This is a genomic window from Burkholderia sp. MSh2 (genome assembly GCF_000731655.1).
In the GTDB taxonomy this organism is placed as follows: Bacteria; Pseudomonadota; Gammaproteobacteria; order Burkholderiales; family Burkholderiaceae; genus Burkholderia; species Burkholderia paludis.
Genome location: NZ_JPGM01000005.1, coordinates 172,107 through 227,124 on the forward strand (window position 1 = coordinate 172,107; position 55,018 = coordinate 227,124).

At 69.6% G+C, this 55,018-nt stretch carries 55 protein-coding genes (2 of these 55 only partly in view); 24 read left to right on the forward strand and 31 right to left on the reverse strand.

From position 1 onward, the window contains the following. On the reverse strand, positions 1–325 hold the 5' portion of the coding sequence (locus GQ57_RS04315) for a sensor histidine kinase (protein WP_031402229.1). It extends 1,460 nt beyond the left edge of the window; the window shows 325 of its 1,785 coding nt (coding positions 1–325); it begins with the start codon at positions 323–325; its stop codon lies beyond the left edge, outside the window. Continuing rightward, positions 322–969: a response regulator gene (locus GQ57_RS04320; RefSeq protein WP_034197163.1), complete on the reverse strand. Its 648-nt coding sequence runs from the start codon at positions 967–969 to the stop codon at positions 322–324. The genes GQ57_RS04315 and GQ57_RS04320 overlap by 4 nt, the downstream gene beginning before the upstream one ends. Before the next feature lie 329 nt (positions 970–1,298). Between GQ57_RS04320 and GQ57_RS04325 the strand changes: the two genes are divergently transcribed. Further along, positions 1,299–1,751 (forward strand): hypothetical protein, encoded by a 453-nt coding sequence (locus tag GQ57_RS04325; protein WP_031402231.1) that lies wholly within the window; start codon positions 1,299–1,301, stop codon positions 1,749–1,751. A 102-nt stretch (positions 1,752–1,853) separates the two neighbouring features. Then, the gene (locus GQ57_RS04330; RefSeq protein WP_034197164.1) at positions 1,854–3,872 is read left to right on the forward strand and encodes a VTT domain-containing protein; all 2,019 of its coding nucleotides are present in this window, start codon (positions 1,854–1,856) and stop codon (positions 3,870–3,872) included. Here the strand turns inward: GQ57_RS04330 and GQ57_RS04335 are convergent. The 5 genes from GQ57_RS04335 to GQ57_RS04355 all read right to left on the reverse strand — a co-directional run bounded on the left by GQ57_RS04335 (position 3,862) and on the right by GQ57_RS04355 (position 9,907). Next, positions 3,862–4,203 carry a helix-turn-helix domain-containing transcriptional regulator gene (locus tag GQ57_RS04335; protein WP_031402233.1) on the reverse strand — a complete coding sequence of 114 codons (342 nt, stop codon included), beginning with the start codon at positions 4,201–4,203 and terminating at the stop codon, positions 3,862–3,864. The two genes, GQ57_RS04330 and GQ57_RS04335, sit on opposite strands and share 11 nt — an antisense overlap. Beyond that, entirely contained in the window at positions 4,200–4,532 is a 333-nt protein-coding gene (locus tag GQ57_RS04340; RefSeq protein WP_034197165.1) for a type II toxin-antitoxin system RelE/ParE family toxin, read from the reverse strand. Before GQ57_RS04340 ends, GQ57_RS04335 begins: the two co-directional genes overlap by 4 nt. A gap of 361 nt (positions 4,533–4,893) precedes the next feature. Beyond that, positions 4,894–5,448, reverse strand: a complete 555-nt coding sequence (locus tag GQ57_RS04345; RefSeq protein ID WP_031402235.1) for an arsenate reductase/protein-tyrosine-phosphatase family protein — start codon at positions 5,446–5,448, stop codon at positions 4,894–4,896. A 273-nt stretch (positions 5,449–5,721) separates the two neighbouring features. After that, the gene (locus GQ57_RS04350) at positions 5,722–8,196 is read right to left on the reverse strand and encodes an alpha/beta hydrolase fold domain-containing protein (protein WP_034197166.1); all 2,475 of its coding nucleotides are present in this window, start codon (positions 8,194–8,196) and stop codon (positions 5,722–5,724) included. After that, complete coding sequence (locus GQ57_RS04355) at positions 8,183–9,907, reverse strand: GMC family oxidoreductase (RefSeq protein ID WP_034197167.1); 1,725 nt, start codon at positions 9,905–9,907, stop codon at positions 8,183–8,185. The genes GQ57_RS04350 and GQ57_RS04355 overlap by 14 nt, the downstream gene beginning before the upstream one ends. Positions 9,908–10,169: 262 nt before the next feature. Here GQ57_RS04355 and GQ57_RS04360 point away from each other — a divergent pair, with 262 nt between their 5' ends. The 3 genes from GQ57_RS04360 to GQ57_RS04370 all read left to right on the forward strand — a co-directional run bounded on the left by GQ57_RS04360 (position 10,170) and on the right by GQ57_RS04370 (position 13,075). After that, a complete protein-coding gene (locus GQ57_RS04360) occupies positions 10,170–11,198 on the forward strand; it encodes an AraC family transcriptional regulator (RefSeq protein ID WP_034197168.1) in 1,029 nt (342 codons plus the stop codon). A 54-nt stretch (positions 11,199–11,252) separates the two neighbouring features. Beyond that, positions 11,253–11,762, forward strand: a complete 510-nt coding sequence (locus GQ57_RS04365) for a GNAT family N-acetyltransferase (RefSeq protein WP_031402239.1) — start codon at positions 11,253–11,255, stop codon at positions 11,760–11,762. A gap of 62 nt (positions 11,763–11,824) precedes the next feature. Then, positions 11,825–13,075 (forward strand): YbfB/YjiJ family MFS transporter, encoded by a 1,251-nt coding sequence (locus GQ57_RS04370; protein ID WP_034197227.1) that lies wholly within the window; start codon positions 11,825–11,827, stop codon positions 13,073–13,075. An 11-nt stretch (positions 13,076–13,086) separates the two neighbouring features. Here GQ57_RS04370 and hpaC read toward each other — a convergent pair whose 3' ends face one another. Then, positions 13,087–13,632 carry a 4-hydroxyphenylacetate 3-monooxygenase, reductase component gene (hpaC, locus tag GQ57_RS04375; RefSeq protein WP_031402241.1) on the reverse strand — a complete coding sequence of 182 codons (546 nt, stop codon included), beginning with the start codon at positions 13,630–13,632 and terminating at the stop codon, positions 13,087–13,089. A 352-nt stretch (positions 13,633–13,984) separates the two neighbouring features. On the opposite strand from hpaC, the gene GQ57_RS04380 reads away from it, so the two are divergent. Then, positions 13,985–14,617 carry a response regulator transcription factor gene (locus GQ57_RS04380; protein ID WP_031402242.1) on the forward strand — a complete coding sequence of 211 codons (633 nt, stop codon included), beginning with the start codon at positions 13,985–13,987 and terminating at the stop codon, positions 14,615–14,617. A 12-nt stretch (positions 14,618–14,629) separates the two neighbouring features. On the opposite strand, the gene GQ57_RS04385 is transcribed toward GQ57_RS04380, so the two are convergent. The 5 genes from GQ57_RS04385 to GQ57_RS04405 form a co-directional block, all read right to left on the reverse strand. Then, a complete protein-coding gene (locus GQ57_RS04385) occupies positions 14,630–15,373 on the reverse strand; it encodes an SDR family NAD(P)-dependent oxidoreductase (protein WP_031402243.1) in 744 nt (247 codons plus the stop codon). A gap of 59 nt (positions 15,374–15,432) precedes the next feature. Continuing rightward, positions 15,433–16,557 (reverse strand): amidase, encoded by a 1,125-nt coding sequence (locus GQ57_RS04390; RefSeq protein ID WP_034197169.1) that lies wholly within the window; start codon positions 16,555–16,557, stop codon positions 15,433–15,435. Positions 16,558–16,588: 31 nt separating this feature from the next. Continuing rightward, on the reverse strand, positions 16,589–17,110 hold the full coding sequence (locus tag GQ57_RS04395) for a nuclear transport factor 2 family protein (protein WP_034197170.1): 522 nt from the start codon (positions 17,108–17,110) through the stop codon (positions 16,589–16,591). 8 nt (positions 17,111–17,118) lie between these two features. After that, positions 17,119–17,496, reverse strand: a complete 378-nt coding sequence (locus tag GQ57_RS04400; RefSeq protein WP_021161073.1) for a hypothetical protein — start codon at positions 17,494–17,496, stop codon at positions 17,119–17,121. Between the two features lie 93 nt (positions 17,497–17,589). Continuing rightward, positions 17,590–18,783 (reverse strand): acyl-CoA dehydrogenase family protein, encoded by a 1,194-nt coding sequence (locus tag GQ57_RS04405; protein WP_034197171.1) that lies wholly within the window; start codon positions 18,781–18,783, stop codon positions 17,590–17,592. A 165-nt stretch (positions 18,784–18,948) separates the two neighbouring features. Here GQ57_RS04405 and GQ57_RS04410 point away from each other — a divergent pair, with 165 nt between their 5' ends. Further along, a complete protein-coding gene (locus GQ57_RS04410; RefSeq protein ID WP_034197172.1) occupies positions 18,949–20,502 on the forward strand; it encodes an ATP-binding protein in 1,554 nt (517 codons plus the stop codon). 50 nt (positions 20,503–20,552) lie between these two features. Here the strand turns inward: GQ57_RS04410 and GQ57_RS04415 are convergent, their stop codons facing one another. The 3 genes from GQ57_RS04415 to GQ57_RS04425 form a co-directional block, all read right to left on the reverse strand. Next, positions 20,553–20,939, reverse strand: a complete 387-nt coding sequence (locus GQ57_RS04415) for a tautomerase family protein (protein WP_031402248.1) — start codon at positions 20,937–20,939, stop codon at positions 20,553–20,555. Between the two features lie 65 nt (positions 20,940–21,004). Next, complete coding sequence (locus GQ57_RS04420; protein ID WP_034197173.1) at positions 21,005–21,508, reverse strand: aromatic-ring-hydroxylating dioxygenase subunit beta; 504 nt, start codon at positions 21,506–21,508, stop codon at positions 21,005–21,007. Then, the gene (locus GQ57_RS04425) at positions 21,505–22,788 is read right to left on the reverse strand and encodes an aromatic ring-hydroxylating oxygenase subunit alpha (RefSeq protein WP_034197174.1); all 1,284 of its coding nucleotides are present in this window, start codon (positions 22,786–22,788) and stop codon (positions 21,505–21,507) included. The genes GQ57_RS04420 and GQ57_RS04425 overlap by 4 nt, the downstream gene beginning before the upstream one ends. Before the next feature lie 323 nt (positions 22,789–23,111). Between GQ57_RS04425 and GQ57_RS04430 the strand changes: the two genes are divergently transcribed. From GQ57_RS04430 to GQ57_RS04455, 6 genes are all read left to right on the forward strand, one after another. After that, positions 23,112–24,446: an MFS transporter gene (locus tag GQ57_RS04430; protein ID WP_034197175.1), complete on the forward strand. Its 1,335-nt coding sequence runs from the start codon at positions 23,112–23,114 to the stop codon at positions 24,444–24,446. Positions 24,447–24,495: 49 nt separating this feature from the next. Beyond that, complete coding sequence (locus tag GQ57_RS04435; RefSeq protein ID WP_034197176.1) at positions 24,496–25,689, forward strand: acyl-CoA dehydrogenase family protein; 1,194 nt, start codon at positions 24,496–24,498, stop codon at positions 25,687–25,689. A 38-nt stretch (positions 25,690–25,727) separates the two neighbouring features. After that, a complete protein-coding gene (locus GQ57_RS04440) occupies positions 25,728–26,249 on the forward strand; it encodes a flavin reductase (RefSeq protein WP_034197228.1) in 522 nt (173 codons plus the stop codon). A 3-nt stretch (positions 26,250–26,252) separates the two neighbouring features. Beyond that, positions 26,253–26,957 (forward strand): hypothetical protein, encoded by a 705-nt coding sequence (locus GQ57_RS04445; protein ID WP_034197177.1) that lies wholly within the window; start codon positions 26,253–26,255, stop codon positions 26,955–26,957. Between the two features lie 67 nt (positions 26,958–27,024). Then, positions 27,025–27,945 (forward strand): LysR family transcriptional regulator, encoded by a 921-nt coding sequence (locus tag GQ57_RS04450; protein WP_034197178.1) that lies wholly within the window; start codon positions 27,025–27,027, stop codon positions 27,943–27,945. Between the two features lie 85 nt (positions 27,946–28,030). Then, on the forward strand, positions 28,031–28,951 hold the full coding sequence (locus GQ57_RS04455) for a LysR family transcriptional regulator (RefSeq protein ID WP_034197179.1): 921 nt from the start codon (positions 28,031–28,033) through the stop codon (positions 28,949–28,951). A 107-nt stretch (positions 28,952–29,058) separates the two neighbouring features. On the opposite strand, the gene GQ57_RS04460 is transcribed toward GQ57_RS04455, so the two are convergent. Further along, on the reverse strand, positions 29,059–30,048 hold the full coding sequence (locus GQ57_RS04460; RefSeq protein ID WP_034197180.1) for a PDR/VanB family oxidoreductase: 990 nt from the start codon (positions 30,046–30,048) through the stop codon (positions 29,059–29,061). 150 nt (positions 30,049–30,198) lie between these two features. Next, positions 30,199–31,596 carry a spinster family MFS transporter gene (locus GQ57_RS04465; RefSeq protein ID WP_034197181.1) on the reverse strand — a complete coding sequence of 466 codons (1,398 nt, stop codon included), beginning with the start codon at positions 31,594–31,596 and terminating at the stop codon, positions 30,199–30,201. 411 nt (positions 31,597–32,007) lie between these two features. On the opposite strand from GQ57_RS04465, the gene GQ57_RS04470 reads away from it, so the two are divergent. Then, on the forward strand, positions 32,008–33,126 hold the full coding sequence (locus GQ57_RS04470) for a porin (RefSeq protein ID WP_034197229.1): 1,119 nt from the start codon (positions 32,008–32,010) through the stop codon (positions 33,124–33,126). A 42-nt stretch (positions 33,127–33,168) separates the two neighbouring features. Here GQ57_RS04470 and GQ57_RS04475 read toward each other — a convergent pair whose 3' ends face one another. Together GQ57_RS04475 and GQ57_RS04480 are read right to left on the reverse strand one after the other, a co-directional pair. Then, positions 33,169–34,206: a LysR family transcriptional regulator gene (locus tag GQ57_RS04475; protein ID WP_031402260.1), complete on the reverse strand. Its 1,038-nt coding sequence runs from the start codon at positions 34,204–34,206 to the stop codon at positions 33,169–33,171. Then, positions 34,203–35,177 (reverse strand): AraC family transcriptional regulator, encoded by a 975-nt coding sequence (locus GQ57_RS04480; RefSeq protein WP_034197182.1) that lies wholly within the window; start codon positions 35,175–35,177, stop codon positions 34,203–34,205. The genes GQ57_RS04475 and GQ57_RS04480 overlap by 4 nt, the downstream gene beginning before the upstream one ends. 161 nt (positions 35,178–35,338) lie before the next feature. Between GQ57_RS04480 and GQ57_RS04485 the strand changes: the two genes are divergently transcribed. Both GQ57_RS04485 and GQ57_RS04490 read left to right on the forward strand, forming a co-directional pair. Continuing rightward, a complete protein-coding gene (locus tag GQ57_RS04485; RefSeq protein ID WP_031402262.1) occupies positions 35,339–36,445 on the forward strand; it encodes an NAD/NADP-dependent octopine/nopaline dehydrogenase family protein in 1,107 nt (368 codons plus the stop codon). Beyond that, positions 36,442–37,452, forward strand: coding sequence for a 3-hydroxybutyryl-CoA dehydrogenase (locus GQ57_RS04490; RefSeq protein ID WP_034197183.1), 1,011 nt, complete (start codon positions 36,442–36,444; stop codon positions 37,450–37,452). Before GQ57_RS04485 ends, GQ57_RS04490 begins: the two co-directional genes overlap by 4 nt. A gap of 11 nt (positions 37,453–37,463) precedes the next feature. On the opposite strand, the gene GQ57_RS04495 is transcribed toward GQ57_RS04490, so the two are convergent. From GQ57_RS04495 to GQ57_RS04505, 3 genes are all read right to left on the reverse strand, one after another. Further along, positions 37,464–38,801 carry an MFS transporter gene (locus tag GQ57_RS04495; RefSeq protein ID WP_034197184.1) on the reverse strand — a complete coding sequence of 446 codons (1,338 nt, stop codon included), beginning with the start codon at positions 38,799–38,801 and terminating at the stop codon, positions 37,464–37,466. A gap of 306 nt (positions 38,802–39,107) precedes the next feature. Continuing rightward, a complete protein-coding gene (locus GQ57_RS04500; protein ID WP_052001067.1) occupies positions 39,108–39,440 on the reverse strand; it encodes a putative quinol monooxygenase in 333 nt (110 codons plus the stop codon). A 257-nt stretch (positions 39,441–39,697) separates the two neighbouring features. Next, a complete protein-coding gene (locus GQ57_RS04505; protein ID WP_031402266.1) occupies positions 39,698–40,219 on the reverse strand; it encodes a GNAT family N-acetyltransferase in 522 nt (173 codons plus the stop codon). 187 nt (positions 40,220–40,406) lie between these two features. Between GQ57_RS04505 and GQ57_RS04510 the strand changes: the two genes are divergently transcribed. Then, positions 40,407–40,790: a hypothetical protein gene (locus GQ57_RS04510; RefSeq protein WP_031402267.1), complete on the forward strand. Its 384-nt coding sequence runs from the start codon at positions 40,407–40,409 to the stop codon at positions 40,788–40,790. A 254-nt stretch (positions 40,791–41,044) separates the two neighbouring features. Here GQ57_RS04510 and GQ57_RS04515 read toward each other — a convergent pair whose 3' ends face one another. The 4 genes from GQ57_RS04515 to GQ57_RS04530 form a co-directional block, all read right to left on the reverse strand. After that, positions 41,045–41,134 carry a zinc-binding dehydrogenase gene (locus tag GQ57_RS04515; protein ID WP_034197185.1) on the reverse strand — a complete coding sequence of 30 codons (90 nt, stop codon included), beginning with the start codon at positions 41,132–41,134 and terminating at the stop codon, positions 41,045–41,047. 36 nt (positions 41,135–41,170) lie between these two features. Next, entirely contained in the window at positions 41,171–42,550 is a 1,380-nt protein-coding gene (locus GQ57_RS04520; protein WP_034197186.1) for an FAD-containing oxidoreductase, read from the reverse strand. 220 nt (positions 42,551–42,770) lie between these two features. Then, positions 42,771–43,340, reverse strand: coding sequence for a hypothetical protein (locus tag GQ57_RS04525; RefSeq protein ID WP_034197187.1), 570 nt, complete (start codon positions 43,338–43,340; stop codon positions 42,771–42,773). A gap of 52 nt (positions 43,341–43,392) precedes the next feature. Then, complete coding sequence (locus GQ57_RS04530) at positions 43,393–43,857, reverse strand: GNAT family N-acetyltransferase (protein ID WP_034197188.1); 465 nt, start codon at positions 43,855–43,857, stop codon at positions 43,393–43,395. Between the two features lie 151 nt (positions 43,858–44,008). Between GQ57_RS04530 and GQ57_RS04535 the strand changes: the two genes are divergently transcribed. From GQ57_RS04535 to GQ57_RS04555, 5 genes are all read left to right on the forward strand, one after another. Further along, positions 44,009–44,647: a LysE family translocator gene (locus GQ57_RS04535; RefSeq protein ID WP_034197189.1), complete on the forward strand. Its 639-nt coding sequence runs from the start codon at positions 44,009–44,011 to the stop codon at positions 44,645–44,647. Positions 44,648–45,019: 372 nt separating this feature from the next. Further along, the gene (locus tag GQ57_RS04540) at positions 45,020–45,784 is read left to right on the forward strand and encodes a DUF3348 domain-containing protein (protein ID WP_031402272.1); all 765 of its coding nucleotides are present in this window, start codon (positions 45,020–45,022) and stop codon (positions 45,782–45,784) included. A gap of 10 nt (positions 45,785–45,794) precedes the next feature. Further along, entirely contained in the window at positions 45,795–49,082 is a 3,288-nt protein-coding gene (locus GQ57_RS04545) for a DUF802 domain-containing protein (protein WP_034197190.1), read from the forward strand. 3 nt (positions 49,083–49,085) lie between these two features. Next, positions 49,086–49,730 (forward strand): OmpA family protein, encoded by a 645-nt coding sequence (locus tag GQ57_RS04550; RefSeq protein ID WP_031402274.1) that lies wholly within the window; start codon positions 49,086–49,088, stop codon positions 49,728–49,730. Continuing rightward, positions 49,727–50,344, forward strand: coding sequence for a DUF2894 domain-containing protein (locus GQ57_RS04555; protein WP_034197191.1), 618 nt, complete (start codon positions 49,727–49,729; stop codon positions 50,342–50,344). The genes GQ57_RS04550 and GQ57_RS04555 overlap by 4 nt, the downstream gene beginning before the upstream one ends. Positions 50,345–50,376: 32 nt before the next feature. On the opposite strand, the gene GQ57_RS04560 is transcribed toward GQ57_RS04555, so the two are convergent. Next, a complete protein-coding gene (locus GQ57_RS04560) occupies positions 50,377–50,880 on the reverse strand; it encodes a DM13 domain-containing protein (RefSeq protein WP_034197192.1) in 504 nt (167 codons plus the stop codon). Between the two features lie 240 nt (positions 50,881–51,120). On the opposite strand from GQ57_RS04560, the gene GQ57_RS04565 reads away from it, so the two are divergent. After that, complete coding sequence (locus GQ57_RS04565; protein ID WP_031402277.1) at positions 51,121–51,426, forward strand: DUF4148 domain-containing protein; 306 nt, start codon at positions 51,121–51,123, stop codon at positions 51,424–51,426. Between the two features lie 79 nt (positions 51,427–51,505). On the opposite strand, the gene GQ57_RS04570 is transcribed toward GQ57_RS04565, so the two are convergent. Both GQ57_RS04570 and GQ57_RS04575 read right to left on the reverse strand, forming a co-directional pair. Further along, on the reverse strand, positions 51,506–52,078 hold the full coding sequence (locus GQ57_RS04570) for an NADPH-dependent FMN reductase (protein WP_031402278.1): 573 nt from the start codon (positions 52,076–52,078) through the stop codon (positions 51,506–51,508). 32 nt (positions 52,079–52,110) lie between these two features. Beyond that, on the reverse strand, positions 52,111–52,701 hold the full coding sequence (locus GQ57_RS04575; RefSeq protein ID WP_174923328.1) for a histone acetyltransferase: 591 nt from the start codon (positions 52,699–52,701) through the stop codon (positions 52,111–52,113). A 637-nt stretch (positions 52,702–53,338) separates the two neighbouring features. Here GQ57_RS04575 and cml point away from each other — a divergent pair. Then, positions 53,339–54,532, forward strand: coding sequence for a CmlA/FloR family chloramphenicol efflux MFS transporter (cml, locus tag GQ57_RS04580; protein WP_034197194.1), 1,194 nt, complete (start codon positions 53,339–53,341; stop codon positions 54,530–54,532). 468 nt (positions 54,533–55,000) lie between these two features. Here cml and GQ57_RS44115 read toward each other — a convergent pair whose 3' ends face one another. Continuing rightward, positions 55,001–55,018, reverse strand: the 3' portion of a protein-coding gene (locus tag GQ57_RS44115; protein WP_268810863.1) for a hypothetical protein. 117 nt of this gene lie beyond the right edge of the window; 18 of the gene's 135 nt are visible here — the last part of the coding sequence; its start codon lies beyond the right edge, outside the window — the gene reads right to left on this strand; it ends in the stop codon at positions 55,001–55,003.

The following is a 55,018-nucleotide window of genomic DNA, read 5'->3' on the forward strand; positions in this document are numbered from 1 at the left end:
TGAAACCCGTGAACAGGTAGCCGCCCGCGAGCACGAGCAGCGATTTGTCGCGCAGGATCGCGTACTGGCCGAGCAGGAGGCCGGCCGTCACCATGTCGTTGACGACGATCGCCGACTGGTACACGGGGATGAACCCGCCGCCCGGCGCGAGCGGCCTCCCCGCGAACGGCGCCAGCGCGGCGAAGATCACGGCGGACACGAGCACGGTTGCGAGCGCGAGCCGCCGTTCGCGGCGGCCCGGCGGCAGCGACGACATGAACAGGTGCGACGCGTCCGGATCGTCGTCGTCGGGCGGCGCGGGCGGGAAGCGGAGGGCGGCCGTCATGCGTCGCCGACGCCGAGGTCGAGATCGTGGCGCACCGCGTAGCGGACCAGTGCGGCTTCGTGCGGCAACTCCATCTTCTCGAGGATCCGCGTCTTGTAGGTGCTGACCGTCTTCGCGCTCAGCGCGAGTTCGGACGCGATCTGCGTGACGGTCTGGCCCGCGACGATGCGGCGCATCACGTCGAGCTCGCGCGTGGACAGCCGTTCGTGCGGCAGCGTCGCGGCCGGCGTGCGCAGCGTGCGCGCGAGGCTTTCGGCGGCCGACGGGCTGACGTAGACGCCGCCCGCGGCGACCTTGCCGACGGCCTCGACAAGCTCGGCGGTCGCGCTGTCCTTCGTCAGGTAGCCGGTCGCGCCGGCCTTGAACGCGCGCGCCGCGTACTGCGCCTCCGCATGCATCGTCAGCACGAGCGTGCGCAGCGACGGCGCGTGGTGCTTCACGAGCCGGATCAGCTCGATGCCGGTCGGCGCGGGCATCGACAGGTCGAGCAGCAGGACGTCGGCGGTGCCGCGCTCGACCAGCGCGAGCGTGGCCGAGCCGTCGCTCGCCTCGCCGACGATTTCGAACCCGCCGGCCATTTCCAGGATGTAACGCAGTCCGTCCCGCATGACTGCGTGGTCGTCAGCCAGAATTACCCTGATCATCGAGCGATCCTCTTCGGGATGACACCGCGCCCTGCCGTCCGGTGATTGCCGCGGTCGTTCTTCTGATCAATATATTCCGCGGAATCCGAAAGCGATACTCATCCGGGAAATTTTCGAGATGATTGATCCCGGAATGTGCACTCAAGCGAAATAATCCGGGGGAAAGCGTACGAGGTGGAGTGCGCCGGATCCGGGTATGCCCCGATGCGGGGCGCGGCCGGGGCGCACCTGAACCTTGTGACGCGTGCCGGCCGCGCGCCGGCCGCGAATCGCCCGATTCGGGACTAAACTGGTGCCCGATGCCACGCCACGACCCGAGGAGCCCCGCGATGACCGATCTTGCCGATATCCTGCCGTCCGCCTTGCCCGCTGCCGTCGCATGGGCCGAAGCAGAGGCGGCGCGCGGCATCGCGCAGGGCGCGCCGCTGACGGCGGCGCAAGCCGACGACGCGCGCACGGTGGGCGTCGAGCATCCGGAGCGGGTCCGCGTCGTGACGGTCGAGCGCATGCCGTTCCCCGACACGCCCTCGCTCGCCGCGATCGCCCGCGACACGGGGCTGCTGTCGCCGGGGACGATCGGGCTCACGCTCGGTCATGCGGTGTACGTGTTGCGCGGGCAGGACTCGCGCCGCCTGCTGACCCATGAATTCCGTCATGTGCATCAGTACGAGGCCGCCGGATCGATCGGCGCGTTTCTCGCGCGCTACCTGCAGGAGATCGCGACGGTCGGCTACCACGACGCGCCGCTCGAGGCCGATGCGCGACGGCACGAGTTCGATTGACCGCGCCCGCCGGCGCGGCCGCGCGCAACGCGCGATGAACCTTTCCCGCGCCGCTGCCTGCCCGGTGTCCGCACGCCGGGCCGGCCTGCCGCGCAGCGCGCGATGAGCGACACGATCCACGCGTGGATCGGCGCGATCGGCGCGCATCCTATGCTCGTGCTGGCGATCGTGTTCGTGGCCGCGTGCGCCGAGGCGATCGCGCTGATCGGCACGGTCGTGCCGGCCGGCGCCGTGATGTTCGCGGCCGGTGCGCTGATCGGCGCGGGCGCGCTCGACGCGTGGACGACGATCGGCGTCGCCGCCGTCGGCGCGGTGATCGGCGACGGGATCAGCTACGAACTCGGGCGGCACTACGGCGGCGTGATCCGCAACGCATGGGCCCGTTTCGGCTATGCGGCCGCTTATGCGCACGGCGAGGAATTCGTGCTGCGTCACGGGATGAAAAGCATCGTGCTCGCGCGCTTTCTCGCGCCGGTGCGCGCGGTCGTGCCGGTCGTCGTCGGCTGTGCTGCGCTGCCGCGCCGGTCGTTCTATCCGGTCAACCTGATCTCGGCGCTCGTGTGGGCGCCCGTGCACGTCGCGCCGGGCATCCTGTTCGGCGCGTCGGCCGCGCTGGCCGCGGCGATCAGCGTGCGGGTCGCCGTGATCCTGCTGGTCGTTGCCGCGCTGGTCGCGCTCGTGTGGATCGGCGTGCGCGTCGCGTTGCGGCGCGGCTGGCCGCTGCTGCGCCGCGCGCTCGCCGAGGCCGGGCATGCCGGCGCGCGCCGCTGGCCGCGGTTCGGCGCGCGGCTGCACGACGCGATCGCGCGGGGGCGTCGCCTGCCGGGCGCGGTGCCCGGGCTTGCGCTGTTGTTCACCGGCTGCGTGTGGCTGTTCGCGGACCTCGTGCCGGAGGTCGTCGCGAACGATTCGCTGATGCACGCCGACATCGCGCTGTACGCGTTCCTGCAGAACCTGCGCACGCCGCCCGCGGACGTCGCGATGCGCGCGCTCGCGGTGTTGCACGGGCACGATGCGGGGTTGATCGTCGCGGCCGCGCTGCTCGTCTGGCTGATGATCCATCGCTGCTGGCTGACGGCCGCGTGGTGGCTCCTGACGATCGCCATCGCCGTCGCGCTCGGGCCGGTGTTCGGCGCGGGCGGGCCCGGCGCGATGCCCGCGAACCTGCCGCCCGGCGCGCTGCACGTGCCGCTGCCCGATGGCGACGCTGCGTTCGCGATCCTCGCGAGCAGCGGCCTCGGCTGGGTGTTGACGCGCGACCGGCCTGCACGTTGGCGCATTCAGGTCGTGACGGCGGTGGTGCTCTGGATCGTGCTCGGCGGCTTCGCGCGGCTGTACGTCGGCGACACGTGGCTGTCGGGCCTGCTCGGCGGCTGGAGCCTCGGGCTGGCCTGGTTCGCGTTGCTCGCGGGCGCCCATGCCTACTGGCGCGTGAACGAGCATGTGCAGCCGCGCGGCGCGCTCGTCGCGGTGGTCGTGGTGCTCGCGACGGTCGGTGTATGGACGATCCCCGCGCAATGGCGGCTCGACCGGGCGTCGCGGCCGCACGCGGGCGACGTGGTCGCGATGACCGTCGATCAGTGGCTGCGCGGCGGGTGGCAGCGTGTGCCGACGCGGCGCACCGAGATCGGCGGCGACCGCGAGGAGTATCTGCCGCTGCAATGGAGCGCAACGTCGGACACGCTCGACCGCCATCTCGCGCGGGCCGGCTGGCAGCGCGCGACGCCGTGGTCGCCGGCTGCCGCGCTGCGCTGGCTGTCGCCGCAGGCGGCGCCCGATGCGCTGCCCGTGCTGCCGCGCTACACGCACGGCGAAAGCACGCGCCGCGTGTTCGTGCGCGTCGATCCGGGCGAGCCGGCCAGCCGCCTCGTGCTGCGGCTGTGGCGCTATCCGTACGTGCTGGAGGACGCGTTCGGCATGCGGCCGCTGTGGTACGGCGCGCTGTATCGCGAAACGCTGCGCCGGCCGGCGCGGCTGATGACGATCGTGCGCACGACGGCGGTGGACGATCCGGCGACGATCGCGCAGGCGCTGGCGGTCGAGCCGACGATCGCGCGTCCGCCAGCGGGCATGACGGCCGCGCCGGCCGAGATGCTGCTGGTGTGGACGGTCAGGCCGTGAGCGGGCGGTGCGCCGGCTGAGCGGGGACGACGGACAGGCGCAAGCCGACGGTCTTGAGCACCGCGAGCAGCGTTTTCAGCGTCGGGTTGCCGTTGGGGGACAGCGTGCGATACAGCGATTCGCGGCTGATGCCGGCTTCGGCCGCGACGGCGCCGAGCCCGCCGTACGCTTCCGCGACGGTGCGCAGCGCGAGCAGGCCGGCCGCGCGGTTGTCGGGATCGTCGAGCGACTCCATCGCGACGCGCAGGTAGGCCACGGCGAGTTCGCGATCGGCGCCGAGTTCGGCGACTTCCGCGTCGTGGTGCGACACCGCCCCTTTGAGCTTGGTCATGTTTGCCTCCGTTTCCAGTTCGACCCGTGTTCCTTGGCGCGCCTGATGTCGTCGGGTTGACTGCTCTTGTCGCCGCCAGACAGCAACAGCACCAGTGCACTGCGGTATCGCCCGAAATACACGCGATAGCCGGCGCCGATGTGGACGCGCAGTTCGATCACGCCTTCGCCGACAGGCTCGCAATCGCCGAAGTTGCTGGTCTGCACGCGGCGCAGGCGTTCGCGGATCCGGGCCAGTGCAAGCTTGTCGCGCACGGCGTTCAACCATTCGGTGAAGGGCTCGCGGCCATCGTCGCGCTGGTAGCGAAGCAGTTCGAACCTGGAGAGCATTGTAACTTATAAGCTACAAAAAAGGGTGGATGGAAAAGGAGGGGGCGTGCGAGCCGCCGGATGGCGCACGCCGGGGTGTACGCGCATGCGCGAATCGGGGCGACACGCCGCGCCGCATGCGCGGCAGTGGCAGTGCATGCGGCCTCTTCGAGGTGCGGGATTTCAGGCAGCGAAACCGGCTTCCCGAACGACGATCATTCTTTCATCCGGTGCGCCGGGTGACGACCTGACCGAATGGCCAAGGTGAATGGCCCGATGGCGGGCATGCGCGGCGGGCGGGGTGCTGGAGGGAAAGACGTGAACGGCAAGCCTGCCGGCGCCGGCGCATTGCGCGCCGTACGAACCGACAGGCCTTCGAGCGTTACTGCTTCGCCGGCGTGGCCGTCGCGACCTTGTCGAGCGCGGCGGGGAGATATGTGTCGAGCTGCGCGGTCACCGATTCGTAGAAGTCGATCGGCTTGCCCCATGCGTCGGGCACGTCGAGGTGCTTCCCGGTCGCGTATTCGGCGAGCGTGAACACCTTGCCGGCTGCCGACGGGTAGAGCGCGAGCACTTTCTCCTTGTGCTTGTCGGTCATCGTCAGGATCACGTCGGAATGCTTGACGTCGTTTGCGTTCAACTGCACCGCGCGATGCGCGGACGTGTCGATGCCGCGCCGCTTCATCAGGATCACGCCGTTTTCCTCGGGCTTTTCGTCGTACGGATCCTCGTCGACCGCGCGCGAGATCACCGAGACATGCGCGTGACGCTGCGCGATCAGCTGGTTCGCGATCGCTTCGGCCATCACGCTGCGGCCGGTGTTGCCGGTGTCGACGAACGCGACCTTCTTCGGTTCGTCGGCGAAGGCCGGCGCCGCGCACTGGATGCCGATGCAACAGAGCAGCGCAAGCGCGCCGAGGGTGTGGCTTGTTTTCATGATGTCTCCGCCGAGGTGGGTGGGCCGTCGCCCCGGCGCGCGGCCGGGGCTGCGGGAGATCATGACGGCCCTGTGTGACGGAAAAAAATAAACGGCCGGTTTTCGCAAGACGATGTCGCTTCGTCGCAAGCGGGGGCGGTGGCTGCGCGTGCGCCGTGCGGTCGAGTGGGGAAGAGGTGAGGCGGTGACGCGGTGACGCGCGGCACTGGTCGCGGCGTGTTACCGCTTCACTGTCACGCCATCACGCCATCACGCCGTCACGCCGTCACACCGTCACACCGTCACACCGTCGCGGCGATGCGGCGATGCGGCGACGCGTTCCGACGCAAACCCCGCCAGCGTGCGCAACGCGTCCCGCGCCGAGCGCAGGTAAAACGCCTGCAGATGAAACACGTGCCAGCGTGCCGCGTGAATCTCCAGCCGGCACGGCACGCCGCACGCCTGCGCATGACGCGCGAGCCGCTGCGCATCCGACAGCAGCACTTCCTGGTCGCCGGCCTGGATCAGCATCGGCGGCAGGCCGTGCAGGTCGACGTCGAGCGGGCCGGGCGCAGCCGTCGAGCCGGCGCCGTGGTACCAGCGCAGCCCCTGTTCGAGCCAGCCGCGCCGGATCATCGGATCGTCGTGGCGGCGCGAGGCCAGCGTCGCGCCGCCGAGCGCCGGGTCGGTCACCGGCGAGATCAGCAGCAGCGCGGCGGCGGCCGGTTCGCCGCGCGCGCGCAGCGCGATGGCGAGCGCCAGCGCCAGCGCGCCGCCGGCCGAATCGCCCGCGATCACGATCCGGTGCGCCGCATGACCCTGCGCACGCATCGTGTCGTACACGGCCAGCGCATCGTCGAGCGCGGCCGGGCTCGGGTGCTCGGGGGCCAGCCGGTAATCGGGCACCCACACCGGCAGGCCGGCGTCGTTCGCGAGCCGGGTCGTCACGCCGCGATGCGTATGCGGACCGCCGAGGCAGAACGCGCCGCCGTGCAGATACAGGATCGCGCCGCCCGTGTCGCCGCGCTTCGGCGCCACCACTTCGACCGGCACACGCCGCGCGTTCAGGCGGTAGCGCAGCGTGCCGCCCGCGCCGGGCATCAGCGGCGCGAGCAGCGCGACGACGCGGCGCTGCATGCGCGCGCCGAACGGCGGCCCGATCAGCGGCCGGAACGCCACGCGCAGGAAGCCGCGCAGCGACGCGGCGGAGAGGGCCTCCAGCCGGCCGGCGGGCGGCGCGACGACGGCGCCGTGCGCCGGCGCGGCCGCATCGGGCAGCGGATGCGTGAGGCGGTACGCGGACAGCCCGGTTAAGCGCGTGAGCCACCGGTAGGTCAGCGTGAAGCCCGGCCAGTTCGTGCTGTTGTGTCCCGACGCATCGACGTACCAGCTCTTGCAGCTGTTCCACACCGACCCTTCGAGCCGCTGCTGCACATGGGCGTTGAAGCGCCGGTAGCGGCGCGCGTCGACGTCGATCTCGCGCGCGCCGTCGCGCCGCATCGTCTGCAGACAGCGCATCACATGCGCGATCTGGCTTTCGAGCATGTAGACGATCGAGTTGTGGCCGAGGTTGGTATTCGGGCCGTACAGCATGAAGAAGTTCGGAAAGCCGGGCACGGCAAGCCCGAGATACGCCTGCGCGCCGCGTCGCCACGTGTCGTTCAGGTCGCGCCCGTCGCGGCCCGTGATGCGCATCGGCGACAGGAACTCGGTGGCCGCGAACCCGGTGCCGTAGACGATCGCGTCGACCGGGTGGTGCACGCCGTCGACGGTCTCGATGCCGTTTTCGGTCACGCGCCGGATCCGCTGCGTGACGAGCGCGACGTTGTCGCGGCTCATCGCGGCGAGGTAGTCGCTCGACAGCAGGATGCGTTTGCAGCCGATCGGGTAGTCGGGCGTGAGCCGCTCGCGCAGCGCAGCGTCCGGCACGTCGCGCGCGAGCAGCTTGCGAAACGGCCGGCCGACCGCGAAATCCATCAGCCCGTGCAGGCGCGTGAACGCGATCGCGCGCGATTCGTAGCGCAGGTAGATCGACGCGCGATGCAGCTTCATCGCCCCCGGCAGCCGCCGGAACAGCGCCTTCTCCCACGGGCGGTAGGCGCGGTCGGGGCGCGGCATCACGTAGGCCGGCGAGCGCTGGAACACGACGAGGCGCCGTACGTCGCCGGCGATCGCCGGGACGAACTGGATCGCCGACGCGCCGGTGCCCACCACGGCCACCCGCTTGCCGGCGAGCGGATAGTCGTGATCCCAGTGCGCGGAGTGGAACGCGCGGCCGCGAAAGGTGTCGATGCCGGGCAGGTCGGGCAGCGCGGGGCGGCTCAGCTGGCCGGTGCCGCTCACGAGCACGGCGCCGCTCAGCGTCGTGCCGTCGGCGAGCGTGACGCGCCACAGCGCGGCGGCTTCGTCGTAGCGCGCGTGTTCGACCTGCGCGCCGAAGCGCAGGTAGCGCGCGAGGCCGTACTTGCGTGCGCAATGCCGCAGGTACGCGTGGATTTCGGGCTGCGGCGCGAACACGCGCGACCACGCCGGGTTGGGTTCGAACGAGAACGAGTAGAGGTGCGAGGGCACGTCGCACGCCGCGCCCGGGTAGCTGTTGTCGCGCCACACGCCGCCGACGTCGTGCGAGCGTTCGAGGATCGCGAAATCGTGAATGCCGGCGCGCTGCAGCGCGATCGCCATGCCGATGCCGGCGAAGCCGGCGCCGATGACGATCGCCGCCAGCGGGGCGTCGGCTTCGGTGATGCGGGAAGGATCAGGCGACAGCATGGCGGGTTTCCTCCGACGGGACGGCAGTGAGCGTGGCGTGTGAAGCAGGGGCGTCGTCGCGCCCGGTTGCCGCGGCGGCGGCGTCGTCGGATTCGGCATCCTGCCGCGCCGCTGCGCGGGACACGCCGCGCATCATGTCGACGGCCTTCTCGGCGATCATGATCGTCGGCGCGTTGGTGTTGCCGCCGATCAGCGTCGGCATCACCGACGCATCGACGATGCGCAGCCCCTGCAGGCCGCGCACGCGCAGTTGCGGATCGACGACGGCGAGCGCGTCGTGTCCCATCCGGCACGTGCCGACCGGGTGATACACGGTGTCGGTGCGCCGCCGCAGCACGTCGCGGATTTCGTCGTCGGTCGTGACGTTCGCGGTGAACAGGTCGCGCGTGATCCAGCGCGCGAGCGCCGGCGCCTCCATCAGCCGGCGCGTGAGCCGGAAGCCCGCGACCATGTCGTCGAGGTCGCGCGGATCGTCGAGGAACGCGGGATCGATGCGCGGCGCCGCGAGCGGATCGACGCCGTTCAGCGTGAGCGTGCCGCGGCTGCGCGGCCGCAGCAGGCACATGTGGCACGACAGCCCGTGGCCGGCATGCAGCTTGCGCGCGTGATCGTCGACGAGCGCGACCACGAAGTGCAACTGGATGTCCGGCGCGTCGAGCCCGGCGCGCGTCTTCAGGAAGCCGCCGCCTTCCGCGAAATTCGACGTCAGCATCCCGCGCCGTTCGCGGCGAAAACGCGCGAACTCGCGCAGCATGCGCAGGCCGCCGCGCACCGATACGCCCATCGTGTCGGCGCTGCGCGTGCGGTAGCCGAGGATGAAATCCGGATGATCCTGCAGGTTGCGCCCGACGCCGGGCAGGTCGGCGTGCACCGGGATGCCGAGCGCTTGCAGGTCGCGGCCCGGGCCGACGCCCGACAGCAACAGCAACTGCGGCGTCTGCAGCGCGCCGGCTGCAAGCACGACTTCGCGGCGCGCGCGCAACGTGCGGACCTCGCCGTGCTGCCGCACTTCGACGCCGACGGCGCGCGTGCCGTCGAACAGGAGCCGCAGCACCTGCGCATGCGTCTCGACCGTCAGGTTGTCGCGGCGGCCGACGTGCGGCAGCAGGTACGCGCGCGCCGCGCTCCAGCGTTCGCCGTGCTTCTGCGTGACCTGGTAGATGCCGATGCCTTCCTGCTGCGCGCCGTTGAAATCGTCGGTGAGCGGCAGGCCGGCCTGTTGGGCGGCTTCCAGGTAGCGCGCGTGGAACGGGTTGCCGGTGCGCAGGTCGCTGACCCACAGCGGGCCGTCGCGGCCATGCCATTCGTCGGCGAAGCGCTCGTTGTGCTCGCTCAGGCGGAAGTACGGCAGCACGTCGTCGTACGCCCAGCCTTCGTTGCCGAGCGCGGCCCAGCCGTCGTAGTCGACCCGGTGGCCGCGGATGTACACCATCGCGTTGATCGCCGACGAGCCGCCCAGCGCCTTGCCGCGCGGCTGGTAGCCGATGCGCCCGCCGAGCCCCGGCTGCGGCACCGTGTCGAACGCCCAGTTGTTCACGCGGGTCGGCAGCATCGCGACCGCGCCGGTCGGCACGTTGACGACGGCGCCGTCGCCGCGGCCGCCGGCCTCGAGCACGCAGACGGTCACGGCCGGGTCCTCGGTCAGCCGCCCCGCGACGACGCAGCCGCCCGAACCGCCGCCGACAACGATGTAGTCGAAAGTCTTGCTCATGGAATCGTCTCCTGATGGTCGATGGATCAAGCGACGCGCGGCGTCGCGGGCGCGTCGGCGGGCGCCGCGCGCGGGCATTCTTCTTCGGGGGCGGGATCGGTCGGGCGACTCGGTCGCATGGTGTCTCCTGCGGGGCGATGGCGTCGTTCGGGCGACGGCTGAATGACGTCGATGGTGCTGCCCGCATGGGAAAACACCAATGCTGCTTCGGGACAATTGTTTTAGTATTTGGGCCAAATCGGCGCTTCGAGGGTTTCTCCGCATGAGCTTCTGGGATTTCACCCGGAGTCCGGCCAGCGCCCGGCTGCTGGTCGATTTCGGCGACGAACGCGGCGTGCCGCACGCGAAACTGCTGGCTGGCACGGGGCTTGCGGACACGCAGCTCGACGACCCGAACGTCGAGGTGACGGCCGCGCAGGAACTGCGGCTGACCGGCAACCTGCTGCGCGCGCTCGGGCGCGCGCAGGGCCTCGGGTTCGAGGCCGGCCTGCGCTATCACTTTTCCGCATACGGCGTGTGGGGCTACGGGCTGATCGCGAGCGCGACCGGGCACGACGCGCTGGCGCTGGCGATGCGCTTCCTGCCGCTCACGTATGCGTACACCGTCATCACGTACCGCGAGGAGCACGGCATGGGCGTGCTCAATTTCGGTGCGCCGGAACTCGACGGCGACCTGAGCCGGTTTCTCGTCGAACGCGACATGACGGCGGCAGCCGTGCTGCTGCAGGAAATCGCCAGCGACGATTTCGCGTTGTCGCGCTTCACGCTGCAGGCCGCGCGTGCGCCGTCGCTCGTCGTGCCGCCGATCGCGGGCGCCGAGCCGGTGTTCTCGGCGCGCGCGAACAGCCTTGCGTTCGACCGTGCGTTTCTCGACCGGCCGCTGCCGCACGCGAATCCGCTGACGGTGTCGATGTGCGAACAGATGTGCGCGCAACTGGTCGACGCGCGGCGCGCACGCTTGGGCACGTCGGAGATGGTGCGCCAGTACCTGGGCGCGACGTCCGGCACCGCGCCGTTTTCGCTCGAGGACATGGCGCGGCTGATGAACACGAGCCCGCGCACGCTGAAGCGCCGGCTGCAGGAGGAGGGCACGACGTTCCGGACGCTGCTCGCGCAGGCGCGCGGCGTGATGGCCGAGACGCTGCTCGGCGACGCGCGCCTGTCGCTCACGGACGTGGCCGAGCGGCTCGGCTTCAGCGACCTGTCGAGCTTCTCGCAGGCGTTCAAGCGCTGGTACGGCGTGCCGCCGGGCGTGTACCGCAGCGGCGTGCTGCGGGACGGCGGCGGGTGACGAATCGCGGTACGATCGGCTACCTTCACGCAGGACCTTCACGAGAGCATCCGCATGATTTCGATTCGCCCGATGACCGACGACGATTTCCCGCGCTTCTGGCCGATTTACCGCGCGGTCGTCGCCGCTCAGGAAACCTACGCATTCGATCCCGCGCCGACGCCCGAAGCGGCGCGCGCCCTGTGGCTCGACGCACCGCTCTGCACGTGGATCGCCGAGGAAGACGGCGCGGTGCTCGGCTCGTACTACCTGAAGGCGAACGCGGCCGGGCCCGGCAATCACGTGTCCAACTGCGGCTACATGGTGAGCGAGGCCGCACGCGGCCGCGGCGTCGCGCGCCTGATGTGCGAGCACTCGCAGCAGATCGCGCGCGAGCGCGGCTTTCTCGCGATGCAGTTCAACTCCGTGGTCGCGACCAACGACGCGGCGGTCGCGCTGTGGAGCAAGCTCGGCTTCGAGATCGTCGGCCGCCTGCCGCGCGCATACCGTCACGCGCGGTTCGGCTTCGTCGATTGCCTGGTGATGTTCAAGTGGCTCGGCGACCCGGCGGCGGCCGAAGCCTGAGCACGCCGCTGCTGCCGCCGCCATTGCGGCGGCGCGACTCGAACGACGAAGGAGACACCCCGATGCGCGCAGCGCCGCAACCGGAACGCGCCGGCCCCTCGCGGCCGGACGCCGGCGCCACCGATTCCGACCGCATCGCCGCGTGGCGGCTCGCGATCTGCCTGTCGCTCGGCAGCGCGATCGCGCTCGGCCTCGCGCGTTTCTCCTATGCATTGCTGCTGCCGCCGATGAAGGCCGATCTCGGCTGGACCTTCGCGCAGGCCGGCGCGCTGAACACGGCGAACGCGGCCGGCTATCTGGTCGGCGCACTCGCGTTTCCGTCGCTGTCGCGGCGCTGGCGCGCGGGCACGCTGCTGGCGGCCGGCTGTGCACTGACCGCGCTGCTGATGGCCGCGTGCGGGCTCACGTCGGGCATGCACGCGCTGCTCGTCGAGCGGCTCGCGACGGGCATCGGCAGCGCGCTGATCTTCATCAGCGGCGGCGTGCTGGCCGCGCGGCTCGCATCGGCGTCGCCGCGCGACGCGGGGCTGCTGCTCGGCCTCTATTACGGCGGCACCGGATGGGGCGTCGTCGCGTCGTCGCTGCTCGTGCCGGCCACGCTCGCGCATGGCGCGCACGGCTGGCAGCCCGCGTGGTTCGCGCTCGCGTGCGCCTGCGTGCTGTTCTCGGCGGCGGCCGTGTCGGCCGCGCGTCGCATCGAGCGCGCGCATGCGGCGCCGGCCGCGCCGCGCGACGGCGCGACATCGGGCGCGAATGCGAGCGCGGCCCGCTTTGCGTTCGCGCTGGCCGGGTACGGCCTGTTCGGCGTCGGCTATATCGGGTACATGACCTTCATCGTCGCGCTGCTGCGCGGCGCGGGGATGAGCGGTACGGTGGTCGCCGCGTTCTACGTGATGCTCGGCGTCGCGACCGTGGTGTCGGCGCGGCTGTGGTCGGGGCTGCTCGACCGGATGCGCGGCGGCCAGGCGCTGGCCGTGCTCAACGCGCTGCTCGGCATCGCGACGCTGATGCCGGCGATGGTCGTGCATCCGGTCGCCGCATTCGCCTCGGGCGTGCTGTTCGGCGCGACGTTCCTGTCGGCCGTCGCGTCGACGACCGCGTTCGTGAGGCACAACCTGCCGCCCGACGGGTGGGCGAAAGGGATCAGCGCGTTCACGACGGTCTTCGCGTTCGGCCAGATCGCCGGGCCCGTCGCGATCGGCTGGGTGTCGGACAGCGCAGGGCTCGCGCGCGGGCTCGTGTATTCGGCGCTGACGCTGTTCGCGGGCGCCGCGCTCGCGGCGGGGCAGCGCGCGTTGCGCAAGCCCGCGTAGTCAGGCGGGCGTCACCGCGCGCAAGCGGTGCGCGACACGCGATGAAACGCGCGGCTGAAGTAGATGAGGCTGTCGCCGTCGTCGCGCACGCGGATCGCCGTCGCCTCGATGAACATCACCGAATGCGAGCCCACTTCCTTCATGTCGGCGATCGTGCCCTGCAGGCTCGCGAGCGCGTCGCGCAGCACGGGCACGTCCTGCTCGCCGCGATCCCAGACGGGCAGGTCGAAACGCCGCTCCATCGGCAGGTCGGTGAGTCCTGCGAAGTGCCGTGCGAGCAACTCGTGCTCGGCCGGCAGCACGTTGATGCAGACATGGCGGTTGCGCTCGAAGGTCGCGTGCATCGCGCTCGACCGGTTCAGGCACACGAGCAGGGTCGGCGGCGCGTCGGTGACGGAACACACGGCGCTCGCGGTGATGCCGCAGCGGCCGTGCGGCCCGGCGGTGGTGATCACGTTGACGGCCGCGCCGAGGTGGGCCATCGCCTGGCGGAAGGCCTTCTGCGCGTCGGTCGGTTCGACGCGCGCCGGTTGCCGGATATCGGTCGTGGAAGACATGGACACTCCTGGTTGGACGAAAGCGGCGCTCGCGCGGCGCTGCCGGTGCAGCGCCGGATCGCCGACGATGACCCGAGCGTACGTCACGAAAATACGGCCGACCATTCGCACGATTGACGATCGGGATGGCGTTCCCGCCAACGCGTCTAAAGGTTCTACCTAGATGCGCGGCGCCCCGCGCGAAAAAAACCGCGATTGTGCGTTCGTGCGGCCCGTGAAGGGGTTTCCAGCGGGTTTTCGGCTCGTTATGATGTGCCGCACACCCCCCGGCGAACGACGCGCGAGGAGCCGGCCGACGGCCTTTCGCGCGGCGTGTGCGATACCCATACCGATATTCAGCGAGACACCCGCGATGATGGCACCCGCACCGATCGTATACATCGTCGACGACGACAGCGGCATGCGGACGTCGCTCGCGTGGTTGCTCGAATCGGTCGGCATCGCGTCCGAAGGGTTCGCGAGCGCCGCCGATTTCCTCGCACGCTTCGACGTGAACCTGCCCGCATGCCTCGTGCTCGACGTGCGGATGCCCGAGAAGAGCGGCTTCGACGTGCAGGCCGAACTGAACGCGCGCGGCGCGACGCTGCCGGTGATCTTCGTCAGCGGGCACGGCGACATCCCGATGTCGGTGCGCGCGCTGCAGAACGGCGCGATCGATTTCGTCGAGAAGCCGTACAACTCGCAGCAGATGCTCGAACGCGTGCAGCGCGCGCTGCGGCTCGCGCAGCAGCGGCACGCGGTGAGCCGGCGCCACCGCGAGCTGCGCCAGCGGCTCGATGCGCTGACCGCGCGCGAGAAGGAGGTGCTGCGCGGCGTCGTGGACGGCAAGGGCAGCAAGCAGATCGCGTCGGACCTGTCGATCAGCGTGAAGACCGTCGACGTGCATCGCGCGAGCATCAAGGAGAAGCTCGGCGCGACGTCGATCGCCGCGCTCGTGCGCGACGTGATGGTCGTGTGGGGCGACGACGGCGAGTCGTCGCGATAGGGCCGGCCGGGCTCAGCGCATGTAGAGCCCGCCGTTGATGTCCCAGCATGCGCCGTTCGCGAAATGCGCGTCGCCCGACGCGAGCAGCACGGCGGCATCCGCGACGAAGCCGGCCGACCCGAGCTTGCCGCCCGGCAGGCTTGCCAGGACCTGGCGCAGCTTTTCCGGCGCCACGCTTTCATGCACGATCGGCAGGTCGAGCGGGCCCGGCGAGATGGCGTTGACGGTCACGCCCTGCGCGGCGAGATCGCGGGCGAACACCTTGGTGAGCGTCAGCGTGCCGCCTTTCGCGGCCGCGTAGTGCGCGCCCGTCGCCGAGCCGCCGTTCTGCCCGGCGAGCGAGGCGATGTTGACGATGCGGCCCGCGCCGCGTTCCGCGAAATAGCGGCCGAACACCTGGCAGCCGAACAGCACGCTGCGCAGGTTCACGTCGATCACCCGGTCGAACTGCTCGGCCGTGATCTCCATCGCCGGCACGACCTTCGACGCGCCCGCATTGTTGACGAGCACGTCGATCGTGCCCCAGCGCGCGACGAGCGCATCGCGCGCGGCTTCGAAATCGCGCTTCGACGTGACGTCGAGCGGCAGCGCGATCGCGCGTTCGCCGCTCGGGTCGAGATCGCGCGCATGCGCCTGAACGGCATCGGCGGCGATATCGGCCAGTGCGACGCGGTAGCCGGCCGCATGGAAGCGCTCGGCGATGACGGCGCCGAGCCCGCGCGCGGCGCCGGTGACGAGGACGACTCGATCTGACATGGTGCGTGGTTCCCTGGTTCGCGGGCGCATGCCGGTGGGCACGGCGCCCGCATCGTGATTCATGCGGCAAGCGCCGCTTCGAAGTGCGCCGCGATCGCGCAGACCTGTTCGTCCGCGCCCTTGCGCCCGACGATCTGCAGGCCCGCCTTCAGCGGCGAACCGGCGAGCGGCAGCGGCAGGCTGAGCGCCGGATGCCCGCTCAGGTTGAACGGCCGGATCAGCGACGACATCGCGATGACCGATACGCCGTCGCGCGCCTGGCGCAGCGTGATCGGCAGCGCGGGCAGCGTCGGCAGCACGAGCGCGTCCGCGTGCTCGAGCGCCGCATCGACCTGCGCGGTGAAACGCGCGCGGACGGCTTCGGCTTCGGCGAGGGCGGCCGGTGTCGTCGTCGCGGCCGCGCGCAGGCGTGCATCGAGATCGGCGCCGAGCCGGCCCGTTTCGACCAGGTGACCGAACGCGCGGGACGTTTCCGCGTTGATGACGGTGAGCCCGGCCGCGAACGAGGCCGGCATGTCGTCGAGCACGACCCCGTGCGAGCGTAGGCCCGACGCACGGAGGGCGGCATCGAGCGCGGCGGCGATCGCCGGATCGGCGTCGACGGCGATGTGCGCGACCGTGCAGCGCGCCATGGAGGCCGCGGCGAGCGCGCGATCGAAGCCCGGCGCGATCGCGGCCATCACGGCGACGAGCGTGCGGATATCGCGTGCGAACGGTCCGATGCAATCAAGGGTGGTATCGGCCGGCGCGACGCCGCGCCGCGACACGCGGCCGAACGTCGGCTTCAGTCCGGCCACGCCGCAGCACGCGGCCGGCCCGCGAATCGAGCCGCCGGTGTCGGTGCCGAGCGCCGCGTCGACCGTGCCGAGCCCGACGAGCGACGCGGAACCGCTCGACGAGCCGCCGGGAATGCGCGCGGCGTCCTGCGGATTGACGGGTGTGCCGGTGTAGTCGTTGAGGCCGGTCATCCCGAACGCGAGTTCGTGCATGTTCGCCTTGCCGGCGATCTGCCAGCCCGCGTCGAGCAGCAGGCGGACCACGTCCGCGTGCCGCGTGGCCGGCGGCGCATCGGCGAGCGCGCGGCTCGCCGCGCGGGTCGGATGGCCCGCGATGTCGATCGTGTCCTTGATCGCGACCGTAGGGCCGGGGCCGCCGAGCGTGAAGGTGTCGATGAAGCCTGTCATGGTCGGTATCGTGCGAAAGCGGGGGGAAGCATCAGGACCGTGGCGCGGCGGCGAGCGGCCACGGGCCGTCGAGCACGCGTTCGGTGCGGAAATGGCGGATCAGCCACGCGGAGCCGCCGGCCGCCGGCGCGAAATCGACGGTCAGGCGCGCGGCGATCAGCTCGGCCGAGCCGTCCGCGTAGCGCGACGCCTGCAGCATGATCCAGCGGCCGCGCGCATGCGCGTGACCGTCGTCGAGGTCGATCGACTCCGACGTCAGGAAGTGCAGGTTCGCCGAGAAATGGGGATCGGGCGGCAGATAGCGGCCCAGCATCGCGACGATCGCGGCCGTGCCTTCGAGGCGGCCGAACTTCCGCGCGTACTGCGGGCCGACGCCTTCCCACACGGCGTCGCTCGTGAACAGTTCGGCGAGCGACGGGCCGTCGCCCGCATCGGCGGGCACATCGCACAGCGCCATGTAGCGCGTGATCGTCGCGCGCACCGCGCGCTCGGCGTCGAGCGCCGCCATGCGCCGCGCGAGTGCGTCGATCCGGTCCGGTGGCAGAGCGGTCATCGCGCGGCTCACGATGCGGGCTTCGCGGCCGGCGGCACGGTCAGCGCGCGGCCGACCCGCGCCTCGATCTTGCCGTAGCGCCACAGGTTGTATTCGCCGACGGGGGTCGTGCGATACAGGTTGCACACCGCGACCGTCGTGTCGAAATCGGCGACGTCGGCCATGATGTAGAACGTCCACGGCGCGCCGTCGGCCTGGCCGACCACCAGGCGGTCGTCGTCCATTACGCCGAGCACGCGCACGCCGGGCATCGCCTCGACGGCCGCGAGCATCGCGCCGTACGCCTGCCACACTTCGCCGATTTTCTCGCGCGGCAGGTCGAAGAAGTTCTGCGACACGCCGCAGCAGAACAGGACGCGCAGCGGCAGCGGATTCGAATCGGACATATCGGGTTCTCCAGAAGAATCGGTCGGACGCATGAGCCGGCGGGCGACGGCGCCCGGGCGTCATGCGCATTCAAACGGTTGCGGCTCGCGCGGTTACAGATAGCCGGGAAACGGCGTCGCACCGGTGAACACCGCGCCGGCGCCGTCGAAGTTGCCTTCGGCGAGAAACGCGTGCTGCGTGACGACCATCGCGTCGCGCAGCAGCCGCTGCAGCGGGTGCGTGCGATAGATCGCCGCGGTGCCGCCGAGGCGGTACGCGCGTTCGACGACGCTCGCGCCTTCGCGCGCGATCTGCGTGGCCGCGAGCCGCAGCAGGCTGACCTGCTCGGGCGTCACCGGGTGGCCGGCGAGGATCGACTGCCACACGGTGTCGGTCGCGTCGTAGAAGAACGTGCGCGCCGAGCGCAGTTGCGCCTCGGCCTTCGCGAGTTCGATGCGGAAATACGCGCGGTCGGCGAGACGCGGCGCGCCGGTCGTCGTCTGCCGGCCGCCCGACATCCGGTTCACCACGTCGAGCGCCGCGCGCGCGAGCCCGAGGTTGACGACGGCCAGCACCTGCGCGGCATAGGCGACGGTCGGGTAACGGTACAGCGGCTCGTCGACGGTCGGCTCGCCGCCGCGCACGAAGGTCCACGCTTCGGGCACGAAGCGGTGCGCGACCCGCAGGTCGTGGCTGCCGGTGCCCTGCATGCCGACCACGTTCCAGTTCTCCACGATCTCGACGTCGGCCGCGCGGAACACGGCCGTGCGCGGCTTGTTCGGCGCGGCGTCGTGCGCGCCCGGCACGGCGATGCCGACGCCGAGCCAGTCCGCGCCCTTGCAGCCGCTCGCGAATTTCCATGTGCCGTCCACGTACCAGCCGCCCGGGGCGCCCTGCGCGGGCTGCACCGGGAACAGGCCGCCCGCGAACACCTGGTCGGGGCCGCTCGCGTACAGCTCGGCCTGGGTTTCGAGCGGCAGCGCGGCGAGATAGACGTTCGCGGAGCCGAAGCTCGCGACCCATGCGGCCGAACCGTCGGCGGTCGCGATCCGTTCGATCATGTCGAGGAACGCGGTCGGCGCGAGCGCATCGCCGCCGAAACGGCGCGGCGTACCCGCGCGATAGATGCCGGCCTGCTTGAACAGCGCGATCACGTCGCGCGGCACATGCGACAGACGGTCGAATTCGTCACGGCGCGCGGCGACGGTCTCGATCACGGCGTCGAGCGGCGACAGCTGTGCGGCCGCGGCGCCTGTCACGGGCGGCGAGGACGGCACGGGTTCGACGGCGAGGGCGGCTTGCGGCATGGTTGTCTCCTGGGCGGACAAGGGTTCGGATGCGGGCGGCATGCGTGCTGTCCTGGGTAGCGGCACGACGATGCAAGCAGTCTAGAAACGCAGAAAACACGCGGCAATTGGTGCGTTGGGCTGCACGACTGGTGACGTTCCGTGCCGGCCTAAAGAAATCTTCAGATGCGACCGGCGCGCGGCGGTGCTATGTTGGGTTTCCGGCCGCGCGACGCCGCGCGCCTTCATCCGGACCCGATCATGAGTTTCCCCGACGAAGACGATTTCCACCGGCTGCTCGACGCGCTGACCACCTGCGTGCTGCTGCACGACGCGCACACGAAGGCGATCGTGTGGGCGAATCGCGCCGCGTGCATCGCGCTCGGTTTTACCGTCGAGGAACTGCTGCCGCTGAAGGCGCCGGACATGACGCGTCCCGAGCCGAAATACCAGCGCGAGATCGCCGTGAGCGCGTGGGATCGCGCGCTCGTCGACGGGCCGCAGGTGTACGAGTGGTGTTACCGCTCGCGCACGGGCGTCGACATGCTGTCCGAGGCCACCGCCACCTATGTTCCGCTGCGCGGGCGCGACGTCGTGATGGTGCAGTTCCGCGACATCAGCGCGGAAGAGGCGGTCCGCCAGCAGTTGCGCCGCTACGAGGCGCGGCTGCGCGAATTCATGCAGGATCTCGACGAGGGTATCGCGGTCGTCACGCCGCACGGCGGCGTGCAGTTCATCAGCGAGTCGGGGCGCCGCGTGCTCGGGCTCGCGCCCGACGAAGCGCTCGGCGAGGTGCTCGACTACTGCTCCGAGGCCGACCGCGACCGGCTCGTCGCGCAATTGCGCGATGCACCGTCCGCCTGCCCGTCCGCGCCGCAGCGCTACCGGATCGTGCGGCGCGACGGCTCGCCGTGCTGGCTGCGCATCCTGTGCCGGCAGGTCGAGATCGAGGACGATCTCGACGGGCTGCTCGTGCAGTTCCGCGACGTGAGCGACGAAGTCGCGATCGAGGAGGCACGCCGCACCGAAGCGCGCATGCTCGAACACGCGGGCCGCACCAACGCGATGGGCGAGATGGCGAGCGTGATCGCGCACGAGCTGAGCCAGCCGCTCGCGGCCGTGCGCAATTTCATCGAAGGGGCGGTGCAGCGGCTGAACGGGCGCGGCGCGGTCGACGACGCGATCTGGGGGCTGCGCAGCGCCGACCGGCAGGCCGAGCACGCGGCGCTGATCATCAAGAGCGTGCGCGAGTTCATCGTGAAGCGCGAGCCGGTCGTCGCGCTCGCCGACTTGCGCGACATCCTCGCGGACGTCGCGTATTTCATCGAACTGCGTGCGAAGGAGGCCGGCGTGACGGTCGCGATCGTGCAGGCCGGAACGCCGCTGCCGATCCGCTGCGAGCGTGTGCTGATCGGGCAGGTGATCCTGAATCTCGCGTTCAATGCGATCGAGGCGTTTGCCGGTTGCGAACGCGTGCCGCGCATGCTGACGCTCGGCACCGCGAACGTGGCCGGGCACGCCGAGCTGCGCGCGATCGACAATGGCCCGGGCATTGCGGCCGGCGCGCACGACCGGCTGTTCGACGGCTTCTCGTCGTCGAAGGCCGGCGGCAACGGGATCGGCTTGTCGCTGTGCAAGAGCATCGTGACGCGCCACGGCGGCCGGATCGGTGCGAGCCCGGCCGATGGCGGCGGGCTCGACTGCTGCGTGACGCTGCCGCTCGCGGGCGCGCAGTCGTAGCCAGCGCTGCCGCTGCGTGCGACGAGCCCGTGGCGGCGCGCGGCGCACGATCAGCGCCCCAGCGCCCGCGCGGTCTGGCCGCCGATGCCGAAATCGGTGTTCGGAATATCCTTGATCATGACGCGCGTCGCCTGCAGTGGCGCATCGAGCACACTCGCGCTCGTTTCCGACAACGCGGCGATCAGCGCGCGCTTCTGCGCATCGGTGCGGCCGGCGATCAGGATCGCGACGATCACCGGCAGCGACGGCGGCGCGCCGTCCGCCGCACTGCGGCCGCCGAGCCCGATGTGGGTCGCCGGCAATTCATTGAGCAGGATGCGAACGGCTTCGGCCGGCGCGCCGATCGCGTCGACGGTGGCATCGGTGAGCCGCGCGATCAGCGCGGCCTTGCGTGCATCGTCATGGCCGGCCGGCAGGAAAACTTCGAGGGTGGGCATGGTCGTCCGGAAAGGTGAAGGTTGCCGGCTCACCTTTGCGTTGGCAGCGGCGAACCGGCGACGGCTTACAGCAGGAAGCCGATCGCGCTGAGCGCTTCGGTCGAGTCGATCAGGCGCACGACCTTTCCGGCAATCCGCATCTCGCCTTCGGCGTCGACGTACAGCTTGTGCGTGACGTCGGCCGCGAACAGCGTCGCGACGCCGCGCTTGTACGCGACGACGACCTGCGCGGATTTCAGCTCGACGGTATCGGCGCTGCTGCTTTCCAGCGTGAAGCGCGACACGGTGCGCACCGTGCGTGCCGCGTCGACGGCCGACGCCGAGTAACCGGACACCATCCGCTGCACGCGCTTCTCGCGCATGTCCTGGTCGTCGAACACGTAGTTCAGCGTCGCGGCAAAATCGGTCGTGTCGGGATCGATCGGCACCACGTAATGGCCGGCCGGATCCCACAGGTCGAGCCAGGCGCGATAGTCGCGACGGTCGAGCATCTCGGCTTCGCGCCACACGAATTCGACCGCGCGGGCGAAGGTCTGCTGCGAGAAAAGGGCGTTGCGGTCATCCATCATGCTTGCTCCATCATCGTGCGCCATTGCCGGTAGGCCTCGCGCATCCCGGTTTCGTCGGTCGCGTGCGCGGTCTTTTCGCCGTTCGCGGCGGTGGTTTCGCGGTTCAGCCCGCGATTCACGAGGATCGGCACGTCGGGGCCCGCGTGCGCGCCGCGCTGCACGCGCTCCCACGCCTCCGCGTCGTCGGGGCTGCCGAAGCCGAACGGGCCCTGGAAGTGTTCGTGTATGCGCAGCCGCTCGCGGTTCGCTTCGTCGGGGCCGCCGTCCATCGCGAGCGCAACGTGGCGGATCTCGGTTTCGTTCGCGGCGATCGGCCGCAGCACGCGGAAGAACGCCATCGACAGCGCGAGGTTCGGGAACAGGTTCAGGTTGAAACCGACGCCCATCAGCGAGCGCACGATGCGGCGCACTTCGTCCGGCGCGTGGCGCTCGGCGAGCTTCGCCGCGAGCGGCGCGAAGCGCTCGGGCAGCGGCGCGCCGTCGTCCTCGTCGAGATCGATCAGCTCGGGCATCAGCACCGCGAGGCTGTGGCCGTTGCCGAGCCCGCGGCAGAACGCGTCTTCGCTCGTCATGAAGCTCGTGATCGCGGCGGCCGTCTCGTCGTCGATCGACTTCATCCACGACTTGTGCACGACCGGGAAGTGATAGAGGTCGGTCGTGTTCTCGAGCTGGATCTTCCAGTTGCCCTTGAACTTGAACTTGTGTTCGCCGTTCGCCTTGATCGGATAACCGGCGCCCTGTTTCATGAACAGGTCGATCCACGGCTTCGCGCCGCCGAGGAAATCCTCGAGCGGTTCGATCGCGTCGTTGAAGCTCGCGAAGATCAGGCCCTGGTACACGCCGACGCGCAGCTTCACGAGCGGCAGGTCGCCTTTTTCGCACACGCCTTCGTAGCCGTCACCGTACGGCAGCGCGCGCAGCGTCCCGTCGAGCGCGTACGACCAGCTGTGATACGGGCACGTGAAACCCTTCGCGTTGCCCTTGTGCGATTCGCACACGGTCGCGCCGCGATGGCGGCAGCGGTTCTGCAGCACGTTGATTTCGCCGGTCCTGTCGCGCACGACGATCACCGGCTGGCGACCGATCGTCGTCGTGATGAAATCGCCCGGGTTCGGCAGCTCGCTCTCGTGCGCGACCCAGATCCAGGTGCGGTAGAAGATGCGGTCGAGCTCGGCTTCGAACAGCGCGGGATCGTGATACATCGCGGGCGCGATGCGGTCGGGTTGCGCGAGGCCGTGCAACGCACGGGTGTCGATCGTCTGGTAGGGAATGTCGCTCATCGTCGTCGTGGGGAAAGAGTCGCGAGGAAGTGCAAGGCCCGGCCGGCGGACCTCATGCGGATAGCGAGACCAGTGTCGTCATCGCGAATTAATCCGTCAAATTGATCTTAAAGATGAGACTAAATAAGCTGCATGGATAATCAGGCGCGCCGCTCGCGATAGGTCGCGACCATGCATGCGGTTCATGGGCGGCATTTTTGGCGGGAATTTGACCGGGGCCGGCTGCGCTCTTATCGTGGGTCGGACGCAGTGAACAGATTCGATCGCGGACCTGCCGCCCGATACCTATTGGGCAGGACAACTGATTTTATTCCTGGATCCCCATGAACTCGCCAGCGCCCTTGTCAGCGGTTACGTTGCCCGCTTCCCGCAGCACGAATTCGGTCCGACGTGCGGTCACCACGGCCGTGCTCGGGCAGGTACTCGAATGGTACGACTTCTTCCTGTACGGGACGGCCGCCGCGCTGCTGTTCGGCAAGCTGTTCTTTCCGGTCGGCAGCGATCCGCTGACCGGCACGATCGCGGCGTTCGGCGGCTTCACGGTCGGCTTCGTCGCGCGCCCGATCGGCGGCCTGCTGTGCGGGCACATCGGCGATCGTTACGGCCGCAAGACCGTGATGATGCTGACGATGTTGACGATGGGCGCCGCGACGGTCGGGATGGGCCTGTTGCCGACCTATCGAGAGATCGGCATTGCGGCACCGGTCGCGCTCGTATTGCTGCGCGTGCTGCAGGGGCTTGCCGCGGGCGGAGAATGGAGCGGCAGCATCCTGCTGATCCACGAGAACGCGCCGGCCGACCGGCGCGGCGCGCTGGCCGCGTGGAGCCCGTGCGGCGCGGCGTTCGGCTTCGTGCTGTCGACCGCCGCGTTCCTGCTCGTGCAGCAGTTGCCGGCCGCCGACATCGAGCGCTGGGGCTGGCGCATGCCGTTTCTCGCGAGCATCGTGCTGGTCGGGTTCGGCCTGTGGATGCGCCGCTCGATCGGTGAAAGCGCGGAATTCGCCGAAGCGCGTTCGACGCAGAAGTCCAGCGCGACGCCGCTCGTCGACGTGCTGCGCGAATGCCCGCGCGAGGTGCTGACGGTGTTCGGGCTGCGGTTCGGCGAAGGCGCGGTGTCGTATCTGTTCTTCGCATTCTCGCTCGCATACGGGAAATTCATCGGTCTCGATGCATCGTGGCTGCTGGGCGGGCTCGTGATCTCGATGCTGCTGATGATTCCGGTGACGCTGATCGCGGGCCGCCTGACCGATCGGGTCGGCCGCAAGCCCGTCTATCTGCTCGGCGCCGTCGCCGTCGTGTTGATCGCGTATCCGTACTTCACGCTGCTGCAGTCGGGCCGCTTCTCGCATGTGATCGTCGCGCTGATCCTGGCGAACAGCGTCGCGATCGGCATCCTCGAAGGCGCGCAGCCGGCGTTCATCAGCGAACTGCTGCCCGTGCACCTGCGCTTCTCGGGGCTCGGCATCGGCCGCGAGATGGCGTCGGTGCTCGGCGGCGGGCTGTCGCCGGTGATCGCGACCGCGCTTCTTGCGCATTACCGCAGCGCGACGCCGATCGTCATCTATCTCGTGATCCTCGGTGCGATCACGGTCGTCGCGACCTGCATCGCGCCGGAAACCCGCCCGAAGGCGATGCGCGATGCGGCCCGCTCGCGCTGACCGTCGCAACGCCTTTCGTCCAGACCCTTCGCCCTTTCAGGAAGTTGCCATGCAAGCCAATTCCGCCATTCATGCCGTCGTGCCCGACGCGCCCGCGTCACCACAACCGGCCGACCGCTCGCCGCTGCCCCTCGAGGCGGTGATCGCCGAAGTCGGACGCAGGCGCGACGAGTTCGACCGGCTGTCGCACGTGCCGCGCGACGTGATCGCGATGATGAAGCGCGCGGGCATCTTCCGCGCCGGCACGCCGGGCCGTTTCGGCGGCGACGCGCTGCCGCCGCACGTGTTCCTCGCCATGCTCGAACGGATTGCGATCGCCGACGGGTCGGCCGCGTGGGTCGCGGCATTCGGTTCGGCCAATACCTATCTCGCCGCGCTGCCGCTCGACACGCAGCGCACGATCTATGCGGACGGTCCCGACCAGGTGTTCGCCGGTGGGCTGTACCCGCTGCAGCCGGCGCAGCGCGTGCCGGGCGGCTACCGCGTGACGGGGCGCTGGCGCTTCGCGAGCGGCTGCAAGGGCGCGGACTGGATCGGAGTCGGCATCGGCGGTGCGCCTGCCGACGGCGGGACGCCGGGCAAGCCGTTCACGGCCGTGTTTCGCGCCGACGACGTCGAGATCGTCGAGAACTGGCGTGTGGTCGGCATGCAGGGCACCGGCAGCCACGATCTCGCGCTGAACGACCAGTTCGTCGACGAAGCCTGGACGTTTGTGCGCGGCGGCGAGCCGACCGTCGACGAGCCGCTGTACCGCTATCCGGCGGTTGCTTACCAGGCGCAGGTGCATGCGGCGGTCAACGTCGGCATCGCGCGCGCCGCGCTCGACCTGCTCACCGCAATGTCGGGCGCGACGAAGACGACGACCGGTGCGCCGCGTCTCGCCGATCGTCCGTACTACCGCGAGGGCCTCGCGAAGGCCGAGGCCGACTGGCGCAGCGCGCGCGCGTTTTTCTACGAGACGGCGGAAGCTGCGTGGGCGTCGCTGGCCGCCGGCCGTCCGGTGTCGCCGCAGCAGGCCAACCTGCTGCGGCTGAGCGCGACGCACGCCGCGCAGGTGTGCGCGAAGGTCGTGATGCAGGCGTACCAGCTCGCGGGCACGGCTGCGATTTACCGCGAGAACCGGCTGCAGCAACTGGTGCGCGATTCGATCGTGGTCACGCAGCACGCGTTTCTCGGCGAGGCGACCTACGACGGTTCCGGTGCCGTGTTCGCCGGCATCGCACCGGTGACGCCGTATCCGTGACCGGCAATCGCGCCGATTTTTCGCAGCAGGAGCTTCAGATGAACGATTCGACGATCCACGACGACATGCGCCGGGACTTTCGCGAGGCGATGTCGCGCCTGCCGGCCGGTGTCAACGTCATTACCACCGATGGCGCGCACGGCCGCTGGGGCATCACCGCGAGCGCGGTCTGCTCGGTGACCGACACGCCGCCGACGATGCTGGTGTGCATCAATCGCGGCAGCCGTGCGCATGACATCATGCGCGGCAACGGGCGCATCGCGATCAACCTGTTGCCGTCCGCGTGCCAGGAAATCGCCAGGACGTTCGCCGGCATGACGCCGGGCGATGCGCGATTCGACGACACGCGCTGGCTGGACGGGAAAACCGGCGTCCCGGTGCTGGCCGACGCGAATGTCAGCCTCGAAGGCCGCATCATCGACAGCAAGGCGGTCGGCTCGCATTCGGTGATGTTCGTCGAGGTCGATCACATCGCGCTGCACGCGGCGGCCGACGGGTTGATCTATTTCGGCCGAGCGTTCCATCGGCTCGCGCATCCGCTGGCCGCGCAGGCGGGGTGACGGATGGACGTCTGCCTGTTCCTGATCGTCGATCGCAGCGGAAACGATGACGCCGGCGTGCCGCCACCGGGCCTCGACGATGCGGCGGCGGCGCTGCGCGCGGTGCCCGGGCTGAAGCGGCTGGTCGTGCATCGGCCCGTCGCGCTGGCCGCCGACCGCGCCGACCCCGTTGCGCGTCCGCCGTCGCCGGCAGCCGTGCTGCAATGTTATTTCGCCGAACTCGGCAGGCTCGAAGCGATGCTCGCACCGGCGGGCGCCGCGCATGCCTGCGTCGCGCGATGGCAGGCGGCGGGGCGGCGCGTCGTCCAGCAGGCGATGGCCGTGCGCCGGATCCCGCTGGCCGGCCCGCGCGCGGCCGCGCACAGCTGCACCTACCTCGTCAGCTACGACGGCGAAGCCTCGGACCCTAACGCATGGCTGTCGCACTATCTCGACCATCATCCGCCGCTGATGGCGCGATTGCCGGGCATCCGCGCGATCGAAATCTATACGCGCGTCGACTACCGGACCGCGCTGCCGGCGCCGCGCGCGCATGCGATGCAGCGCAACAAGGTCGTGTTCGACGATGCCGCCGCGCTGGAGCACGCGCTGGCGTCGCCGGTACGGCTGTTGATGCGCAGGGATTTCGACGCGCTGCCGCCGTTTACCGGCGCCACACCGCATTTCCCGATGGCCAGCGAAAGTTTTGGGATAACATCGGCCGAGTAGTCTGCGCCGCGTCGCGCGACCGCCTGGTCGTCGTGTCGACGCGCGCCCGCCGCGGCTCACGAGCACCATGACCCAATCCCGTCCGGTCGTCACCGACCTCAACCTGCTGCGCGTGTTTCTCGCGATCTCGGAACTGCGCAGCCTGACCGCGGCAGGCGAGCGGCTCGGGCTCACGCAGCCGGCCGTCAGCCACGCGCTGCGGCGCCTGCGCAACCTGTTCGACGATCCGCTGTTCGTGCGCACGCCGACCGGCATGGCGCCGACCGACACGGCGCGCCAGCTGCACGGCCCGCTGACGCGCGCGTTCGGCATCATCGATCTCGCGGTGCAGCAGGTCGCGCATTTCGATCCGGCCACCGCGAACCGCACCTTCCGGCTGTCGATGTCCGACATGTCGGAGTTCTATTTCCTGCCGCCGCTGCTGGCGAGGCTCGCGGACGTCGCGCCCGGCATTCGCGTCGACATCGCGAGCACGGCGGTCGACGCGGTCGGCGCCGCCATGCGCAGCGGCGAGATCGATCTCGCGCTCGGCTACGTGCCCGATCCGGGGCCCGGCTGCGTGAGCGAAACGCTGTTCTCGGACGAACACGTGTGCATGGTGCGGGCCGGCCATCCGCTGCGCAAGCGCGCGCCGACGCAGGAAGACCTGACCGCGCTGCGCTACATTTACGCGAGCAGCAATGCGACCGGCCACCGGATGGTCGAGAAGTGGCTCGACGAGTTGCACGTCGAGCGCACCGTCGTGTTGCGGCTGCCGCACTTCATCGTCGCGCCGGAGATCGTGCAGCACACCGATCTGGCGATCATCTTCCCACGCAGCGTCGCCGAGCGCTTCAACCGCGGCCGCGCGTTCCGCATACTTCCGTTGCCCTTTGTGCTGCCGCCGATCGAAATCCAGATGCACACGCACGTGCAGTTCGCGGCGGACCCGGGCATTGCGTGGCTGCGCGGCGTGATCCACGAGATGTTCCATCGTCAGGAAGCCTGACGACGATTTCGCGCACCTGCCTGAAATCCGCTTCACTGATTTAGAATGCGTTCACGCATCAATTTGACGAATAGTGGAGGCGGTCATGACGTCGGTCGATCATCTCGATCTGAACCTGTTGCGCGTATTTCAGGCGATCGTCGAGGAACGCAGCCTGACGAAGGCCGGCGAGCGGCTCGCGCTGTCGCAGCCGGCCGTCAGCTATTCGCTCGGGCGGTTGCGCACGCTGTTCGACGATCCGCTGTTCGTGCGCACGCGCTCGGGCATGCAGCCGACACCGGTCGCGCTCGAACTCGCGGGCATCGTCGGCAAGGCGCTCGACATGGTGCGTGTGGCGCTGCGCTACGCGGAGCGCTTCGATCCGGCCACCAGCACGCGCACGTTCCGGCTGTCGTTGTCGGATGCCGGCGAGATGGCGTACCTGCCGGCGATCTGCCAGGCCCTGCGCGAGCGCGCGCCGCGCGTGACGCTGAGCGTACAGCCGCTGCCGGTGGACGAGATCGAGGAAGCGCTGCGCGCGAGCCGGCTGGATTTCGCGATCGGCAACCTGCCGGAGTTGATGCCTCGCACGCGCCATCAGGTGCTGTTCGAGGAAACCTATGTCTGCATGACGGGCCGCCGGCGTGGCTTGCCGAGCGGCGCTGCGCTGAGCCTCGAGCAATTCGTGCGCGCCGCGCACGTCAACGTGAAATCGGTCGAGCACAGCCACCATGCGCTCGACGATGCGTTGCGCGCGCAGGGCGTGGGCCGCAACATCGCGCTCGAAGTGCCGCACTTCGTCGCACTGCCGAGCGTGCTGTCGGTTACGGATCTGTATGCGACGCTGCCGAGGCGGCTCGCGCAGATATTGAACCGCGACAATGCATTCCGTCTGTATGACCTGCCTGTCACGCTGCCGCCCGCGCCGGTGACGATGCACTGGCACGAGCATTTCCATGAAGACGAGGGTAACGCGTGGATGCGCATGCTGCTCGTCGAACTCGTCGAGCGGTTCGATAACGCGTGACGCATGAGGGCGAGGGCATCGCGTGGATGTGTGCGTTGCTCGCCGAACTCGTCGGGCGTTTCGATGGCACGAGACGTCCTGAACAGGCGCCGCTCGTGCCGGATGCGTCAGAGGTCGAGCACCAGCACCGCCGAGCGCGCGCGCGACACGCAGCAGCAGATCACCGTGTTGCTCGCGCGTTCGGCCTTGCTGAGGCAGTGGTCGCGATGATCGGGCTCGCCGTCGACGACGGGCACCATGCAGGTGCCGCACACGCCTTCGCCGCATGACGTATCGACTTCGATGCCGATCCGCGCGAGCGCGTCGACGATCGACGTGTCGGGTGTCACGCGCACGGATTGCCCGCTGCGCTGCAACCGCACCTCGAAGCCGTCGGCCGGGCCGGCGCCGGCTTCGGCATGGCCCGCATCCGCGGCCACGGGTTCTGCCGCAAAACGTTCGAGATGAACCGAGTCTTCGGGCACGCGCGTCGCGGCTGCCGCGACCACCGCATCCATGAATGGCCCCGGGCCGCACGTGTAGACATGCGCGTGCGCGTCGAGCGACGCGACGCAACGGCCGAGTTCGATAGCCAGCGCATCGGGTTCGACGCCGTAGTGGAACGTCACATGCGGCGCGAACGGCTCGGCCGACAGCTGGTCGACGAAGGCCGCGTGCTCGCGGCTGCGCGCGAAGTAATGCAGCCGGTAGCGGGCGCCGCGCTTGTGCAGCGCGTACGCCATCGACAGCAGCGGCGTGATGCCGATGCCGGCCGCGATCAGCACGTGCTCGCTCGCGTCATCCGTCAGACGAAACAGGTTGCGCGGCGCGCCGATCGACAATTCGGCGCCGACGCTCACGTCGTCGTGCAGCGAGCGCGAGCCGCCGCGCGACTGCGCCTCCTTCTTCACCGCGAACAGGTAGCTGCCGCGCTCGTCGGGATTGCCGCACAACGAGTATTGCCGCGTGACGCCGGACGGCGCGGTGACGTCGATGTGGGCGCCCGGCTCATACGTGTCGAATGGCTGGCCGTCGACGCGCGAAACCCGGAAACAGCGGATGTCCTGCGCCGCGTCGATCAGCGCGTCGATCCGGACCTGGTGGCGGTTCGCTTGCATGGGAAGTTCCGTGGGGTGGGAGAACAGCGGCGCGGCAGACGCCGCGCCGTCATGCGATCGAGAATAGGGACGGGCATCGCATAAATCAAATCGATTAAAAAGCGATACCAGAATCAGCGGGATGGATGATGGTCGATGGCGCGAATGGGCTCAGCGCGCGGCGATCGCGTCGCCCGCATCGGCTGCCAGGGGTGCCGATGCCGATGCATGGCCGCGTTCGCGATCGAGGCTGCGGCGATAGTGGCGGCAGCCGGCGGCCAGCAGCAGCGCGGCCAGCGTGGCCGCCGCGACGTTGACGATCGACATCGAATGACCGACCGCCGCCGGTGCGCCGAACACGCGATCGGTGAACAACGCGACGACGGTCGTGCCGATCCCGAGTGCGACCAGGTTCGACACGAGCAGGAACAGCGCGGAGATCTGCGCGCGCATCTGGTTCGGCGCGAGCGTTTGCATCGCGGCGGTCGACGTCGGCATCGGGAACGACGCGAAGAACATCGCGACGACGAGCGTCGCGAGCGACGCGGGCAGGCTGTCGAGCTGCGTGAACAGCGTCGCGGGAATCGCCATGCACGCGGCGCCGATCGCGCCGGCGCGCAGCGGCGCATCGGCACGGCCGCGCCGCAGCAGCCAGTCGTTGAGCCAGCCGCCGCAGAACACGCCGGCCGTATTCGCGACCAGCAGCACGATGCCGAGCGTGTAGCCGGCCTCGACGGCCGTCATCCCGAAGCGGCGGATATAGAACGCCGGTGTCCAGCTCAGCAGGCAGTACAGCGTCATCGCGTAGAACGAGAAGCCGAGGTAATGGCACGAGAAGGTCGCGCGATGCGCGCCGACGAAGCGCAGCGAATCGCGCATCGACACGCGCCGCACGGCGCCCGAGCGATCCTGCGCGAGCCCCTTGCGCTGCGGGTCGCGCACGGTCGCGGCGAACAGCAGCGCAACGAGGATCCCCGGCAGCCCGACGATCAGGAACGTGACCTGCCACGCATGCACCTGCCCGACGACCGGCAGCGTGAACGCGCTCGCATGCTTGAGCAGCGCGATCACGTAGCCGCCGATCAGGAACGCGACGCCGCCGCCGATGAACGAGCCGAGCGAATACACGGCGATCGCGCGTCCGAGCTTCTCCTTCGGAAAGTAGTCGGCGAGCATCGAATACGCGCCGGGCGACAGCGCGGCCTCGCCGACGCCCACGCCCATCCGCGCGATGAACATCTGCACGAAATGCTGGCTGAGGCCGCACGTGGCCGTCGCGACGCTCCACAGCGCGATGCCGAGCGAGATGATGCGCGGGCGTGCATGGCGGTCGGCGAGATACGCGACGGGCAGCCCCATCACCGCGTAGAACAACGAGAACGCGAAGCCGTTGAGCAGGCTGAACTGCGTGTCGGACAGGTGCAGGTCGCGCTTGATCGGTTCGATCATCAGCACGAGGACCTGACGGTCGACGAACGAAAAGACGTACGCGAGCATGCAGATGACGACGACATACCATTCGTACGTATAGCGCTTGCCGTCGGCAGCGCGGGCCGTGGATGCGGACATGCGGATTCTCCAGGAGCGGGCGGTGGAAAGGCGCGGCAGCGGCCTTGCGGGCCGGGCGCCGTCGCGGCGCGAACGCGTGCGGGCGACGCGCTCGGAGACGCAGCGTAGTCGGCCAAATTCGGCCGCCATAGCCGGAGTGACAGCGGCGCCACACGGACATTTACCGACCCGCATAAAGAAAACACCGAGGCCGCGCGCGCGGGCCGCCGCGCAGCGCGCGTGCGGCGGGGCGCGCGTGCATCATGCGGCGCATCTATAAGCCATATAGACCGCATTGCATCGACGTCCGAAATTGTCGTTCCTAGACTCGGCCCGTTTTTCGATCGGCAGCGCTGGCCCCTTGCGGCGAGCGTGCATCACATCATGCGGCGCGATGCCGACCGGCGCCGGCACTTCTACGGGACGACGAAGATGAACCAACCGAACGGGCGGGCCGACCGGCTTGCCGTACCGCTTGCCGCGCTGCTCGCCTGCATCGCGCTGCCGGCCGCCGCGCAGTCGAGCGTGACGCTCTACGGCCGCATCGACACCGCGATCGAATACGCGAACGCCGGGCCGAATCACGTGGTGCGCATGGGCAGCGGCGACCTGTGGGCGTCGCAGTGGGGGCTGAAGGGCGTCGAGGATCTCGGCGGCGGTTACGCGACGATCTTCAAGCTCGAGGACGGCTTCAACGCGGGCAGCGGTGCGCTGTCGAACAGCAGCGCGCTGTTCGGCCGCGAAGCGTGGGTCGGCATCACGGGGCCGTTCGGCGGCGTGCAGTTCGGCGAGCTCTACACGATCCTGCATACGACGCTCGTGACCTACAGCCTGCCCGGCCTCGGCGCGGGGCTCGCGTGGGGCAACGCGACCGACAACTTCGTCGGGCCCGCGTTCCTGCGCGTGCGCAACGCGATGCGCTACACGTCGCCGCGCTATGCGGGCTTCATGCTGCGCGCGATGGCCGCGCGCGGCACCAACGGCGCGGCCGGACAGCCCGCGACGCTCGGCGACACCTATGGCGCGGGCGTCAATTACGTGCGCGGCGGCCTGTCGGTCGACGTCGACTACATGCAGCAGAAGTTCAGCCCGGTGGCGGCCGCCGCACTCGGCGACACGAGCCCGGCCGCGAACGGCAACTACACGCTCGGCGCGATTTCGTACGACTTCGACGTCGTGAAGGTCGCCGCGCTGTACATGCGCCATCGCGGCGGCCCCGACGTCGCGACCGCGATCGACAGCCAAAGCGCGTATCCGCACAGCGACATCATGGAACTGAGCGCGACGGTGCCGATCGGGCGCGCGTCGCTGCTGTTGAGCGTCGGCCATTACCGGAAGGTCGCGGACAGCGACGGCGACGCCGATTCGTACGGCATCCGTTTCGACTATCCGCTGTCGAAGCGCACGGTGCTGTACACGGGCGCCGCGATGGTGCGCAATGGCGCGCATGCGAGCTTCGTCGTCAACGGCGCGGCCGGCGGCGGTGTCGCGGTCGCCAGGCCGGGCGCGACCGCGAGCTCGATCGTCGCGGGCATCCTCACGTCGTTCTGAGCAGGTCGGCGGGCCCGCGGCCGCGCGCGCCCGCTTGCGCCGCTACGCGCAGGCGGGCGGCTGCGGCGCGAGCCATGCGTCGAACGGCGCCTGCTCGCCGATATGGAACAGCTCCAGCAGCAGCGCGCGCAGCCAGCGATGGCCGGGGTCCGCATCGAAGCGCCGGTGCCAGTACGCATTGACGGTCCATTCGCCGGCGCCCGCGATCTCGTACAGCACGCACGGCTGCCGCGCGGCGAACGTGATCGCGATCGTCTCCGGCAGGATCAGCGCGTAGTCGCCGTCCTGCAGCAGCGCCGGCACCACCATGAAATCGGGCAGCGCCGCGCGTACGCGCGGCATCAGGGCATGTCGTTCGAGCAGCTGCATCGACTGCGGATGTGACGTGACAGCGACGAAGCGCAGCCCATCGGGCGCCGCGCCGTCGAGCACGAAATCGCCGGGCAACCCGATGCGTTGCGCGGTGCGGCGCGGCATCAGCAGCACGCAGCGCTCGTGCAGCAGCGCGGTGCGCTGGAAGTGACTCGACGCGTCGGCGAATTGTCCGAGCGCGAAGTCGATGCGCCCCGATTCGAGTGCGACGTTGAGCTGGCATTCGTCGACGTGCAGCGTCTCGATCACCGCGCCCGGCGCACGCCGGTCGAACGCGGCGAGCAGCGTCGGCAGGAATGCACTCGCCGCGAAATCGCTCATGTGCAGCCGGAACACGCGCTGCGTGCTGTCGGGCGTGAAGCGCGACCCTTCGTCGAGCACGTCCTGCAGGATCGCGAGCGCCTTGTCGACCGAGATCGCGAGCCGCTGCGCGCGCGGCGTCGGCTCGACGCCCGTGCCGGTGCGCACGAACAGCGCATCGCGGAACATCAGCCGCAGCCGGCCGAGCGCATGGCTGACCGACGGCTGCGTGACGCCGAGCCGCAGCGCCGCGCGGCCCACGTGCCGCTCCTCGTAGACCGCGCGAAACGTCTTCAGCAAGTTGAGATCGAGATCCTGCACGCGCAGGCCGTCGGGCGAGTCGGCCTCGTGCGCTGACGGGTCGGGGCGGGCCGGCGTCGCCGGGCGGCCGGTTGCGGCGTGCGTCATCGTGTCTGTCTCGCGGTAACGGAGGGCGCATGGCCGTAACGCCGTGCATACGCCTTCGCGAAATGGCCGAAGCCATGGATGCCGTGCGCGATCAGCACGTCGGTCACGCTGCGCGCGTCGCCGCGTTGCAGCGCCGCGTGCACGGCCGCAAGCCGGCGCTCGCGCACGTATGCGGCCGGCGTGGTGTGCAGGAACGCGCGGAACGCATGCTGCAGCGTGCGGGGGGCGACGCCCGCGACGTCCGCGAGCGCGGTGAGCGAGAGCGGTTCGCCGAGATGCGCATCGACGTGGGCGCATGCGCGGCGGACGTGCGCCGGCAACGGCGGCGTGCCGCGCGCGAGCGCGCCGCTGTGCGAGTGCGGCAGGTGCATGAGCAGCAGCGCCATCAGCCACGCGGTGAGGTCGGCGCCGAATCCCGGCGAGTTCGTGCCGATGCCCGGCTGCGCGCCGAGCCGGCACAGGTATTCGAAGGTCGGCAGCACGAGCGCGGCACCCGTGCCTGCGCCGCCGACCGCGAGATCGAACTGCAGCGGCTGCGTGAGCGTCGCTTGCAGGAGGTCCTGCAGCTTGCGTTCGAGCGCGCCGCGTTCGAGGCGCAGCACGAGGTTGCGGCACTCGGGGCTCGTGCGCAGGCGGCTCGCGAGCGCGGGCGACGATACCGTCAGCTCGCCGGGGCCGGCGCGCGCCACGACATCGCCGGCCTGCAGTTCGCACGTGCCGGCGAGCGTCAACCTGAACAGAAAGTGATCGGCGTCGTCGCCGAAATCGATGCGCGTTTCGCGGCCGTAGCAGAGTTCGAGCAGCGCGCCGCGATGCAGCGGCACCTCGTACAGTTCCGCATGAAACGGATCGCGGCCGGACGAGGCCATCCGGTGCGGCCCGAGCCGGTGCGCGACCGCGCGTTCGACTTCGTCTGGCGCCTGCAGCGTGCCGAGCCGGTTCGGCGCATGGCGGGAAAGGGCGATGTCCATTCACAGACCTCGTGGCGGATGCGGATGCGGATGCGAGGGCGGGGCGGCGAGCGCGTCGCGCCGATTGCGTTGCGCGAACGGGCGTGTCGTTGCGCGTTTTGAAGCGACGCGCCGGGGAGGGCCGCGTAGTCTCGGAAACAACCAATCACCGGGAGAAAGCGATGAAGGTATGTGTTCTGGGCGGCGGCCACGGCTGCCATGCGGCGGCCATCGACATGCTCGAGAAGGGCCACGACGTGACGTGGTGGCGGCGCGACCGCGAGCCGCACGCGCGGCTGCGCGAGCTCGGCGTGCTGAACGTGACCGACTATCGCGGCAAGCGGACCGTGCCGCTCGGCAGTGCGCCCGGCGCGATCCGCCTGACCGACGATCTCGTGGCCGCGCTGCATGGCGCGCAGCTCGTCGTGGTGCCGCTGCCGTCCACGTCGCACGATGCGCTCGCCGCGCAGGTCGCGCCGTTGCTGGCGGACGGCCAGGTCGTATTCCTGCCGCCCGGCACGTTCGGAAGCTTCGTGTTCGCGCGTGCGGCGGCCGACGCCGGCAACCGTTCGCGCATCGCCTTCGCCGAAACCGGCACGCTGCCGTATCTCGTGCGCAAGCACGGCGACAACGATGTCGTGATCAGCGCCTATGCGACGCGCTTGCCGACCGGCGTGTTTCCGGCGAATGCGGCCGGCTGGGCGTTCGACGTGCTGCGCGCGGGCTATCCGTCGGTCGAGCCGGTCGAGGATGCGTTGTCCGGCGCGCTGATGAACGCGGGCCCCGTGATTCATCCGCCGCTGATCCTGATGAACGCCGGGCCGCTCGAACACTTCGACGCGTGGGACATCCACAACGAAGGCACGCAGCCGTCGATCCGCCGCGTGACGAATGCGCTCGACGCCGAGCGCATCGCGGTGCGCGAAGCGCTCGGTTATCGTGCGCCGCATTTCCCGCTCGCGGATCACTACGCGAGCGAAGGCGACGAGTGGATGTACGGGCGCGGCGCACACGGCAAGCTGACCGATAGCGGCGACTGGCGCGAGAAGATCGATCTGCGCACGCATCGCTACATGCTCGAGGACACCCGGCTCGGGCTGTCGTTCGTCGTGTCGTGCGGGCGCTGGGCCGGCGCGCCCACGCCCGTCGCGCAAGGGCTGCTGAGCATCGCGAGCGCGGTCGCGGAGCGCGACCTGTATGCGGAGGGCCGCACGCTGGAGCGGCTCGGGCTTGCCGGACTGTCGAAGGACGCGATGCGCACGCTGCTCGACACGGGGGGCGCGGCATGAAGGCGGCCGCCGATGTGACGCGCATCCACGTGCTCGGCGCGGGACGCATGGGGCAGGGGATCGCACTCGTGTTCGCGTTCGCCGGCCTCGACGTGACGCTGATCGACTTCAAGCGGCGCGATGCGGCCGGCCGGCAGGCATTCGAGGCGCGCACGCGCGACGAGATGTTGCGACCGCTGCATGCGCAGGTCGCGCTCGGCCGTATCGACGCCGCGCAGGCCGATACGGTCGTTGCGCGCATCGCGCTCGTCTCGCACGACGGCGCGGCGGAAGCGGTGCGCCGCGCCGATATCGTGTTCGAGGCGTTGCCCGAAGTGCTGGACGCGAAAGCCGGCGCGCTGCGCTGGCTCGGCGAACACGTCGATGCCGGTGCCACGATCGCATCGACCACGTCGACCTTCGTCGTCACCGGGTTGCAGCGCCATGTCGCGCACCCCGAGCGGATGCTGAACGCGCACTGGCTGAATCCCGCGCTGCTGATGCCGCTCGTCGAGATCAGCCGCAGCGATGCGACGGACCCGTCCGTCGTCGACGCACTCGCCGCGCTGCTCGGGCGCGTCGGCAAGAAGCCGGTGATCTGCGGGCCGGCGCCCGGCTATATCGTGCCGCGCATCCAGGCGCTCGCGATGAACGAAGCCGCGCGGATGGTCGAGGAGGGCGTCGCAAGCGCCGAGGACATCGACACGGCGATCCGCACCGGCTTCGGGCCGCGCTTCGCGGTGCTCGGGCTGCTCGAATTCATCGACTGGGGCGGCTGCGACATCCTGTACTACGCGTCGCAATACCTGGCCGGCGAGATCGGCCCGCGCTTCGCACCGGCCGCGAGCGTCGTGCGCAACATGGAGGCCGGGCGCGACGGCGTACGCACGGGCGTCGGCTTCCACGACTATGCGGATGTCGACGTACCCGCGTACATGCGGCAGCGGCTCGGCGAATTCGCGCGGCTGCTCGATCATCTCGGGCTGGCCCCGGCGTTCGACGGCGCACGGCGGGACGCCGGACGCTGAACGTTGCGCGGTCATGCCGGGTCGCCGCGCGCACCGTCGGCCTGCGTGATGCGCGTCTCGCGCATCACGCACAGGGTCGCGACGGTCACGAGGCCGAGCGCGACGAGGAACAGCGACACGGGCCATGACGCGTGATAGCGCGCGAGCAGCGCGGTCGCGATCAGCGGCGACATCCCGCCCGCGAAGATCGACGCCACTTCATGCCCGAGCGCGACGCCCGAGTAGCGCACCTCGGTGCTGAACAGCTCGCCGACGAGCGCGGGCAGCGTGCCGATCATCGCGCCGTGGCTCACGGCCGTGGCCACCGTCAGCGCGAGCCAGACGAGCGGCGTCGCGCGCGTGTCGAGCAGCCAGAAGAACGGGAACGCGCACGCGACGAGGCTTAGTGCGCCGATCAGGTACACGGGTTTGCGGCCGATCCGGTCGGACAGCCGGCCCCACGCGAGCATCGCGCCCATTTCGACGATCATGGCGATCATCACGCCGGTCAGCATCACGCCATTCGGGATGCCCACGTATTTGCCGTAGACCAGCGAGAACGCGAGAAAGATGTACGCGCCGCCGTTCTCGGCCACGCGCAGCCCCATCGCGAGCAGGATTTCCTTCGGGTGGCGGCGGATGCAGTCGACGATCGGCAGATGCGTGTGAGCGCCGCGTTTGCCGGCCAGCTCGAAATCGCGGCTTTCCGGCAGGTGGCGGCGGATATAGATGCCGATCGCGAAGATCGCGATGCTCGCGAGGAACGGCAGCCGCCAGCCCCACGTGCGGAACATGTCGTCCGGCAGCGCCTGCGCGGCGAGGAACGCGGCCGACGACAGCACGAAGCCGCCGCCCACGCCGAGCTGGCTCCATGCCGCGTAGTAGCCGCGCTGCGCGGGCGGCGCATTCTCGCTGATCATCAGCACGCCGCCGCCCCATTCGCCGCCGGACGCGATGCCTTGTAGCAGGCGCAGCGCGACGAGCGCCGCCGGCGCCCACAGGCCGACCTGCGCATAGGTCGGCAGCAGGCCGATCGCGAACGTCGACGCGCCCATGATCAGCAGCGTCCAGACGAGCGACGCCTTGCGCCCGTAGCGATCGCCGACATGACCGAACACGATCCCGCCGAGCGGGCGCGCGACGAAGCCGAGCGCGAACGCCGCGAACGCGGCGAGGCTGCCGGCGAGCGGCGAGGCGCCGGGCGGGAAGAACACATGGCCGAACACGAGCGCGGCGGCGGTGCCGTACACGAAAAAGTCGTACCACTCCATCGCGTTGCCGGCGACGGAGGCGATGACGATCCGGCGCAGCTGCCGGTCGGCGAGCGGCCGGGCGGCGCTCGGGGATTGCACGGTGTCGGTCGGGTACATGGCGGACTCTGAAGGGGAGGCGGGTGCGTGCCGTCTTTTGCGGCACTGCAGGCCCCAGTGTTGTCGGCGCCGTGCCCCCGGTCAAATCCGCAGAAAAAGGGGCGTGTCATCACTCCCGCAAATGATGGTCGGCGCGCGGCGCTCGAACGCGGCGATGCGCCGAGCATGGTGGCGCGCGCGGTCGCGGAGAAACTGCGGTGACGCGGCGGCGACCGGGGCGGGGAACGCGATGACGGTCGGCTCGCCGCTCGGGCGGCCGACACACGGCATCGGGCATCGCGTGCGCCCGCGCCGCCCTGCTTCCGCCTACGCGAGACTGTCGGGCGCCAGCCGCAGCACGTTGGCGGGCGCGGCCCTGAATGTCGGGCCATGCGCATCGTTCGCGATCATGTGGGGCGTCACGTCGTGAGCGGCCAGCGCTTGCTCGGACGCCCAGCGCTCGATCAGCACGAAGCCGTGTTCGTCGCCGACGACGGGGTGCAGGTCGTACTGAAGACATCCGGGTTCGGCCCGGACGACAGGCGCCAGCCGTTCGAATGCGGCAATCTGCTCGTGACGTTTCCCGGGAAGGGTTTGAATCGAGATGACGAGCAGCACCTCGTGTTCGTTGCTCCGGCTTGGACGATCGACTTCGTTCATGGCGACTCCTGGCTGACGTGTGGGATGCCGGCGATGGAGCGGGGCGCCGTAAACGCAAAGAGCCCCGTCGCTTGCCGGCGGGGCTCCTGGTGCATGCAACTGCGACGATTACCGCGCGCGCACTCCGGACGACCCGCCGTTGGCGATGGTCGTCGTTGTGGTGATGCGTGCGAAGGGAACCGGATTGAGCTGCATAAATTCAAGATAACCTGATCGGCCCGGGCGCGTCAACGGCGCCGGCTTTCCGAGCCGGGGTGTCAGCGACGGTAGATGAATTCCAGGTCGGTCGAATCGCCGACCTTGAAATCGTACGTGCCGACCTGCCTGAAACCGGCCTTCTCGTAGAAGGCGATCGCCTTCGCGTTGCCGGACCACACGCCGAGCCATACGGGGCCGGGGCGTTCCGCCGCCAGATAGTCCAGCGCGGAATCGAACAGCGCGCGCCCGGCGCCGGTGCCTTGCGTGCTTCGCCGAAGATAGATCTGGTGAATTTCCCCCGAACCGTCGGCCACTTCCGGGTGCGGCAGCTTGCACGGCCCGGCGTGCGCATAGCCGACCAGCCCGCCGTCGTCGCTTTCGGCGACCCATGTGCGGTACTGCGGATCGGCGAGCTGCGCCGTGACCGCTTCCACCGAGTAGGTGTGCGCCTCGTACGCGGCAAGATCGTCCGGCGGGTAGCCGAGGTCGAAGCCGTCTTGCAGGAAGGTTTCGCGAAACGTGTCGCGCTTCAGCTCGGCGAGCGGGACGGCATCGGACAGGGTGGCAACGCGGATCAGCATTGAAGCGCTCTCGATTCGGTGGTCGGCCGGATAGTTTATCGTGAGCGGCACGAGGCTCGCGAGCGCCGGCATGCCGCGAACGCGCCGTGCGAGGCGCGGCGGGGCGCGCCCGGCAATCAGGCGGATGCCGATGGTTGATCGTCGGCGGACATGCTAGGATTTTTGTCAAACAACTTCGGAGACTGCCATGCCGTTCATCTGCGAAAACGTTGAATGCCGCGCCGTGCTCGCGCGCGGGCAGGTCAGGCCCCACCGGGAGGACGCGGGGTGGTGCTTCTACTGCCCGGATTGCCAGGCCAGGAACGAGTTGATGAATATCGGCGTGGCCGACGGCGCTGCCGAGCTGATCCAGCCGGAAAGGGCCAGCCCGCCGCACAAGGTGGTCGCGTCGGCCCGCCCGCTGGAGGATGGCCGATATGCAGCGGAGTTGAGCGTGCAGCGGGCGCTCGCCGTGAAGGGCACGTATGCGGCCGAGGAACACTGGGATCAGCTCGGGGTATTCGGCGACGCGCAGGACGCCGTCGCGCACGCGAAGTCGTTCGCAACCGACCTGCTGGGGCGGGCGGCCTAGCTGAAACTTTTCCGTAAGCGAAGAAGGGGCGTCACGCGCATGCGTGCGACGCCCCTTCTCGTTTTCCGTCCGTGTCCGCCAGCGGCTCGCGGCGTCCGGTTCCCGATCGGTACGCGCACCGCTTGGCCGCGTCGGTTAGCGCACGATGCCGCCGTTCCTTCCGTTCCTTCCGTTCCTTCCGTTCCTTACGCGCGGCGTCCGGGTGCCGGGTGCCGGCTGCCGGTTCGCGCCGCGCAGGAGCCCTCTCGCCGGGCTCAGGCCGTGACGACGATCTTTCCCCTCTCGGCGCCGGCCTCCATGCACCGATGCGCGTCGGCGATGTCGTCGAACGCGAACGTGCGCACTTCGTCCGACCCCCGCGCGATGCCGCCCGCCGCGCGTCACGCGACCGGATGCAGATCCTGCAGCAGCGTCGGCACGAGCTCCGATACGGTCGGGTGAATGTGCATCGCGCGGCTGATCGTCGTGTACGGCGCGCCGGCGGCCATCACGTCGAGCATGCCGTGCACGACCTCGTCGCCGGTCACGCCGAGGATCGACGCGCCGAGGATCGCGTGGCTGTCCGCGTCGACGATCACCTTCATGAAACCCTGGCTCTCGCCTTTTTCGACCGCGCGGCCGACGCGCGTCATCGGCCGCGTGCCGACGAGCAGCCGGCGGCCCGTCTGCTTCGCCTCCGCGAGCGTCATGCCGATGCGGCCGAGCGGCGGATCGATGTACATCACGTACGCCGCGATGCGGTCGGACACCTTGCGCGGATCGTTGTCGAGCAGGTTGGCCGCGACGATCTCGTAGTCGTTGTACGCGGTGTGCGTGAACGCGCCGCGCCCGTTGCAGTCGCCGAGCGCCCAGATGCCAGGCACGTTCGTGCGCAACTGCTCGTCGACCTCGATATAGCCGCGCGCGTCGGTCTTCACGCCCGCACGGTCGAGCCCGAGATCGTCGGTGTTCGGCACGCGCCCGACCGCGAGCAGCAGGTGCGAGCCCGCGACCTCGCGGCCGCCGCCCGCGCAATCGAGGCCGACGACGATGCCGCCGCCGTCGCGCCGCGCGCTCAGGCAGTTCGCGTCGAGCTGCACGTTGATCCCTTCGTGTTCGAGGATCTCGCGCACGGCCTGCGACACGTCCTCGTCCTCGCGGCGGATCAGGCGCGGGCCCTTCTCGACGATCGTGACCTGCGAGCCGAAGCGCCGATACATCTGGCCGAACTCGAGCCCGACATAGCTGCCGCCGACGATCACGAGATGCCCGGGCAGGAAGTCGACGTCCATCATCGTCGAGTTGGTCAGGTACGGCACCGCGTCGAGGCCCGGCATCGGCGGCACCAGCGCGCGCCCGCCGACGTTGACGAAGATGCGTTCGGCGTCGAGCAGCTCGTCGCCCACGCGTACCGCGTCGGCGCGCTCGAAGCGGGCGTGACCCTGGAACACGGTCGCGTTCGCGAGGTCGCGCACCCATTGTTCGACACCGTGGTTCGAGCGCCCGGAGATCAGGTCCTTGCGCGCCTTCACGGCGCGCATGTCGACGCTGACGGGGCCGCCGACCGACACGCCGTATTCGCCGGCGCGCCGCGCGAGGTGCGCGGCGTACGCGCTGGCGATCAGCGTCTTGGTCGGGATGCAGCCGGTGTTCACGCAGGTGCCGCCGAAGCGGCCGCGCTCGACGATCGCGACTTTCATCCCGGCGGCCGACAGCCGCGCGGCGAGCGGCGGCCCGGCTTGCCCGGTGCCGATGACGATCGCGTCGAAGTGTTGCGTCATGACGTCCTCCTGTGCGGGTGCAGCGAGGGAACGCGTGCGGGCGTGCCGCGTGCGGGGCCGGCGCACGGTCGCGCGACGGCGAGCGCCTATGGTAGCCCGGTTGGCGTGCGTCCGCGAGCGGCGGCACGGCAGGCGGCGCGGGCGCGGAGGAGCGGGCCGGAGCCGGGCCGCGCCGGCCGCTGCGCGACGCGATCGACGCTGTTACGCGGTGGCGGCCGCGTCAGTCCTTGCGCTTCCACTGACTGAACGACACCGGCCGGTGCGCGTCGGCGCGCGTGACGGTGACGTGGTCGGGCTGATCCTCGAGCGGAAACGATACGGTGACGATCTGGCTCGAAAACAGCCAGCCGTGCGTGCGCGGGTCGTAGCGGAACGTCACGTAGTCGCTCCAGTGCTGCCCGCACGCGACGGCATTCTGCACGGTGAAATAGCGGCCCTTGACCGCGAGGCCGTCGTCGGCGAACTCGAACGGATCGCACTGGCCGCCTTCGTTCGCGCGCAGCACGACCTCGTCGTTGCGTGCGGCGAGCCGGTACGCGTGGTCGGCCTGCTCCTCGTAGATCAGCAGCGGGCGCGGCGACGGCTGCCCGAGCGTGTCGCCCTCCCGATGCGCGACGACGAGGAAACTGTGCCGGCCGTTGTCGAGATCCGGCCCGGCTTGCGCGAGCATCGGCTGGTAGCCGGGCGGCAGTTGCGCGGCGATCGACTTCGGCAGGTCGTCGGCGCGGGCGTGGAACGACAGCGCGGCGAGCAGCGGGAGGAGCACGATGGACAGGCGGAAAGCGCGCATGAAGGGGAGTCCGGTCGAAGGGAGGAGGGCAGGCGGGGCCGGCGGCGTGGCGTTACAGATCCCGCCCGAGGAACTCGGTGCCCGGCACCGGGTTGAACGCGACGGGCGGCGCGGGCGTGAAGCCCAGCGACGCATACAGTTGCCTGGCGGCGACGAATTCGGGCAGCACGTCCAGGCACATGCGCGCATAGCCGGCCGCCTTCGCGTCTTGCAGCAGCCGTTCGACGAGCCGGCGGCCGACCTGCAGGCCGCGCGCCTCGGGGCGCACGTACACGCGTTTCATCTCGCACGTCGTGCCGTCGATGGCGCGAAACGCCGCGCAGCCGACCGCGCGATCGCCGCGCCATGCGATCAGCAGCATGCCGCTCGGCGCCGCGTACTTGCCGGGCAGCGCGGCGATCTCGGGCTCGAAGTCCTGGAAAGCGAGGCTGACGGTGGGGCTCGCGATGTACTCGCGAAAGATCGCCTCGACGACGCTGGCGTCGTCGGGATAGCGGGCGGCGCGAATCTCGATCATGGGCAGCGGTGCGGAATGACGGGCAAGGGGCCAGCATAGCAGCGCAAGGCCGCTTCCGGTCAGGCGCGAAGCGTGCCAGAATCGTCGGCCGGATTACCGGAAACGACATGCCGGCGCCGGCGACCCGGCGCCGCTCACGAGGGAGATTTTGATGACTGCATCGGCTGCCGTACTCGCCATTCTGGCCGCGCTGTTCCTCGGCGCGATGATTCCGGGCCCGAGCTTCGTGCTGGTGGCGCGCAATTCGATCGGGCTGTCGCGCCGCGACGGGCTGGCCACCGCGCTCGGCATGGGGATCGGCGGGATCGTGTTCGGCGGCGTCGCGCTGGCCGGGCTGTATACGCTGCTGCAGGCCGTCGAATGGCTGTATGTGGGCCTGAAGGTGGCGGGCGGCGCGTACCTGGTCTACATGGCGTCGAAGATCTGGCGCGGCGCCGACCGGCCGATCGCGATGGACGATCCGCAGGCGATGGCCGCCGGCAGCGCGCGCAAGTCGTTCTGGACGGGCCTCACGACCCAGCTCAGCAACCCGAAGACGGCGATCTGGTACGGCAGCATCTTCGCGGCGCTGCTCCCGCAGCATCCGCCGCTGTGGTGCTATCTGGCGCTGCCGCCGCTCGTGTTCGCCGTCGAGTTCGGCTGGTACACGCTGGTCGCGCTGTGCTTTTCCACCCGCGGCCCGCGCGAACTCTACCTGCGCGCGAAGGCGTGGATCGACCGGATCGCCGCCGGCGCGATCGCCCTGCTCGGGCTGCGGCTGATCCTGAACGCGCCGAAAGCGGGGCTCTGAGCGCATTCGGTTCCGGCGGGCGTTGCATGGCGACCGGCCACTCCCGTGGACGGTTGCCGGAGCGAGCCGGCCGGCGCACCGCGCGAACGCGCATCGCGGTTCCGGAATCCGCAAGCGGTCCGGAACCGTTCTTTCCTTCTCTTCATGTTCCCCCGTCGGGCGATTCGCCCGGCGACCCGCGCGCGCCCGTCCGCCGGGCCGCCTCCGACAGCCTCCCCGACGCCTTCCCCGCAGCCTGCCGAAGCCCGCAAAGCCTTGCGCGACGGGCATCCGGGCATGCCGCGCCGGGCACCGGCAGGCACCGCGCCCCCGATTCTGGCGGTCGACCGCCCCGCGACGTGTAAACTGCTGCCTTTTTTGACGGTTTGCAGCATGGTGCAAGCACCTCCGCGCCCGGCGTTGAGCGGTCCGACCCTCGTCCGGCTGCTCGCGCGCGCGGCCGATGCCGACGTCGCGGAATCCCGCCAGTCGCTGTCCGACCGGTTGAGCCAGTGGCTCGGCTGGACCGACGCGATCACGCTGTCGTCCGCGCTGAACGCGAGCCCGCCCGGCGTCGCGGCCGGCGTGCGCGGCTACGATGCCGAGCGCGATTGCGCGCGCGTGCGTCACGATCTCGCGCAGGCGATCACCGCTTCCAGCCGGCCGCCCGCGCGGCGCCGGCCCGGCGACATGCCGCCGCCGGCCGCCGACACGGCCGATTTCGCGGATTTCCGCCAGCGTTACCTGACGCTGCAGCAGGACATGGAAACGGCGATCGGCCAGTTGCGCGGCAGATTGCGGGTCGCGCTCGCCGCGCGCTCGTCCGGGATGGCGCGGCTCGCGACGCTCGACGCGATCATGGAGCGGGTGCTCGGCGCACGCGAGCGCAGCCTGCTGTCCGCGGTGCCCGCGCTGCTCGGCACGCGTTTCGGGCGGCTGCGCGACGCGGAACGGCAGGCGCTGGCCGATGCCGAATCCGCGGTCGCGGCCGATCCGGCCGATCACGTCGCGCCGGCGGATGGCGCGGCCGTTGCGGCGATCGTGCCCGGCGCATGGCTCGACACGTTTCGCGACGAGATGCGCAGCATCCTGCTTGCCGAACTCGAAGTCCGGTTTCAAACGGTAGACGGGCTGCTCGCGGCCCTTCGCACCTGCTAATCAACACGCTATGTCCAGAATTCGCATTGATCTTGTTGTCTTCGTCGCCGGTCTGCTCGCCGTGGTCTGGATCGGCGGCGGCTATGCCGCGTCGAACCCGCTGGCCTCGGCCGTCACGCTGCTGATCGGCGCGTGCTACGTCGCCGGCGCCTGGGAACTGCTGCGCTACCGGCAGGCGACCGCCACGCTGTCGCGCGCGGTCGCCGGCCTGGGCGAGCCGCCCGCGACGCTCGACGCGTGGCTCGACACGCTGCCGCCGGGCTTGCGCGGCGCCGCGCGGGCGCGGGTCGAGGGGGCGCGCGTCGCGCTGCCCGGCCCGGCGCTCACGCCTTACCTCGTCGGCCTGCTGGTGCTGCTCGGCATGCTCGGCACGCTGCTCGGGATGGTCGTGACGCTGAAGGGCACGGGCGCCGCGCTCGAAAGCGCGACCGATCTCGACGCGATCCGCGCGTCGCTGATCGCGCCGGTGAAGGGGCTCGGCTTCGCGTTCGGCACGTCGATCGCCGGGGTCGCGACGTCCGCGATGCTCGGGCTGCTGTCGGCGCTCGCGCGCCGCGAGCGGATCGACGCGGGCCAGCAGCTCGACGCGAAGATCGCGACGACGTTGCGCGTGCATTCGTCGGCGCACCGGCGCGACGAATCGTTCCGGCTGCTGCAGCGCCAGGCCGACGTGATGCCGGCGCTGGTCGACCGGCTGCAGACGATGATGACGACGCTCGAGGCGCGCAGCGTCGCGCTGCACGATCGCCAGCTGGAAAGCCAGCAGGCGTTCTTCGAGCGGACCGAGCGCGCGTACGCGGGTCTGGCGTCGAACGTCGGCGATGCGCTGAAGGAAAGCGCGGCCGAGAGCGCACGCGTGGCCGGCGCCGCGCTGCAGCCGGTCGTCGCGGCGACGATGACGGGGCTGGCGCAGGAGATGGCCGCGCTGCGCGATACCGTGACGGGCGCGGTGCAGCGCCAGCTCGACGGGCTTACGGAAGGCTTCGCGAAGACCACCGGCGACGTGACGGCCGTCTGGACCCGCGCGCTCGACGAACAGCGCCGCGCGGGCGACGCCGTCGCGCAACAGCTGCAGACGACGCTCGGCCAGTTCACCGACACGTTCGCGCAGCGCTCGACGGGGCTGCTCGACGGCGTGGCGACGCGCCTCGAATCGACCGAGCGTCGCCTGTCGGATGCGTGGCACGATGCGCTGTCGCGCCAGGAGCAGGTCGGCGAGACGCTGGCCGGCCAGCACGCGCGTGCGCTGGGCGAAGCCGCAGCGACCTTCGAACGGCATTCGGGCGCGGCGCTCGCCGCGATGCGCGAATCGCACGCGGGGTTGCAGACGGATCTGGCCGCGCGCGACGAACAGCGCCTCACGGCCTGGAACGATTCGCTGGCCGCGATGGCCGCGAAGCTCGGTGACGAATGGCAGCGTGCGGGCGCGCATAGCGCGGGCCGCCAGCAGGAAATCTGCGACGCGCTTGCACAAACGACGCGCGACCTCACCACGCAAGCCTCGACGTTCGAACAACGCTCGAGCGATCTGCTCTCGACGATCCGCGATTCGCACACGGGCCTGCAAACGCAACTCGCCGCTCGTGACGAAGAGCGTCTGTCGGCATGGAACGACTCGCTGGCCGCGATGGCCGCGAAGCTGGGTGACGAATGGCAGCGCGCAGGCGTACACAGCGCGGGCCGTCAGCAGGAAATCTGCGACGCGCTTGCGCAAACGACGCGCGATCTCACCACCCAGGCCTCGACGTTCGAACAACGCTCGAACGATCTGCTGTCGACGATCCGCGATTCGCACACGGGCCTGCAAACGCAACTCGCTGCACGAGACGAACAGCGTCTGTCGGTATGGAACGATTCGCTGGCCGCGATGGCTGCGAAGCTCGGCGACGAATGGCAACGCGCAGGCGTACACAGCGCGGGCCGTCAGCAGGAAATCTGCGACGCACTTGCGCAAACGACGCGCGATCTCACCACCCAGGCCTCGACGTTCGAACAACGCTCGAACGATCTGCTGTCGACGATCCGCGATTCGCACACGGGCCTGCAAACGCAACTCGCCGCACGAGACGAACAGCGTCTGTCGGTATGGAACGATTCGCTGGCCGCGATGGCCGCGAAGCTCGGTGACGAATGGCAGCGCGCGGGTGTACACAGCGCGGGCCGTCAGCAGGAAATCTGCGACGCGCTTGCGCAAACCACGCGCGACCTCACCACGCAAGCCTCGACGTTCGAACAACGCTCGAACGATTTGCTGTCGACGATCCGCGATTCGCACACGGGCCTGCAAACGCAACTCGCCGCACGCGACGAAGAGCGTCTGTCGGTATGGAACGATTCGCTGGCCGCGATGGCCGCGAAGCTCGGCGACGAATGGCAGCGCGCGGGCGTACACAGCGCGGGCCGTCAGCAGGAAATCTGCGACGCGCTTGCACAAACGACGCGCGATCTCACCACGCAAGCCTCGACGTTCGAACAACGCTCGAACGATCTTCTGTCGACGATCCGCGATTCGCACACGGGCCTGCAAGCCCAACTCGCCGCACGCGACGACGAGCGTCTGTCGGCCTGGAACGATTCGCTCGCGGCAATGGCGGCCGCGCTGCGCGACGAATGGGCGCAGACGAGCGCGCAAGCGGCAACCCGCCAGCAGGACATCTGCGACACGCTGACCCGCACCGCGAACGACATCACCGCGCAGGCGCAGGTGCATGCGAGCGACACGATCAACGAGATCGCGCGTCTCGTGCAGGCGGCGTCGGAAGCGCCGAAGGCTGCCGCCGACGTCGTCGCCGAATTGCGCCAGCGCCTGTCGGACAGCCTGGTGCACGACACCGCGATGCTCGAGGAGCGCAGCCGCCTGCTCGCGACGCTCGAAACGCTGCTCGGCGCGGTCAACCACGCGTCGACCGAACAGCGCACCGCGATCGACGCGCTCGTCAGCACGTCGGCCGACCTGCTCGACCGCGTCGGCGCGCGCTTCAACGACACCGTCGATGCCGAAACGCGCAAGCTCGATTCGGTCGCCGCGCAGGTGAGCGCGGGCGCCGTCGAGGTGGCGAGCCTCGGCGATGCGTTCGGCGCGGCCGTGCAGGTGTTCGGCGAATCGAACGACAAGCTGCTGACCCATCTGCAGCGCATCGAGGCCGCGCTCGAGAAATCGCTCGCGCGCAGCGACGAACAGCTCGAGTATTACGTCGCGCAGGCGCGCGAGGTGATCGACCTGAGCATGCTGTCGCAGAAGCAGATCGTCGAGGACCTGCAGCAGCTCGCCGGCCGGCGGGCGTCCGTCGGAGCGTAACGCATGCACGACGAAATCGACGACGGCGCGCCCGCCGCGCCGGTATGGCCCGCGTTCGCCGACCTGATGTCGGTGCTGCTCGGCGCGTTCGTGCTGATCCTCGTCGGCGTGATCGGCATGCAGCTCCAGCTCACGTCGAAGCTCGAGGAAGCCGTGCGTGCGCGCCAGCAGGAGGCGCAGCAGCGCAAGTCGCTCGAGCAGGCGCTCGCCGGGCCGCTCGCGGCCGGCCGCGTGACGCTCGTGAACGGCCGCATCGGGATCAGCGGCAACGTGCTGTTCGCACTGAACTCCGACCAGTTGCAGCCCGCGGGCCGCGACCTGATGAATACGCTGGCCACGCCGCTGGCCGCCTACCTGAAGACGCGCGACGAGATCCTGATGATCAGCGGCTTCGCCGACGACCAGCAGGTGCATGCAGGCAACCGCCAGTTCGCGGATAACTGGGAGCTGTCGGCCAAGCGCGCGTTGACGGTCACGCGGGCGCTGATCGACGCCGGCGTGCCGGCCTCGTCGGTGTTCGCGGCCGCGTTCGGTTCCGAGCAGCCGGTCAGCTCGAACGCGGACGACGAAGGCCGCGCGAAGAACCGCCGCGTGGAGATCGCGCCGGTGCCGCGCAAGAGCGCGTCGAACGGAGGGAAGGCGCCGTGACCGACGACGCGACGCACGTGCGCGCGACACTCGACGCCTGGCGCGAGCAGGGCGCCGATCGGCTCGATCCGGTGCGCTTTCACCGGATCGATGCGCTCGAGCGGCGCGCGGCGGCGCTCGACGGCGCTGCGCGCGTATTGCTCGATGCGCGGCTGGCGGCGCTGATCGACGGTTTTGCGGCAGTCGTGACGCGGGCCGGTGAGGCCGCTGCCGCGCTCGGCCCGTCGCACGCCGCGGCAGGCGCGCCTGCGCGCGGTGCGCTCGCCGCACTCGTCGAACGGCTCGCGCGCGACGCGCAGGCCGACCGGCGCGGGCCCGATCCCGAGCTGGTCGACTACTTCCGCACGATGTGGTCGAAGGTCCGCACGGAACAGCAGTACCGTCAGTCGCTCGACCAGGTGCCGCGCAACGCGGGGCCGCTCAATTCGAACAGTCTCGTGCACCGTTCGCTGTCGACGATGCGCGAACTGTCGCCGGAATACCTGCAGCAGTTCCTGTCGTACGTCGATGCGCTCGCGTGGCTCGAGGATCTCGCCGGCGGCGGCGCGCAACCCGAGAAGGACGCGCCGCGCGCGAAAGCGGTGAAGAAGGGCGCGCGCGGCAAGAGCCGGTAACGCGCGGGCCGCGCCGTCGCTGCCGGGGCCGGTTACATCGACGTCAGGCCCGACGCCGGTGCGTCTTGATAGCGCGCCGCGCTGATGAATGTCGAGAAGCGTTCGCACCAGATCACGACCGACGTGTATTGCGCGGGATTCACGTCGTCGGGAAGCGGCACGACGAAATTGCCGAATGTCTTCAGGTCGCCCACGCGTGCGGCGCGCGCCTTGATCGCGAGGAACGACGCTCGCGTATCGACGAAGGCCGGCACGAGATAGATCTTGTAGTCGGGGCCCGGTGCGATGTCGCCTTCGAACGCGATCGACGAATCGGTGACGGTCAGCTTGCCGTCCGCCCAGTGCAGTGCGTCGCTGCCCGGCAGGTCGCGTTCGAAGCGGCCGGTATGACGTGCGTTTTCCGCGGCCACTTGCAGTTCGACGGCGCTGGCGCCATCCGATGCCGTGAGGATCGGCAGCACGTAGATGCCCGCGGCAAAAGCCGCGAGGCCCGTCGAGAGATGCGATGCGACCGGTATCCAGATTCCGGTTTTCATGTCGGACCCTTTGAACGGGAACAGAGGGTGGCGCGGGGCCACATGCCTGTAGTCGCGCGGGCCGGCGGAATCTGACAGCCGGTCGGCTTGCCGTCGAACACGCCGTTCCTGCCGCGCGCGCTGCGTGACAGCGGCATCGCGACGCGACGCCGAATTTTCTTCGTCGGCGCGTGTCATCTTTGCGCACGCGGATCGACTCACTCTCCGTCGACAACGTCGTCGACGCCCAGGAGAGATCAAATGAACAAGCTTGCCCTGTATGTTCTTGCGACGGTTGCCGCGGCCGCATCCGTTTCCGCGTGGGCCGCGCCGGAGTCCACCGTGACGCGCGCGCAGGTGAAGGCCGAACTGGCCGCGCTGCGCGCGGCCGGCTACCGTCAGAACGGCGAGGACCCGTACTATCCGGCACGACTGGCGGAAGCGCTGAAGAAGATCGGTTCGACCGGCACGTCGACGGCCGATACCAGTGGATACGGAATGGCGGCACCGGCCGCGAGCGAATCGGGCCCGATGGCGGCCGACCGGCCGATCTATCGTGGACGATGATCCGGGCAGGACGTTGCGCCTGTCGATGGGCGCAACGTTCGATTGATCCAGGCCGCGATGGATCGCCGCATACGCAACGTCAGCGCGTTGACGTGCCTTCGGCAATCGCCGCGCCGAACGCGTGCAACGCGTCGGCCAGCGCCGCCGTGAACGGCGGATGGGCGGCGATGCCCGCCGAGTCGAGCCGGCTGCCGAGCACCGGCAGCGTAATCGACGCGTGCTCGACGATATGCGCCGACATCACCGACAGCGTTTCCCGTAGCGCCGCGTCCGCATGCGTCGCGCGCGGCGACGCATTCAGCACCGCGACCGGCTTGTACACGAACGCTTCACATCCCACGACCCAGTCCAGCGCGTTCTTCATCACGCCGGTCACGCCGTGCGCGTATTCCGGGCTCGCGATCAGCACGCCGTCGGCCGCGATCAGCCGATCGATCAGGTCGCGCACGGCGGCGGGCGACGGATATTCCGCGTCGGGATTGAACAGCGGGAATTCGCCGAGGCGATCGAAGCGCACGATGCGCATGCCGCGCGGCGCGACGAGCGCGGCCGCATCGAGCAGCGCGGCGTTGTACGACTGCGAACGGAGGCTGCCGCACAGGGCGACGATGTCGATGCGTCGGTCGGCGTCGGTTCGGGGATCGGTGGTCATCGTGCGGCGTTCCGGTTGGCGGATCGCACGGATTATCGCATCGTCGCTCCGATCGCGTCGGCCATCCCCGCCGCGTGCGCGAACGCGCCGAGTTCCCACCCGGCGCCGAGCAACAGCCGCCGCGTGTGCAGCGCGCCGTGTACGTCGTCGGCAACGGCTTCGCCGAGATAGCGCAGCGCACGGCCCTCGATATCGACGAAACCGTGCCGGTAGTTCCGGGCGAGCGTCGTCCACAACCGTGCGGCGCCGATCGACTGGCGTGCGCCGCTGACCAGGCACAGGCCTGCGTCGAGCCCCCAGCGATACAGCGTCGTCGCGAGGCCGCAGCGTTGCATCGTGCCGCGCAGCCGCGTATGCGGCGCGCGCAGGTAGCGGTCGGCGCGACGCGGGATTTCGGGCAGGCGGTTGAACACCGTATAGCCGGCGAGCTGGCGCGCGGCCGGATCTTCGACATACAGGAAGTATTCGCCGTCCGCCTCGCGGTGGCGGACGATCAGGCCGGAGCGGCCGAGCGCGACGGCCGGCAGGCCGTGCAGGCGATGGCCGGGCTGGTGCAGGCGTGCGTAGAGGGTGTCGAGTTCATCGTCGATGTCGTGCTGGGAATGCTGTACGTCGATACGCATGGCAAAAGGCGCCCGTCCCGGGCGCATCGAGAAAGGGGTTCATCGCAAAGGGAAGCGGAACGGCTGCGGCCCCCGGCTCGGCGAAGCGAGCCGGGGCCGCGAATCAGCTGGGGATGTGCTGGAAACTGGCGGCGATCGCGGCGAGGCCCGCGATGCAGAGTGCGAACAGGATCAGGACTTTGTGGATCACGCCTCTCTCCTCATGAATGCGCGGCGCCGAAGGGCGGTGCCGCGGAGACGGTGACGGCGGGCACGGCCCGCGCGGCCGTCGTGCGGGACGACGGTCGGAGGTCCGGCCGACAGATCGAGCGCGGACGGCCAGCACCATACGCGAGGTGCCGGGGGCGGGCAATCGGACCGGCGGAGAAAGGCGGAGAAACACGACGAATCGGGGTGTTTCGCGACAATCGGTCGCAACAGGGGGGCGTGCCGATGCCGTATCCCGGTGCTTGTCTCGAAATGACATACACTTCACGGCAAACGAACTTCACCAGGATCTGATCATGGGAGCGGGCCCGTCCACGGATCGCTGAGCCGCAACGACCTTCTTCACCCGGTTGTTGCGGCGATCTCCTCTCGTCACTGAGTCTGCAGGCAGATTGCCGCCGGAATTCCCTTTCTGAGCGGATGCCTTGTCATGCCTGATCAATCCGTGCCCGCATGGGCCGTTTCGTTGCCGTCGGCGTTGTTGCTGATGGTCCCTTTCGATCTCCTCGCGTCGCTGGCGATGGACGTCTATTTGCCGGTGATTCCCGAGATGCCGGCCGCGCTCCATACGTCGCCCGCGATGGTTCAACTGACGCTGAGCGTCTACATGGTCGTCCTCGGCCTGGGGCAGATGGTGTTCGGCCCGTTGTCCGATCGCTTCGGCAGGCGGCCGGTGCTCCTGGGCGGCGCGCTGCTCTTTTCGGCGGCGTCCCTGGCGCTCGCGACGGCAAGTCGCGGAACCGTATTCGTCACGCTGCGCGTGCTGCAGGCGGCAGGTGCGTCGGCGGCGCTGGTCGCGACTTTCGCGACGGTGCGTGACGTCTATGCCGAACGCCCCGAGGGCGCCACGATATACAGCCAGTTCGGCGCGATTCTGGCGTTCGTGCCGGCACTCGGGCCGATGCTCGGCGCGGGCATCGCGCACGGCTTCGGATGGCGCGCGATCTTCGTGACCCTCGGCCTGGCCGGTTGTCTGGCGGCCGGCCGCGCGTGGTCGCGATGGCATGAAACGCGACCGCGGACGCAGTGCAGGTCGTTGCGGTCCGTTGCGTCGATCCTGCGCAATCCGTCCTTCCAGGTCTACGCGTTCGGCTTCGGCACTGCGATGGGCGCGTTCTTCGTGTTCTTCTCGATCGCGCCGCGTGTGCTGATCGACCGGGTCGGCTTGTCCCGTCCGGAATTCAGCGCGGCTTTCGCATCGGTTGCGCTCGTCATGATCGTTGCATCACGCTTTGTCGCGCGGTTCGTGTCGAGCTGGGGCGTGCCGCGCTGCTTCGTTCGGGGCGCTGTCGTCATGATGGCAGGGGCGATCACGCTGGCAGCCTGCACGGTACTGATGGCGCCGTCGTTCGTCGCGTTCGTGATGCCGATGTGGATCGTCGCGATCGGCATCGTCCTGATGTCGGCGGTGACCGCGAACGGCGCGCTGCGGGATTTCGACGACGTCGCCGGCACGGCAGTCGCGCTGTATTACTGCGTCCAGAGCCTGATCGTCGGCGGCATCGGGACGGTCGCGATTCTCGTGCTGCCGGGCGATACTCCGTGGCCCTTGGTGGCTTTCTGCCTGTGCATGCCGGCGGCGTGCTGTATCGCAATCACCGTCGTGAGGCGACAGGGCGGCTGAGGGTTCGCGCGTTTGTTGCAAGTACGCGACACGGCAAGGCTTGCGTCGATCTGTTGCGAACCCCTCCGGTCGCAAGCCGACCGAATGATCAAAGTGTCAATACGAATCTGACGTGCCGATTTCGCGCCCGCTGTTTCGGGCGCGTTTTCTTCATGGGCCGGAGGCGTGCGCTTCACGCTCGATAGTGGATGGCGAACTGCCGATTTCCCCGGTGATGGGGTGACTGCGGTGTGATGTCTTCTGAAGCGTGACGATGCCGGTCGAGAAGTTATTTTGAATATTCAATGTATTTAGGATGGCGTATGTGTTTGCAAAGATGGTTTCGAACCGTTAAAAACGGAAGTGAAATTTTTGTCGTAATAGGCCGTGTCGTAGGGAAGTTGAGCGAATGAGATGGTGGGAATGAGATTTTCGCGTATCTCAGAACTCCGAAATTTTTTATTCACGATGTCGTGATAACAAATATTTCTATACATTACGTCGCGA

Coding starts and splice junctions, on each gene's coding strand:
- GQ57_RS04320 (WP_034197163.1), bottom strand. CDS start 969: ATGATCAGGGTAATTCTGGCTGACGACCACGCAGTCATGCGGGACGGA.
- GQ57_RS04325 (WP_031402231.1), top strand. CDS start 1,299: ATGACCGATCTTGCCGATATCCTGCCGTCCGCCTTGCCCGCTGCCGTC.
- GQ57_RS04330 (WP_034197164.1), top strand. CDS start 1,854: ATGAGCGACACGATCCACGCGTGGATCGGCGCGATCGGCGCGCATCCT.
- GQ57_RS04335 (WP_031402233.1), bottom strand. CDS start 4,203: ATGACCAAGCTCAAAGGGGCGGTGTCGCACCACGACGCGGAAGTCGCC.
- GQ57_RS04340 (WP_034197165.1), bottom strand. CDS start 4,532: ATGCTCTCCAGGTTCGAACTGCTTCGCTACCAGCGCGACGATGGCCGC.
- GQ57_RS04345 (WP_031402235.1), bottom strand. CDS start 5,448: ATGAAAACAAGCCACACCCTCGGCGCGCTTGCGCTGCTCTGTTGCATC.
- GQ57_RS04350 (WP_034197166.1), bottom strand. CDS start 8,196: ATGCTGTCGCCTGATCCTTCCCGCATCACCGAAGCCGACGCCCCGCTG.
- GQ57_RS04355 (WP_034197167.1), bottom strand. CDS start 9,907: ATGAGCAAGACTTTCGACTACATCGTTGTCGGCGGCGGTTCGGGCGGC.
- GQ57_RS04360 (WP_034197168.1), top strand. CDS start 10,170: ATGAGCTTCTGGGATTTCACCCGGAGTCCGGCCAGCGCCCGGCTGCTG.
- GQ57_RS04365 (WP_031402239.1), top strand. CDS start 11,253: ATGATTTCGATTCGCCCGATGACCGACGACGATTTCCCGCGCTTCTGG.
- GQ57_RS04370 (WP_034197227.1), top strand. CDS start 11,825: ATGCGCGCAGCGCCGCAACCGGAACGCGCCGGCCCCTCGCGGCCGGAC.
- hpaC (WP_031402241.1), bottom strand. CDS start 13,632: ATGTCTTCCACGACCGATATCCGGCAACCGGCGCGCGTCGAACCGACC.
- GQ57_RS04380 (WP_031402242.1), top strand. CDS start 13,985: ATGATGGCACCCGCACCGATCGTATACATCGTCGACGACGACAGCGGC.
- GQ57_RS04385 (WP_031402243.1), bottom strand. CDS start 15,373: ATGTCAGATCGAGTCGTCCTCGTCACCGGCGCCGCGCGCGGGCTCGGC.
- GQ57_RS04390 (WP_034197169.1), bottom strand. CDS start 16,557: ATGACAGGCTTCATCGACACCTTCACGCTCGGCGGCCCCGGCCCTACG.
- GQ57_RS04395 (WP_034197170.1), bottom strand. CDS start 17,110: ATGACCGCTCTGCCACCGGACCGGATCGACGCACTCGCGCGGCGCATG.
- GQ57_RS04400 (WP_021161073.1), bottom strand. CDS start 17,496: ATGTCCGATTCGAATCCGCTGCCGCTGCGCGTCCTGTTCTGCTGCGGC.
- GQ57_RS04405 (WP_034197171.1), bottom strand. CDS start 18,783: ATGCCGCAAGCCGCCCTCGCCGTCGAACCCGTGCCGTCCTCGCCGCCC.
- GQ57_RS04410 (WP_034197172.1), top strand. CDS start 18,949: ATGCGACCGGCGCGCGGCGGTGCTATGTTGGGTTTCCGGCCGCGCGAC.
- GQ57_RS04415 (WP_031402248.1), bottom strand. CDS start 20,939: ATGCCCACCCTCGAAGTTTTCCTGCCGGCCGGCCATGACGATGCACGC.
- GQ57_RS04420 (WP_034197173.1), bottom strand. CDS start 21,508: ATGATGGATGACCGCAACGCCCTTTTCTCGCAGCAGACCTTCGCCCGC.
- GQ57_RS04425 (WP_034197174.1), bottom strand. CDS start 22,788: ATGAGCGACATTCCCTACCAGACGATCGACACCCGTGCGTTGCACGGC.
- GQ57_RS04430 (WP_034197175.1), top strand. CDS start 23,112: ATGAACTCGCCAGCGCCCTTGTCAGCGGTTACGTTGCCCGCTTCCCGC.
- GQ57_RS04435 (WP_034197176.1), top strand. CDS start 24,496: ATGCAAGCCAATTCCGCCATTCATGCCGTCGTGCCCGACGCGCCCGCG.
- GQ57_RS04440 (WP_034197228.1), top strand. CDS start 25,728: ATGAACGATTCGACGATCCACGACGACATGCGCCGGGACTTTCGCGAG.
- GQ57_RS04445 (WP_034197177.1), top strand. CDS start 26,253: ATGGACGTCTGCCTGTTCCTGATCGTCGATCGCAGCGGAAACGATGAC.
- GQ57_RS04450 (WP_034197178.1), top strand. CDS start 27,025: ATGACCCAATCCCGTCCGGTCGTCACCGACCTCAACCTGCTGCGCGTG.
- GQ57_RS04455 (WP_034197179.1), top strand. CDS start 28,031: ATGACGTCGGTCGATCATCTCGATCTGAACCTGTTGCGCGTATTTCAG.
- GQ57_RS04460 (WP_034197180.1), bottom strand. CDS start 30,048: ATGCAAGCGAACCGCCACCAGGTCCGGATCGACGCGCTGATCGACGCG.
- GQ57_RS04465 (WP_034197181.1), bottom strand. CDS start 31,596: ATGTCCGCATCCACGGCCCGCGCTGCCGACGGCAAGCGCTATACGTAC.
- GQ57_RS04470 (WP_034197229.1), top strand. CDS start 32,008: ATGAACCAACCGAACGGGCGGGCCGACCGGCTTGCCGTACCGCTTGCC.
- GQ57_RS04475 (WP_031402260.1), bottom strand. CDS start 34,206: ATGACGCACGCCGCAACCGGCCGCCCGGCGACGCCGGCCCGCCCCGAC.
- GQ57_RS04480 (WP_034197182.1), bottom strand. CDS start 35,177: ATGGACATCGCCCTTTCCCGCCATGCGCCGAACCGGCTCGGCACGCTG.
- GQ57_RS04485 (WP_031402262.1), top strand. CDS start 35,339: ATGAAGGTATGTGTTCTGGGCGGCGGCCACGGCTGCCATGCGGCGGCC.
- GQ57_RS04490 (WP_034197183.1), top strand. CDS start 36,442: ATGAAGGCGGCCGCCGATGTGACGCGCATCCACGTGCTCGGCGCGGGA.
- GQ57_RS04495 (WP_034197184.1), bottom strand. CDS start 38,801: ATGTACCCGACCGACACCGTGCAATCCCCGAGCGCCGCCCGGCCGCTC.
- GQ57_RS04500 (WP_052001067.1), bottom strand. CDS start 39,440: ATGAACGAAGTCGATCGTCCAAGCCGGAGCAACGAACACGAGGTGCTG.
- GQ57_RS04505 (WP_031402266.1), bottom strand. CDS start 40,219: ATGCTGATCCGCGTTGCCACCCTGTCCGATGCCGTCCCGCTCGCCGAG.
- GQ57_RS04510 (WP_031402267.1), top strand. CDS start 40,407: ATGCCGTTCATCTGCGAAAACGTTGAATGCCGCGCCGTGCTCGCGCGC.
- GQ57_RS04520 (WP_034197186.1), bottom strand. CDS start 42,550: ATGACGCAACACTTCGACGCGATCGTCATCGGCACCGGGCAAGCCGGG.
- GQ57_RS04525 (WP_034197187.1), bottom strand. CDS start 43,340: ATGCGCGCTTTCCGCCTGTCCATCGTGCTCCTCCCGCTGCTCGCCGCG.
- GQ57_RS04530 (WP_034197188.1), bottom strand. CDS start 43,857: ATGATCGAGATTCGCGCCGCCCGCTATCCCGACGACGCCAGCGTCGTC.
- GQ57_RS04535 (WP_034197189.1), top strand. CDS start 44,009: ATGACTGCATCGGCTGCCGTACTCGCCATTCTGGCCGCGCTGTTCCTC.
- GQ57_RS04540 (WP_031402272.1), top strand. CDS start 45,020: ATGGTGCAAGCACCTCCGCGCCCGGCGTTGAGCGGTCCGACCCTCGTC.
- GQ57_RS04545 (WP_034197190.1), top strand. CDS start 45,795: ATGTCCAGAATTCGCATTGATCTTGTTGTCTTCGTCGCCGGTCTGCTC.
- GQ57_RS04550 (WP_031402274.1), top strand. CDS start 49,086: ATGCACGACGAAATCGACGACGGCGCGCCCGCCGCGCCGGTATGGCCC.
- GQ57_RS04560 (WP_034197192.1), bottom strand. CDS start 50,880: ATGAAAACCGGAATCTGGATACCGGTCGCATCGCATCTCTCGACGGGC.
- GQ57_RS04565 (WP_031402277.1), top strand. CDS start 51,121: ATGAACAAGCTTGCCCTGTATGTTCTTGCGACGGTTGCCGCGGCCGCA.
- GQ57_RS04570 (WP_031402278.1), bottom strand. CDS start 52,078: ATGACCACCGATCCCCGAACCGACGCCGACCGACGCATCGACATCGTC.
- GQ57_RS04575 (WP_174923328.1), bottom strand. CDS start 52,701: ATGCGTATCGACGTACAGCATTCCCAGCACGACATCGACGATGAACTC.
- cml (WP_034197194.1), top strand. CDS start 53,339: ATGCCTGATCAATCCGTGCCCGCATGGGCCGTTTCGTTGCCGTCGGCG.